Genomic DNA, 57,671 nt, shown 5'->3' with positions numbered 1-57,671 from the left:
TCTCATGAGAACAATGATAGTGATGAAAAGGATAGGAATACATGGCTAGCGATAAATGAATGGATCAACACTGAATCTCGCAAGGGTTTAAAAGTCAGTCCTTGCAAAAGAGAAGGTAAGAAGAAGCGCAAAAACTACTTAGAAATAACACTGCCAGCAAAAATGGATTTCTACGGCAATTATGACGCTACTGTTCAAACTCTTACCGCGATACGAAAGTTTACGGATCTATTTGCTCATTTTGACGGCCGAAGAATACCATCGAAAGCGAAAAAAATTGGAACCGTTTGCTTTGATGAGCTTGAGTGTATTTCAACATCAGCAGCTCTTGTTCTTACTGCTGAAATCTCTAAATGGGACACATCAGTACTGAAGCGTTTAACACCGCAAGTTGATGGATGGTCAGACGATATATATTGTCAGTTCTCTCAATTGGGCTTCTTTGAACTTTTTAAAAACAAACCAGAAAAATCAATATCAGCACCAACAAAAAATCATAACTTTCAATTTGTTAAATATGTCAAAGGGTGTTGTGGTGACGTTGTCGACACCAAAGAAAAACGTGCAAAATTAAAGCAGGAAGTGATGGGATTAGTTGGTAGCTCAGTCCCAAAATGGATGATTTTACATAGTGGGATATCAGAAGCAGTAACTAACGTTACCCACCACGCCTATCCTGATAGTTCTATATGCAAAGATAAGTCTTGGTATCTAACTGGTTCATTCGATCAGCTTAGTAAGGAACTGAAAATAGCTTTCTATGATCAAGGCATAGGAATCCCCAATTCATTGCCAGAATCCAAGATCTGGGAAAAAGTACTAGCTTATTTTGCAAAGTTCAGTGTAGAAAAAGCCGAACAACTGCGTGATGCTACTCTAATCAAAGCTGCAGTAAGTATTGATAGAACAAGTACTGAAAAGAACGATCGAGGTAAGGGCTTACAAGATTTAATCGAGTTTATCAGAGAGTTGGGATCTGGGTACCTATCTATCATGAGCTATAAGGGGCTCTTCAAGTGCACCATAGAGAATGGTAAGGAAAAAATAAAATCTGAAAGCTTTGAAAGACCACTCCATGGTACACTGATCATTTGGAGTGTTGTTTTAGATGAGAGTACACAGCTATGATTCCCACTGTTTACATAGGTAGAGATTTCTTTGATGACCCTTGCGGTCGTTATTACACCGATGGTGACGGTAGTGGTGAGGAATTCAGAGAAGAAGTACTGAAACCTTTGCTGACTAGCTTACCCAAACTAAGAGTTAACATAAACATCGACGTTGAAGGATACGGCTCCTCATTTCTGGTTGAAGCATTTGGTGGACTAATAAAGCACGGTTATTTTACAAGTGAAAAAGTACGAGAAAAATTAATTATTGAAACCACTGACAGTGAGTATGAATTTTTTGAAAAGAAAATAAATGAATATATATTAAAAGCAAAATATAATTCAGAAGAATACAAATCATCAAAGGAAAAAGCAATTTCTTTAGGCGTATATAAAAGCATTATAAGTAAAGATTTTGTGAATGAGCTGATAAGGAACAAATAAGCTGTGAGTGAAAGCAATTCAAAATTCATCGAAAGTAAATACTGCATTTCCGAATTACACTTAGATGAGCTTATTGACAAGAATAGTGAGGAGTTTAGCACCCTCCTGAATCAATGCTCTTCAAAGACTGAATTGCTTGAGTTAAACAATGCAATATCACAACTATCCGCTAAAATATCGCAAGGGCTCTCTGGTACGGGAGAGATAATACATGATTTATCTTCATCAACCTTAGAAGCATCTGAAATAATTTCTGATAGTATCTCGACTAGCAGTCAGCTAACATCCAGTGTAGTCGATAAGAACTTATCCGGTCTTGCTAAAGTTGTTTCATCTATTCCAGATGGGTCTTATCCATTAGCATTTACATCTGGTGCGTTAGGAGCTTTGGTTGCAGCAGCAGCTGCATTTACTCTAAATTACTTCTACTGGAAAAAAGTAAACCAACACAACCGTCTATCTCACTTCGCAAGTGTCTCTATTGATCATTTACATGATTTCGAAAACTCTTCTGTCTGTTATTGGATATCCAATGAAAATAACTCAAAAAGCGAAGAAATGATAAAGTTAGAAATCAGAATCAGAACGCAATTTAGCATTTTGAAGAGCAGCCTAGAAGAGCTATGTAAGAAAATCCCTTCGAACTATCATGAAGATTCTTCAGAAATTAATAAAATAATTGAAGAAATGTATGATGATGCTACAGGAGGGAACTTTGAGAGCGCATCTAAAGTAAGAGATCGGAAATTAGCTTTAAAAATTTCCCGAAATTGTTTGAAAATAAAATCCATACTAATAAAATACTCACACAAAATTGGGGATTAATTATGTGGCTTATGATACTTTATTTTGCAACGACTGATTAACGAGATGAACTAGCAACTCAATATTGCCAGCCCTTTCCCCTTCTGAATAACTCTCAAACTCAATCGAGTTGTCATCAGCGTCATAGTGAAACTGATATATTTTATCTTTGTAGGCAAAAATACATCCGTTGATGTAGCTTGGAATGAACATTACTTTTTCCTTATTTGGTTGAACAACTCAGTTGCTGTGATCTGTTTTGGCTTTTTGCGCTCCGCTGTTTCCTTTGCTGTTTTATCGTTATGGCACTGATGGCACAGGCTCTGTAGATTTGAGACTACATAGGCGAGATCTAGATCATCCACCAACGGCTTGATGTGGTCTACTACGTCTACAGGCTTGATGATGTTGTACGTTAAGCAGATCTCACACAGTGGTGAGTCTTTAGCTTTACGAGCGCGTAGCTTTCGCCATTTGGCGCTTTGGTAGATGTGATCATTGACGGTAGTACTGGATCTGCTGTTTTGTTGCTTAGAGTGTGTTTTAGGCTTGTGCTGGTGACGGTCACAACGACCGTTTTCTACTGCTATCTGCTTACAGCTAGGGGCGGAGCAAATACTGCGTGGTGGCATTGTTCCTCCTATGATTTGGTGCCTTGCACGCGTATTTATGCAATTCTTATATCAATACCCAGCTCAGTCTTTACTACAGCTTCTAGCGTCGGCACATCTAGCTTTTGTTTTGTGTAAATGGCATCGTGTAACAGCAAACAATCCATCGGATCATCAAGCTCTTTTCGTATTAGCTGAATGATTTCTATCTCATACTTCTGGTACAGCCAGCAGATGTAAGTTGATCGGTAGTTACCCTTATATTGCCCTTCTTTGCTATGTCCTTGTTCGTATACATCACGAGCCGTTCTGAACTCCTCTAGCTTTTCCGGATACAACGCTTCTAACTCAGTTTTCAGTTGCTTTAGTTCTTCGTTGAACATTTGAAAAAGCGGATGCTTTGTTATCTGCTGAACTAGTGTCATCGGCAGCTCTTTGGCAATGCCAGTTTTGAAGGTAAGCGATGAACCAAAGCTTTTATGCAAGAATACTGTTTTGACGACGTTAACATCAGCGTCAGTGCCATCACATAACAGCTCTCTGAATCCCTGCACGTCATTCACGTACTGATCAATCGTGGGGTAAAGTGTTTTGTCATCAGCAAGGTTAAACAGGATCGTATAACTCGCTGCACTCAGGTCGTATTCAATGTAATCTTGCATTACATGCGCACGTAGCTCGCGCGAAATGTTGCCAATAGCTAGTGGACCTTTTCCGTACAAACGATCAGTCTTATTGCCCTTCACGTAATACTGAGGGATCTTGTTGTCGTGTAATCTATAAGCTTCACGTAAAGCCCAAGCATATAAGCGCTCTACTGGCTTGTCTGACTGCATCATAAAGCAAGTAATACCATGGCCGCTTGTTGAGCAGAAACTGCTGTCGTCGTAGCTGTCTGGCTTGTATGCAGCCCAATTATTTAGCTTGCTGACTGGTAGAGTGTCTGTGTCGATGAGAGTGTCTAACTTAGCCAGGAATGAATCATTCAGCATGTATGCTTGATTTGATTCACCTTGCTTGTAGGTGCCTGTAGCAACAAAAGCACCGCACTTCTGGTTGATGCTTCTGAATGTATTGTCGCTCTTGAAGAGCTTCATCATTGCCGAACGTCCACCAAGGTCATAGCTGTTGAAAATATGATTATGTTGGCGTTCGTTACATATACATTCAGAGATCAATTGGCAATAAACTTCATGGTACTTTCTCCATGCGCCTTTGCCCCGTCCTTTGAATAGTGTCTCGTTGAATAAGTTTGATTTGTTAGCCACTATTAAGTCCGCTAATATTTGTGTTTGGATTTGCATAAATACTCCTGTAAATACTTCGTTTACTTCAAATACGTCCTGTATTGAATAGCCCTGTTACCGCAGGGCTTTTTTGTGTCTGCTATTTTGATTCAGTAATGTTGATATTGTTCGCTGTGGAATGCCTGTAGCTTTACTGATACTTACTTGGCTATACCCTTGTGCTTTTAAGGCTTTGAGTTGCTTGATGTCTTCTTTCTTATATTTTGGCTTAGGGCCAGTCTTCTTCTTTTTAGATAATAAGCTTCGATCTACGTCCATAATGTTTCCTCCATTGCTACATCTATTTATTAAAAGCAGGCAATAGAGCGCTGTAATACAGCTAGAAATCAGTTAAATTAATAACCAACCAAACAGATTGGTGATATAGACCAATTTTAATAGGAGGTAAGTTGCGATTAAACGGAGAGGCAGTACTTATATTATAACAAATACAAGCCGATCTATTAAAAAGCAAATAAAGACAGGGCTAGGCAGCCAAAGCAAGCTTCGTCTGGCTCTCTGCACAAACACAACGGACAAGTCCTTATGTGCTTTGTTTGTGAGCATTTTTCTTGCTATTAATTGCTTTTTACAATGGAGTGAGCAGTTTCCCACTATACACTTTATAATAGTGCGCAATTAACAAAATAACATTGCTGAGCACTTATTTCTTATCTGCGCGCTATTATAAATTGTAGTGTTGGTGGGTTGGCTCACTCTAATATAACTGCTAGTAAAAGAAGATATGTTCACAAAGAAAGCTTGCCTTTCTGCACATGAACGAGATGAGCTGCAAGCTCAGCTCACTTTCCTCTTAGTTACATTCTATATCAAAGTTAACGCTTGTCAGTATTACTTCAATAAAGTCAGATTTAGTTATATTAATTTCATGAAATTCGATTAGTCATCTGTTTATTCCTTAGTTTCTTATACATAAAGAGCAGCTCACTTGAACTGCTTGGAGTTTGCTAGTTAGGTTAGTCAAAGTACTGCGATAAAAGACAAATTGGCTATGCTGCTTGTTGATGTTCCTTATATAAAGTTTCAAAAAACTCAATAGCGTTCTCTACTTGGTCGATATAGTCTTTGTTGAACTCGTAATCATCATACAAAGGACGAATAGCATCAGAAAGTACTTTGATAGCTATTGCGTGATAATCTTCATACACCCATTTCGTGAGCATACTGCCGCCAATATCAAAACTTACCTGTCCTATATAACGTTGCCCTTGAGCTGCTTCTTTTATGATCTCTAGAAGACCATCAACTGCATCATCTTTGGATTCTGAACCGCTGCGGATAGTTTCATACACCCAGTCCATACGCTCACGAATAGCGTCATGTGCAAAACTCAACGTTTCCATCTTTTGTTTTTTTGTCATTTTCTTGCTCATTATTTTTACCTTCTGTAGATTTTAAACGCACCTCACCTACACATAAGTACCTTGCGATCAATGAGATGCTATTTGCTTAGTTATGAAAACAGTGTCAACGCCAGTTCAAAATTGACCCACTTATCGACGTTATCGCCGAAGTAAAATTGACCCACCCACGTAATTAACCTTTACCTTCAGATAGACTTTCGAGAGCCGCTGGTATGGTTCCAGCCGCCTTCTTCCCTCGTAATCGGTAGCTTTCTCCACTGATTTGTACGATGTGCGAGTGATGAAGAAGTCTATCAAGTAGTGCTGCCGTTAGTGTCGTATCATCGGCGAACGCATTTGACCATTGCGAGAACGGCAAGTTACTGGTCACGATAATACTGCCTTGCTCATAACGTTTAGCGATGACGTTAAAGAACAAGTTGGCCTCTTCTCTGCCGAACGGTAGATACCCGATTTCATCGACGATAAGGAGTTTGGGCGCAAGCACACTCCGTCTAAAATAACTTTCAAGTTTACCCTGAGCTTTCGCTGTGGAGAGTTGAAGCATCAAGTCTGCTGCTGTGATGAAGCGCGTTTTTAGCCCTTTTTGCACCGCGAGTTGACCAAGACTCACCGCAAGATGGCTCTTGCCAACGCCACTTGGCCCTAATAATACTACGTTTTCCTTACGCTCGACGAAGGCCAACCCTGTTAGCTCCTTGAGCTGTTTTCTCGGAGCACCTGTTGCGAACTTGAAGTCGTAGTCATCGAACGTTTTTTCCATTGGGAAGCTGGCGAACTTAGTCAGCGTGGCTCTTGTGCGTTCCGTTCGTGCTTCCAACTCAGCGTTCAGAAGTGACTCTAAGTAATCGGCTAGGCTCAGTTCATGGCGGTTAGCGGCCTCTGCCAGTCTCGGCCATTCCTGACCGATAGCTTGTAACTTTAGTGCTGCACAAGCGGCTTCGATACGATTCGTTTGAAGGTTCATACTCGCACCTCCAACAACGCATCATAGGTTGAGAGAGGGTGCTGGAAGCTTTCAAGTGGCATCACACTATCGCTGATTGTTAATGGCGTGGCTGAGCGTGTCGGCGATGGTAGCGGCTGAAGTGTAAATCGCTCTTCGTCTAAGAGAGACTGAGGCTTCTTACCTGTTGTACCATGAGTTCGTTGATGAGCGACGGTTTCTAGCCAGGCGCCGATATGTCCATTCAGAACATCGGCGGTGATTTTAAGTCCATGCTGCTTGAGGGTCGCGGCAAGCGGAGTGACGAAGCTATTCTTCAAGTAGGCGTTAAATCGCTCCACTTTTCCCTTAGTCTTTGCGCGATATGGGCGACAGGCTCTTGGTTTAAAGTTGTATCTCTTGGCGGCGGTGAGCAGTGCTGGATTCCAACGGTGTTCACCTTCACCGTAAGCATCACGCTCTATCATGATGGCTTTCGCATTATCGAACAGCACTTCTTTGGGTACACCACCGAAGTATTCAAACGCTTCTTCAAGCCCTTCTATCCAGTCTTCTTGTCGCTCTCGTTCACTAAAACGAACGAACGTCGCTCTGCTATAACCCAGCGTTGCCACGAAGGCTTTAACGCGCACACCGTAATGAGTGATAGTCGTGAAGTCGACTTGCATCTGCTCACCTGGCAATGTCTCGAATCGAACCACAGGATCGACAGGCGTACTAGGTTTGTACTGTTTGATGTGCTCTTTGAGCATCGTTATACCGCCTTCGTAACCGAGAGATTTCAGCTCACGTAGTAAGACGGTTGCGGGTATCCAATAAGGCTTTGCGGCTTCAATCCGAGTACGCAAGTAGTTATGGTAAGGCTGTAGCTTGGTTGTTCGAGACTGACGCTCGGGATACACAGGCGCTTTGTCTCTATTTCGAAGATAAGTGCGAACGGTATTCCTTGAGATACCCATATCCTTTGCGATGCGGCGGATGCTTCGCCCTTGCTGATGTAAAACGTGTATTTCCACTAGTTGCTCCTGATTGATCATAATCCGCCGCTTTGTTCATGTTACGAACGGATAGTTTGACTCAGGTGGGTCAATTTTAAATCGGCGTTAGTGGGTCAGTTTTACATCGGCGGTGACAACAGCCTGTAGACGGCTGCGCAATCGGGTGTTATACGGTTGATTAGTTGAGCATTGCAGCTAATGCTTTCAGCTGAAAACTTAGTGCTACATCATTTTTTAGCTCATAGCTGCTATCGATATACTCGTTGATTTGCTCAGCCAGTGCGTTTGCTGTGCTCTTGAAAGTACGACACAACTCTTCGAGATCTTGAATCTCCTTGCCTGCATTGAACTCTGCCTCCATTACCCCTTTAGTTGCGTGTTTCTTTACAGCAGGGAGTGACTCAAAGTCATCGCATAGATTGCGGTACGCCCATAGATGCTGACCACGCAGATTCGCTAGCTCGTCCATAAGTGCGCCAAGGCTTTCGATTGATTTGTTTTGTTTGTTGTACATTTGATGTCCTCGTTTGTCATGTGCTTGATGATTTAATTTAACGAAAATATGAACGACCGTTTATTGAGTTATTACAATGAGGACAAAGCAAACATAAGGCGCTGATTAATAGATGGTATTATAGATATTAAGAGTAGCTTTTCATTTACCAGAATACATCATATGATTCTAACCACTGCTTTTACTGAAGATATCGCTTAAAATATGAGCAACAAAACAATGGTTCAGAACTTGATACTGCACACTGACGTACTTGAATACAGCGATCGCAGGCTAGCTATATTTAAGCGTGTGAATACTAAGCAGCCTTCGAAGCTTGAAATGATGCTCACAGCGGCAGAGCAGCAGCAAGAAGCACCAGCAACACCTCAAAAGTCATCAAAGCTTGCAATGATGCTTGCCACCGCTAAGAAGCAACAAGAAACAGAGCCCGAAGCGTTGAAGCTTCCTGTAGGTGTAATCCCCAAACAGCAGGTATACAGACTACAGCAAAGCAAGCAGGTAAATGCCAAATTGAAGACTCGCAGAGTCTCAATGTTCACATCGCAATCACTAAGGCTTTGCTTTTTATCTACTGACGTTGCTTATTATCAAAATGATTATGATGACGCCATCCATCACGCTAAGCAGCATTTGGAAACACGCAAAAAGCTAGCCCCTCTACTTACAGCAACCGACTTAACGCTAAGTGTAGAGAACAGTAGCTACCGAATAGGGAAAAGCCTCGATAAAGCCAAAGCAAGGGTCTATGACAAGTTCAAAAATGAAGGTTGGGAAATGTTGTGTAATAGGCCACGTGTTAAATAACCTTTTACATCGGAATCAGTACCAACATTCAAGTAATAAGTGTGGTATTCAGTTAGTTTCAACCCAAAAAAGAGCCAGTCGCAAAGGCTGCGGCTGGCTTATAGATAGTGTGAACAATCTGTATTCACTAACAACGTCAATTGGCAAAGTGACCGTTAGCGGTCAAAAGTATGTATGGTCTCAGTTTAACCGAAGTCGTTCTAATGGGTTGAGATTTCGCGTAAAACTACGATCGCCTAAACGGAGTGTATTATCCCAAGTAAACGGTGTAAGCGCTTCTTTCATAGCTCTTTCCGCTATACGGTACACTATTGTTGTCTTTGACGACTCATGTGCTATTTCTTGGTACTCGCTTGTTAATCCAAGCTTGATCTCAGCCCGCCGAAATAAGTGCGTGTATTTCATCTCCTCCCCTAGGGGAACGGAGCTTGCTATCTCCGCTAGAACCGACACAACCAAGACATGCCATCGCCCAAACATCCACAGTCTCGAATAGTCCGGCCCAACTTCATAAATTGGCACTGCTGACGACTTGAGTATTTTGGGGATTTTAGGGTTCTTCATTTCTTGAGTCGGAAAAAACAAACCATTATCTTTCATGAAATTTGACCATGCTCGATAGTCTTTTTTGAATAGCACATCACTTGAGTCTTCATAGGTCAATTGCTGATCCATATCTATCGCATTGACTCGATCTTTGAGCTTTTGAAGTTCATGTTTACGCAAGCACTCTTGTCTGAAACGTTGAACAGATTCATTTATCCATTGTTCGCGCTTTTCTGCTCGTCCCCAAGCCCAAATTGGTTTCTTCTTATCCTTTGAAATAGCCTTCCGTACAATGAAACTGCCCTCTATTTCGGGGAGCATATTCTCAGCACTCGTATGCAACAGATAAACTAGATGTATCGGATGCTCAATACCATTTCTTCCAATCTTTGTTGCTTTCAGCAAATAGTAATCATTATTTTTTCAACGACTTCAACGGTATCAACCTTTACACTGCTCTCTGTAAAAACATCCCACTCCTGCCGGAACTCCTTTCCTTCGATACTCTGAGTCAGTACTTCACGCAATGTTGGTAAAAATACTTTATTCGTCGATATAACACGCCTACTGGCTTTCTGAGCACTCGCGACGTTTTTGTTAAACAAAGCTTTAGCTTCATGTTCAATCTTTAGCTCATAGTCAGCTATCAGTTTGTCTCGGCACCATGGGTATAACCACGTGAACTTTACGTGGTTGTTTGCCATTCGTTTCAACTCATCTCTGATATCAACGTCCGTGCTACGATCCAAAAAGTACTCTAACGCTGGTTGCTTTTTACTTCTAATGAAGGACTTTTTTTCTTCTTCACACGGGTGATGGACACATATTTCAATCAGAAGCTCACCAACATCCGTATGTAACCATACATCTATAAAAGAATTCTCTAACTTGTATTCAATCTCAGCATCATGAACAGCAACTGACTTTGCTGCATGATTTAAGGTCTCGCCTTTATAATTAAAATGTACTTCGGGCAAGTTTACGATTTTTGAGTTCAAGAAATAATGCTGTGCAGCAAGGTGAAGCTGCGTCATCCGGCACGACTTAGACTCATCTAAGTTTGCGTGATAAAAGTGATTGCTAACTTCTACGCATTGGTTTTTAGCATATAGAGTGTCTTTGCAGCTTGGGCATAGGCATATACAGCCTGCTGATTTACCGTTTTCAACCTCTTCAACATGAACTAACTTACCGTCATGCTCTCTAATTGCGTATTCAATCATTGTAGCTTCAAACTTCGATAAATATGTAACATCTCACACTGCTTAGAAAGCGAGCTATTCATGCTTCGCCTGTCGATAAAAAGTCTCTTAATTGATTTAATTTAAGTAGTAGTTCGTCAAACGTTACGATTTGTACGTCCTTCGAATTTCGACGATAGATCTCAAATGACTTCTTCATATCCTCATCTTCGGGTAACGTACCTATTATTAGGACACAACTTATAGCATACGATTCAATATCATACATTCTTGAGTTAACTTTAATGTTGGCAATATTCTGTTGTAGATGATATCGCTGATCTAGCACTTGGCAGACTGAACCTGCTAAGTCCTTACTCGCAGAGTAAACTGCTCCTCTATATGCCGTTTTATTCAACAACTGTGTAGAAGGTTTTTTAATTTCAACAATTGCTAGATTGTTTGTCAGTCCGTTTTTTACGAGATAGTCAGCAATTTTTTCCCCCTCTCCTGATAGGCGCTTCCCTCCAATTGATGCTTGATCCCGTACCTTTATAGCTGGATAACCAAAGGTTAACGACAAGATAAAAGGATTATCATTGAAAAGTTTCTGCCACATATCTTCGGTCGACTTTCTATCAAGCAATTGCTCAAATTGCTCAATCAGCCTCTCTAGAGTCACTAACTCAATATCGTTCTTCAGCTTTCCTAAAGTCTCAGGCTTAGAGTTCGAAAAAACAGCCTTATCTTGAGTAACTAGCTCGAGAGCCGCTTGTTTATCATGGTCTGAAATCTTTATGCGCAGCATTTTTGATATCGCATCATTCGAAGTTGGAAGTAATTTTTGCTCTCTACCTAAGCGAAACGCTAAGTGGTTATACATTGAAGCTGTTTTGGTAAGTTTTGCTGCTTTTCTGGCTCGATTAGTTAGACGATTACATACTTTGCGCATTTCATCATAGTCATACCAATTCAAGAAAAAGCAATCGTCCTGATCCCCCGTATCCTCCTCTGTACAGATAACAAGGATGCTTTTATCTGTAAATTCTTCAACAGCATCGATGATAAACCGTAGCTCTTTTTTTAAACCTAATCCGTAGCGGATATCTTTAACAAATCCAGATGGAAGAAGCTCTAGTCCATCAATTACATCTTGTTCATTTTCAGGGATACGGACTTGCTCAACAGGGATGGTTATCTCTGATATCTTTTTATACTTACATTCGAGATACTGTTTGTGTCCAATGGACGTGACAACCGGAAACACCGAAATGCAGCTATGATTCGCATCAAAGGTAAGGATGTGTACCCGCGGTGCGCTTACTTCAGTTGTCCTATCAGAATCAGATCCAATAAAAAAGTCCAGCTCGTCCTTTGGTGGGGTATAATATACTTCTGCCATCAATGGATGTACTAGTTCGATAGTCAAATCCAATTCACCCTGAATGCTATCTTCAGGAAGTAACCTAGCCATTCTTTGCCCCCCAATAATCTGCAACTGTCACATAGTACTCGCTGAGAGCATAGTTAACTAGTTGCTATACAAATAAAACACTATGATATCTCATTCTCTTGGAAGTACAGCTTGTAGCACTCGATCCATCTTCTCATCAATCTTATCTACTTTGTCTTCAATACGATCTATGTGGCTTTTTTGCGCTGTTTGCTCATTCTGCACTACAGCGATAGTAGTCTTAACATCGCTTACTTGGTCATTGGTTTTCTCCTGTCGCTGCCACCTATCGTTGTCTACACTTTGCAGCTTCTCAATATGGTTTACAGACGCTTCAACCTTGTCGATTCGTTCACGCTGGGTCTGCTGATATGCATTGCGTGCTAACCAGCCAATGAGCGCCAACACAACGCTGATACCAGCTAGAACCAGTCCGGTGATAATATCTCCTGTCATATATGCTCCTTGTTGTTTTTATTATTAGAGTCATTAAAAAAGGCAGCCGAAGCTGCCTACTATTTATGTACGAGTTGTTGATTACAGGTTTAAGTACTCTTTCACTTCTTGCTGTGATTCAAAACCTAGAAAGTTTTCACCGTTGTCTTTTACAAGTACTACTGGCCCGGCAATTACCTTGCCCCCCTGCACGACAAAGTGCTCTGGAATGAGTCTATCAAGTGGGTGATCTTTGGGAACCGCCCAAACGATACTACCGTTAATGAGAGCTTCTTCATTCATTAGCAAAGCTCCACCATCCAAGTACGTAATGACCTCGATTCGGCCACCGACTAGTTTCTGAAGAGACGTTAAAGCGTTTTTTTCAACGCTTTCATATGACTGAACCAGTACGTATTCGTCATTCTCTTTCTTGAGTTCCCATTTTATTACAATTGACATAGCAACCTCATCTTATTGTTTTAACGAGGTTTTTTATACTATGACCAGAGTCGGACTGGTTGCAAGTTAATCAACAAGATTCCAAGGGCTGGAAAATAACAGCGCAGTAGAAGATACTGAGCCAAACGAAAAACAAGGAACTAAAATGTCTAAATTTATCTTCCCTCTTGTCATCTTTATTCTGGCTGGCTTTTTTATCTACAGAACGTGGACAAACAATAAAGCAGCTGAAGAAAACTTTGCGGCAGGACAAGCATTCTTAACAGAAAATAGTACCAAGGAAGGAGTGATTACCACACACAGTGGGCTTCAATACAAAGTACTTCAGGAAGGCACAGGATCTACCCACCCAACCGCAAGCAGCACTGTCAAAGTTCACTATCATGGAATGCTTACGGACGGCACAGTCTTCGACAGCTCTGTTGAACGCGGCGAACCAATCTCATTCCCTCTAGGTAAAGTCATTAAAGGTTGGCAAGAAGGCTTGCAGCTAATGGTTGAAGGACAAAAAGTCCGCTTGTTCATCCCAAGCACACTTGGATATGGCAAGAGTGGTAGTGGCCCAATCCCACCTGCAGCTGTTCTCGTATTTGACGTTGAGCTTTTAGAAATCAAGTAAACGAAAACTACAGTGGTTTACAATGGAACAGCACGCTAATCGACGGCACTGTTTTCGACAGCTCTGTTGAGCGCGGCGAGCCAATCTCATTTGCTCTTAAGCAAGTAATTAAAGGCTGGCAAGAAGGTTTGACTTACATGGTTGAAGGCCAAAAAGTTCGTCTATTTATTCCAAGCACTCTAGCTTACGGTAAAGGCGGTTCAGGCCCTATCCCACCATCATCGACTCTGATTTTTGATGTAGAACTCATCTCTATCAAATAATCGAAGTTACTGATTTAAGCCCCAACATACGCGCTATGTCGGGGCTTTTTTATATCTGAACATTTGAAGCCTCTTTAGATATTGAGCTATTTAGCTATTTAGCTATTTAGCTACTGTAACAACGACCAAATATACCCTCGAAAACCGACCACTAGACGACTGGTCTAATTTAACTTATAGTACCGCCCATGAACGAAAAAACGAATGACACACGCCTGCATGTTTTAGATGTTGGCTACCAATTAATAGTGAACAACGGCTTTAACGGCGTTGGCTTATCGCAATTGCTTAAAGAAGCGGACGTGCCGAAAGGGTCGTTTTACCACTACTTTAAATCGAAAGAGCAATTTGGCGAGGCTCTGATCCAGCACTATTTTGAGACCTACATCAGCAGAGTTGAAACTATTTTGGTTCATGGTGAAGGCAACCATTACCAGAGAATTGTCAGTTATTTCACTCGATGGTCACAGATTGAAAACGGCACCTGCAATGCTCATAAATGCTTGGTCGTTAAACTCAGCGCGGAAGTTTCTGATCTTTCTGATCCTATGCGCCAAGCGCTATTAAAGGGTGCAGAAAAAGTGACGAATACCATCGAACAGTGCATTGTCGGCGGTATTGAAGATGGCTCCATAAAGGTTGAAGAGAGCCAAGAAGCAGCTCAGAACCTATACTCAATGTGGTTAGGCGCCAGCTTATTGAGCAAGCTGAGCCAAAGCTCACATAGCTTACAGTCAGCTTTGAGCCTTACCGAACGAATTTTAAAAGGTGAAAGCTAATAACGCGCAGCGCGCTTTATTGGCTTTAACTTAAAAAAATCACCCGCCCTCTTATCAATTTGATGACGGCGGGATTTTTAGACAACAAGACTAGACGACTGGTCTAATTCTAAATGTATAAAATACACAATTAAGGACATCCAATGACTCAACAAGACAATCGCCGAATCGTATTGGCTTCTCGCCCAGTTGGCGCACCGACTCAAGACAACTTCCGTTTAGAGACAATAGCTGCGCCAAGCATCAAAGACGGCGAGATGTTACTTCGCTCAGTTTACCTTTCTCTAGACCCATACATGCGTGGTCGTATGAGCGATGCTAAATCCTACGCAGATCCCGTTGCGATTGATGAAGTGATGGTAGGCGCAACCGTATGTCAGGTTGAAGAATCAAACCACGCTGATTACGAAATTGGCGAGTGGGTACTGGCTTACACAGGTTGGCAAGATCTTGGTGTGTCTAACGGTGAAGGCCTTATCAAACTAGGTAAAGAACCAACGCACCCTTCTTACGCGCTTGGCATCATGGGTATGCCTGGTTTTACTGCTTACATGGGCTTGCTTGATATCGGCCAACCTAAAGAAGGCGACACGCTAGTCGTTGCAGCAGCAACAGGTGCTGTAGGCGCAACCGTTGGACAAATCGGCAAACTAAAAGGCTGTCGTGTTATCGGCGTTGCAGGCGGTCAAGAGAAGTGTCAGTACGCGAAAGAGATTCTTGGCTTTGATGAATGCATCGACCACAAAGCTGACGACTTCGCGGAGCAATTGGCTAAAGCGTGTGACAACGGCATCGACGTTTACTTTGAAAACGTTGGCGGCAAGGTATTCGATGCAGTAATGCCTCTGCTTAACACAGGTGCTCGTATTCCTGTGTGTGGCCTTATCTCTCAATACAATGCGACTTCACTGCCTGAAGGACCAGATCGTATGTCTAGCCTGATGGGTATGCTGCTTGTTAAAAGAATTAAGATGCAAGGTTTCATCATCTTTGATGACTACGCACACCGTTACAACGAATTTGCTGTTCAAATGACAGAATGGTTGTCTCAAGGCAAGATGCACTATCGTGAGCACCTGGTTGAAGGTCTAGAAAATGCGCCACAAGCATTCATGGGCCTATTGGAAGGTCAGAACTTCGGTAAGCTTGTTATCAAAACGAACGAAGCTAAATAAATTCAATAAACTGAACCCGTTAACTAGGTAGAATCATGATTACTTTGCATCACCTGAATAAGTCGCGCTCAAAGCGCATCATCTGGCTATTGGAAGAGCTTGGGGTAGATTACCAAATCAAACCCTACCAACGAGACAGTGTCACTTTTCTTGCACCACCAGAACTCAAATCCATTCACCCATTGGGTAAATCTCCTGTCATTGAAGACGATGGCGTCGTGATCACTGAATCTGGTGCTATCACGGAATACCTAATCGACAAATACGGTCAGGGTAAGTTCGCACCTACACGCGGCACCGCAAACTACGTTGAGTATTCGCAATGGCTTCACTTCGCTGAGAGTTCAGGTATTTTGCCAATGCTGCTTAAGATCTTTGTAATGAAGGACGGCTGCGAAACTAACTTCCTAGGCGGTTATGCAGACGATGAAAACCAAAAGATCTTAACTTACGTGAATAATGCACTTGAAGGTAAAACCTACTTGGTTGCAGACACATTAACAGGTGCAGATTTTATGATGTCGTTCATCGTAGAAATCGTTGGTAACTTTGGTGCAACTGCGCTTTACCCTAACATCGCTAAATACGGTGAACTTTTAAAGAGCCACCCTGCTTACCAAAAAGCTGAGCAAGTAGAGCTAGAACACTCGAACTGATCGAGTTTCACTCAAACACGTGCTTGCTAGAGTAAACACAAGAAACTAAATGAAGCCAAAGCCGATTTATCTTCTGCTTTGGCTTCTCATTTGTCTTCATTTCGACAACAATACCGAACTCTAACTGAACAGCCATAGAGTTTGATCTTAATGCCAACAAACGTCGCTCAATACACACCTCTGCACCTAGCAAACACGAATGTCGATTTAGCGCTACCGACTCGTTTTACGTTTCCGTATTACTATACCCCGCACCCTGTGTGTGAATTCGCTATGCTGCAGCTTCAGCAATCACTTGTCGACTGTGGTGTGAATGAAACCTCGCAAGGTAATCTCTACGCTGTGCTTCTTGTTCAGAATCCAACCACACAAGGGTTAGGTTACCTTTCTGCGTTTTCAGGCTTGCAGTTAGATCCGGCTTTGGTCTCTCAGTTAAACAACATTCACTTTGTTCCACCAGCCTTCGATTCAAAACAGTTTCAATCTCAAAACAGTGCGAACCTTGCTCGACAATTGCAGCTCTCGGACGACATTGAAAAGCTGCAACAGTCGCACAATCTAGACACATTATTGGCCGAGCTTGAAGGGTTAAAAATCGAATCAGCAAAAGCTATCGAAGCCTTTCAGTTAGCAATGGCCGCAAACAAAGCTCAGCGTAACGAACTCAGAGAACAAGCCAATCAAGAAAAAGCATTAGGGAATCTAGAGTCAGCGGCGAATTTGCTCAAACAACTGGGCAATCAAAGTAGCCAAGAGAAACGTGACCTAAAAGCACTTCGTATTGAGTGGAAACAGAAGATCGCAGAGCGCCAATCACAAATTGATTTGATTGAAAGCGAACTGAAAAACCGTAAGCAAGATCACCAAGCAGTTTCACAACAGTTGGAAACTCAACGCCTCTCTCACTATCGCTTTATCAATCAAGCCAAGCAATCTAAGAATTTACTCGAGTTGCTCGATGGTAAAGACGCGCTTGAAGGCTCTGGTGACTGCTGCCTACCAAAGCTGCTTAACTTCGCCTTTGAACACGGGTTCAAGCCGTTAGCTTTGTCTGAATTTTGGTGGGGATTACCGCCTACAGACATCATTCGACAACACGCAAACCTCTACCCTGTTTGTCAGAGTAAAAGCTTTGAGATCCTCGAACACCAGTTAAGTGGCATAGAGCTAGAAGATAACCCGCTTATCGTGAACCCTGCGGTTGGTAAGTCTTTTAATATTGTTTATGAAGACGATGAAATCGTAGTCGTCAATAAGCCAGAAGAGTTCTTGTCGGTTCCCGGTAAGTTCATCGAAGATTCAGTTTATACCCGCATAAAAGCGCGTTACCCGGATGCGACTGGTCCTTTGATTATCCATAGGTTGGATATGTCGACGTCAGGTTTGTTGATCTTGGCGCTCACGGCGGAATCAAACAAGCATATTCAGAAGCAGTTCATTAATAGAACCGTAGAGAAACGCTACACCGCTTTGTTAGATGGCGAGATAACGGGCGAATCTGGCAATATCAGCCTTCCTTTGCGCGGCGACATCACGGACAGACCAAGACAACTGGTTTGTCACCAACACGGCCGAAATGCAGAGACCCATTGGCAAGTGGTTAGCACTCACAATGGCAAAACCAAGGTTCACTTGTACCCTAAAACAGGGCGAACCCACCAGCTGCGAGTGCACTGTGCTCATCCATTAGGGCTTGCTGTACCTATTCGTGGTGACGACTTATACGGATACAAACGCGAGCGCTTACACCTGCACGCTGGCTACTTAAAGTTGATTCACCCGACAACCGGTGAATGGATGGAGTTTGAAGTGCCTTCCGAGTTCTAAACTCTAACTTATCGAGCTAAGACTCTTATCTCACTCAATATTTGATCTCATAAAACGCATCAAGGTTCTACAACTGCTTAAGGTATAGAACCCTGATATTTAATTTTAATGTGATTATCACAGTTCATTAGCGTACTTTAGTTACTGAGTTCAATACTGCAGACGCCTAGCCCATCACATCTTTGCGCTGGTCAACACATTCGAAAGAGCCCATTTCGAACTCGCGACAGATCCATGGTCGGTTTTCGTAGATAGTACACATCAGTGTTTCTCTATCTACCGCAGAACACCAGCCGTCGTCTAAGCGCTTCATGGTTTCACCGCCCCATTCATCATAAGCGATGTGCTCTTCAGGTACGCCCGTATCTGTGATGATCATAACCTCTAAACGACAACAGCATGCCTGACAATTTGCACAGGTTACTTCGGGTTCGGTTACGTTCTTTATATCTATCGTCATAAGTGACTACACTGCTAAATTTTGCGTATAGTAATCGAAACCGCCCGCTACGGCTAATAAAGATAGTGCGGCGCGGCGTTTTCATTGATGTAGAAATAACAAAGGGCGCTGTGATTCACTCACAACACCCATAATATTTCGACTTTTCAGCGCGGCTTATCGCCACAGGCTCTATTTAGAACAGGCTCGCGAAGAACAGCTTAACGTAGTCTATTAAACGTTTGAACAAACCGCCCTGTTCAACCGCTTCAAGCGCGATCAAAGGCTGAGTTTGAACATCTTCGCCATCAACGGTGTAATGAACCACACCTAGAGTTTGACCTTCTGCAATTGGCGCTTTCAGTTCAGAGTTAAGCTCGATAGATGCAGTCAGCTTTTTACTGTCTGACTTAGGCAACGTAATGAACGTGTCTTCTGCCACACCTAATTTCAATGTGTCTTGCTCACCAAACCATACCTTCTCTTCAGCCACTTGATCGCCGCCTTTATGCGGGTTTAGTGTATCGAAGAAACGGAAACCGTAGCTCAACAGCTGTTTGCTGTCTGATTCACGGCTCTTAACGCTTGATGCGCCCATCACAACCGCGATAAGTCTCATCTCACCTTGTGTCGCTGAACTCGCCAAACTGTAGCCAGCACCAGAGGTGTAGCCCGTTTTCATGCCATCAACGGTTAAGCTTCTATCACGCAACAAGCCATTACGGTTATGTTGAGTGATGCCGTTGTAACTGAAAGAGCGTTCGCTGTATAAGCCATACACATCCGGTAAATCACGAATAATGGCACGACCGAGTAACGCGATATCGTAAGGAGTCGAATAGAGGTCGTCTGCATCCAAACCATGTGCATTGGCAAAATGGGTGTTTTCTAGCTTCAGAGAGGTAGCCCAAGAGTTCATCAGGTCAACGAATGCATCTTGTGAGCCTGCAACATGCTCTGCAATCGCAACGCTAGCATCATTACCGGATTGAATAATCAAGCCACGATAAAGATCCATCATTGCTACATCGGTGTTTACTTCGATGAACATTTTTGAAGAGTCTGGGAAGTTCTTCGCCCACGCGTTCTCACTGATTCGTACCTGATCATCAGCAGAGATGTTGCCTCGCTTCATCTCTTGACCTGCCACATAACTGGTCATCAGTTTGGTCAAGCTTGCTGGGTTTAACTTCGTATGTGCGTTTTTTTCTACCAGCACATCACCAGAATTAAAATCAATTAACACATACCCTTTTGCGCCTAGGCTAGGTGGGCTTGGTACTATAGAAGGTGCTGCGATAGCTGCATTACTTACCATCGCGGCGTTACTTACAATGAATATACTTAATAGAGGGAGAGAGTATTTGGAAAACAGTTTCATTGAATCAAACCTAAGTTAACGTTTTGAGCAGTATAGACAAATGCTAGCAAAAGAAGCGCGAACTTTACGTTGCTTTACGTATTTGTACCATTCGTTACAAATAAAAAAGTATAATCTGCGATCTGACCATATTTTCCACAACTAATATTTACTCCACGAATGCATTCAACGCCTAATGCTATCGCTCAGGCATGCGTCTAAATAACATTTCAACAAAGCCAGTAATACGCTGTTTGCTCTCGCTTGGCTCTAAATCAGGTTGGATGCCAGACTGTGCTAATGCTTGCCATTGTACGACCTCTGAGTTAGGTACGAAAAACGCAATGTACAACGACCCTTTCTCCGCGACTTTACCTTCACCATCGTAAAATGGCACACCAGTAAATAGCTTAATCGCATCGAAGATAGACTCATCGTTCAGTTCCGATTCTTCCGCTAATCCAAAGCCTACAACAACATCACCGACACCATCCTGCTTTAACTGATAACCTTTACTTGAGAGCTGTTCTTGAATCGAATCACGCACTAAATCGGTTACCACGGTTTCATCGTATTTTTGAGAAAGGTAAACCTTTTCTGACTCAGGGTGCCAGGAGTACGTCATCACGCCGTGTTTCATGAAACCAAAGTCACCGCTAGTGACCACACCATAATTGTGTGTGGGTGGTATTTCTTGCGTAGAGCATGCGGTCAGCCCAATAGCCATCAAAGCCAATAGTGCTGCTTTTTTTATGCTTTTTGTTGCACAAATGGATCGTTTTATCATTCGAGGCTTCCTTACCTATATAAGAATAACTATCAATTCAACCTCCAACATAAATAGTAATTATGTTAATAGAAAGGTCATTAAACGTTTGCGTAATCGCTAACCTTCACCTCTGTCTGTTTTGGGGGTTTAATCACAAAAACAGAGTTGGTATAGTTCTCCCCGTTAAACAAAACCAGACCATTCGAGGCACGGAGCTTCCTCAATCATCTCATGAAGAGAAGAATTGGTACCGACAAAGTATCGGCAAATTTAAGAGGGTCAAACAATGGAATTCAATATGGTTGAAATTTTAGGTTACGCTGCGTCTATTATGGTCGCAATTTCATTAACAATGAAAGATATCGTTCGTCTGCGTGTCCTTAACTTTATTGGCTGTGCACTCTTCACAGCATACGGCATCATGATTGACGCATGGCCAGTTGCAGCCACCAACGGCTTTATCGCTTGTGTAAACATCTACTTCCTTGCAAAAATGCAAAAGGAAAAAAAAACGGAAGCGATGAAAGCAGCGAAAGCTTAAATTAACGATTAGCCTTTCAAATAATTCTGAAAAAGCCCAAATAAAGCGGATCTATTTGGGCTTTTTTATATCTGTTATTCCTCTACACGCTCACTACCTTCTACTTTTTCACCGTTCGGACATAGCGGGCGTAAAACATAGTAAGACCATGAATAAAAAACGCCGAACAGGATTGAGTTCGGCGTTTGACTCTACGTTAAGTGGTTTGTTTAAGGAGGTGGGGATAGAAAGCTCTCACCTCTATCAACAAATCAATACTATGAACACACTTTGGTCCAGCTACCGTCACTGCCCGGCTCAGAACTTGTCCACCAGTTAGCTTGGTAAATACTACCGTTGTGAACGACTTGGTCACCCGTGTTTGCATGGCTTGGATTACCTGCCCAATCTTTCTGAGGTAGATCTGGGTAAACAGTTAAACCTGCAGTATCACACGTACCAGGGTTTGTGCCACCATCGCCAGGGTTACCACCACCAGAGCTGATATCACCTAATGGTAGATCAGGTTGCTCGAAGCTAAAGGCATAGTCGACGCCATTCACGCTCACTGCATAGTTTGCAGGGCCTGAAATTGGCAAGTAATACACCATGTCTAGCTCATACACACCACCAGCAGGAAGATCTTCCCATGCAGGCAACGTGAACGCTACGCGGTGCATAGTACCGTCTAATCCGCCGATGTTATCCGCACGAGTATGACCCGAAGCAATCACAGACAAACCACCGCCCGATTGATCTTTCGCGTTATCAGGAGCTGATACTGGGATATCGAACTGGAACTCAGTTCCGCCCGGAAGTGCTTGCCCTGTGTTGTTCGTAAACGTGATCTTAGGGTTGATTGGGTAGTTTTGGTCACCGACTTTGAAGCCACCAACCGATACTGTGATATCTAGTGCTTCTGTTGGGATAGCGCCCGTCGCGACTTTGTTTCCATATGGTGTTGCAGACTTAAACTTATCGTAGATAGCTTTCGTCATTGTGTTACCCATGTGGAACTCACCGTTACCGCTGTTACACGCTTGCTCAGTCGTATCGATAGAGCTTCGGTTGCCATTCGCATCGAGAACATAACAGTTATAATCCCCTGCTAGTTCCCAGAACATAATGCCGCCGATCTCTTTGTCGATAACGTAGTCCGCTTTCACGTCGATAGACTGTTTATCTTCTGTTGAAAGGAATACGCCCTTCTCTGCGTTCCACAACCAAGGGGCAACCGCCACACTGTCGTAGTTTCTCGTGTAAGTGCCCGTTAGAACATCTGAAGGATCATTCACAGGATCAAGCTTGTAAGCTTCAGCGTAAGAGCCCCAAATACCATTCTCTAGGTTCTTCGCGTGCCACATAGGGTTAGAACCCGCGCCCATTTCGTTACCTTTTGGATCGGTATCGTGCCACATGTTGTCGATACCAATAGCGCCATGGCCACAGTTGTTTTTCTCGCCTTCACCCGTACCCGCTGAACATTCAGATTGGTTTGGCAGTGCTGCTCGGCCCCAAAGACCATTCTCACCACCCGTTACGCCTTGCCAACCACGAGTGTAGTAAGGCACACCGATGTTAATACGGCCTGCTGGCATAGAACCACGGAAGTAATGGTAAGCCCAATCCGTGTTCAGATAACCAATACCACCGTAAGCCGCCGTGTCGTATACGTTCCACTGCGCTAGCTCTGAATCTTTACCCGTATCAAACAAGGCTGCGTTATGACCTACGTGATCGTTCCACGCACCGTGAAGGTCGTAAGACATGATGTTTACGTAATCGAGGTACTTGGTTACATCGAATGTTTCCATACCGCGTAATAGGTAACCAGAAGAAGGCGCTGCGATCGTTAACATGTAGTGATTGCCATCTTGCGCAGACGCCGCATCGAGCTTCTCACGTAGCACTTTCATCAACACTTGGTACGACGCCCACAGGTATTGACGACGCGGCTCCATGAAGTCTTTGTCGTATGGGTTACCTGCGCCAGCCATAGAAGTTGGGTATTCGTAATCGATATCTAGACCATCGAACTGGTACTTACGCAGCATTTCGACCGCTGAAGTCGCGAATGTTTCGATACCTTGATGGTTGATAGAACCATCAGCATTGGTCGTCATGGTGTAGAAACCACCATCAGCCACGCGGCTGCCATCAGTCGCGAAGTGACCACCTGTTTCAGCCCAACCACCGATTGAGATTAACGTTTTCACGCCGTGTTTTTTCTTCGCTGTCGCTAATGCACCGAAGTGACCTTTGAAGCCTAATGCCGGATCAACTTCCACACCCGGCCACTCTTTACCAACCGCTGCGTTATTTGGATCGTTTACATCACCGACGTTTACTTTGCCATCTGAACCGATGCTCACGAAAGCGTAGTTAATGTGTGTGAGTTGTTCCCAAGGAATATCATTTACTAGGTAAGCAGCTTGTGGGTCATCCCCTGCACGCCAACTTGTGAAGTAACCAATGACACGACGGGGATGGTCTGCGCCCATTTTCTCACGGCCTTCATCATCGTAAATTGTACAGTAAGGAACATCGACACCTTGAGTTTGATATAAGCCATCAGGGCGACATGTGCTCACTGTTGGAGCGCCGTTCACGGTCAAAGATGCCAACGCAGAATCTGCAGTCGCACCTTGGTCGTCTGTTGCTTTCGCGTAAACTGCTAAAGAACCCGCTTGAGTTGTTGTGTAATCTAACGTGTAAGGGCTCGTTGCAGCAGTGCCCACAAGAGCACCCGCTACGTAGAAATCAACCTTATCAACCGTGCCATCGCTATCTGCTGCCGTTGCTGTCAGTGTGACTACACCACCAACATCAACAGATGTCACTGAAAGTGCAACTGAAACTGTCGGTGCTTCATTCCCTGGTTGTGCTGAATCAACAGAAACAGAAACCGCACTTGCAACACTTGCTGCGCCTTCATTATCCGTTGCAACAACAGAAACCTGATGATTACCCGACGTTGCAGCCCAAGTCGCTTCGAAAGGTGCCGCTGTGACTACCGCAACAGATGCGCCATCAACAAAGAACTCAACCGAAGCCACACTGCCATCAGAATCTAGTGCTGTTGCACTCAATACAACATTATCGCCTTCAGTAATCACGTCAGAAGCAGAGGGTGCCGTTAATGAAGCCGTTGGTACTTCATTTGGCGTACCGCCACCTCCGCCACCACTACACACATCAATCTTTTTCCATTGTGCATAGTCACCCTCAAATTGGCTCGGGTTGTTATTTTGATTCCAGTAATTCGCTGAGTACGCGCTGCCGTCATGTGAAACCTGATCACCACCGGTGTACACCGTGGCGGAATCCCACGCTTCTAACGTTGAACAATCCACAGCCGCGTAGCTGTTGAACGCCATTAAGCATGACGCGGTGAGAGTACTGAGTGTAAAAACTTTCTTGGCCACTCTTCCTTGGTTTAGGTGCATGTTAGCTGTCCCTTAAGTTATTGTTTCAAGATGCTTAATTTAAGTGTCATATTTCTCATCACTTAAATCTCTTCGCAAAACAACTGTAGGTAACAGTGCCAATTTAACACCTAAAATATTCGATATTTATAAAATGACTCGCATTAATTTGTTTATAGCATGCAATGAGTCGACACTTATTTTGCACGAACAACTAATATTAAATTTATTTCGGTACGCTAAAAAATATCGCCTAATTCGTATCCTTAATTACAAAACTCTATTCATATCTGCTTTATTTGTTCGTTCTGAAATTTCGTTTTAAAACTAACCAAAAGGGATTGATTTCGCCGTAGAACTGATTTCTTTTCTAAATTTGCCCACTTTTTCTTAACAATTGTGGTAGTATCGCGGATTTTTTTGACGAACCTCACATTTCCAATGCAAGTGTGGGAGAAATACATAGGCTCGAAAGAGCCAAATATAGCGAAGAAATAATGTCCAACTTGACGCAAGTCGCCAACGAAAACATCAACGCAGAATCTACTTCTATCGATTTCAATAAAGCTCAATCTTTGGGTGAAAAACTGGAACTCGGAAACCCAGTCTTTTGGCTTAGTGGCAGTTTTTTAACCCTCTTTGTCATCCTAGCCTTCACCAACACCTCCGTGTTGTCCGAACTTGTAAACATCGGCTTTAGTTATTCAACTAAGTGGTTCGGTGCTTTCTGGCAAGTCCTACTACTTCTCAACTTCATTATCGGTTTAGTGCTTGCACTAGGTCGCACCGGCCACGTTCGCTTAGGAACGCTTGCCCTACCTGAAATGACCACCTTTAAATGGATGTCTATCGTCCTATGTACGCTGCTAGCCGGCGGTGGTGTGTTCTGGGCAGCCGCAGAGCCTATCGCTCACTTTGTTTCAGCTCCGCCACTGTATGGCAACGCAGATCCTCAAGCGATGGCGTTCAATGCTCTATCACAATCTTTCATGCACTGGGGTTTCCTTGCATGGGCAATCTTAGGTGGTTTGTCTTCCATCGTGTTAATGCACTTGCATTACGACAAAGGCCTTCCTCTTAAGCCTCGCACTCTGCTTTACCCAGTACTTGGCGACAAAGCGATTAACAGTTGGGTTGGTAACGTTGTCGACGCATGCAGCATCGTGGCTGTAGCCGCAGGTACTATCGGCCCTATCGGCTTCCTTGGCCTACAAATCAGCTACGCACTGAGCGAACTGTTTGGCATTTCAGACAGCTTTGCAACTCAAAGTGTTGTTATTATCTTTGCTATCGCAATGTACACGCTTTCTGCTTTGAGCGGCGTGAACAAAGGTATCCAACTGGTAAGCCGTTACAACATCATCTTGTCTGTGTGTCTAATCGGCTACATCCTTCTTGTTGGCCCAACGAGCTTCATCGTTGATGGCTACCTGCAAGGTATGGGCGAAATGGTTGATAACTTCATCCCAATGGCGCTATACCGCCAAGATACAGCATGGCTAGGTGGCTGGACTGTGTTCTTCTGGGGTTGGTTCTTAGGTTATGGCCCAATGATGGCGATCTTCATTGCTCGTATCTCACGTGGCCGTACTATTCGCCAAATGATCGTTTCTATTAGCATCGTTGCACCGCTTGTAACGTGTTTCTGGTTCAGCATCGTTGGTGGTAGTGGTCTAGCGTTTGAATTAGAGAACCCAGGTGTGATTTCTAGTGCGTTCGAAGGCTTCAACCTTCCGGCGGTTCTTCTAGCAATTACCGCGCAACTGCCGTTCCCAACTCTGATTGCAATTCTGTTCCTGATCCTGACGACCACGTTCATCGTGACAACAGGTGACTCAATGACTTACACCATCAGTGTGGTAATGACGGGTACGACAGAGCCAAACGCAGCGGTACGTACTTTCTGGGGTATCATCATGGGTGCGGTAGCGATCGCACTTATCTCAATGGGTTCAGGCGGCATCTCCGCTCTACAGTCGTTCATTGTAATCACAGCGGTTCCGGTATCGTTTATCTTGCTCCCGTGTCTATGGCACGCGCCGAAGATCGCGAAGCAGATGGCAAGAGATCAAGGTATCGCTTAATACCTGACCCGATTTAGTTTCGGGTAGCGTAGAACACTAAAAAGCCACTCAAGTGATTCACCTGAGTGGCTTTGTTTTATCTGTTCGTTACTTCTATCTACGAAGCTTATTTCAACCGATAGTTCGGCTTATTGAAACTTTTCACCCGCAGCAACCATAAACGACATCTCAACCAGTAGCTCAGGATTAGCAAGTTCTGCTTTCACGCATGCACGGCTTGGCGCGCAGCCTTCAGGGAACCACGCTTCCCAAACTTCATTGAGTGCATCAAAGTTAGCGAAATCCGTGAGATAAATAGTCACTGACAATACGCGAGATTTGTCGCTGTCTACCAAACTCATCATTTCTTCGGCTTGTTCGAAGATTTGCTGAACCTGACTCTTAATTCCTGCTGTTGTATCCGTCTCTGCCACTTCCACAAAGCTTGCAATACCGTTAAAAACAGTTACATCAGACCAACGTTTGGTCGGGTTAATTCTATGAATTTTCACTGGTTATACTCTTCTTATAATTAGGGTGAACATCAGCGTAATCTAATCCAAATCGCGAATATTGAAAACAAAAATTGGAAAACTCGCGGTACCTTTTGAACAGCACTATCGCTTCCCCATTGCTTTGGTTCTCAACATCACTAGCCTTTAAGCCCCTATCGAGACAATAAGTCGCCACGTGTCAAATCTCTAGATAAATATATTAATTATTATTCTCAATGCGAAATTTAATCTGAACTCTTGCGGTCATATTCAAGGATTTTATTAAATGGAGTACTTTTATGCATGTTCAAACCTATGATTTAAAACAGAGTAATGTGGGATATAACCTTGGAGTGGTTGGAGTAGCATTAGTGCTCGCTTGGATTGGAATTTATAAGTTTACGCCAACTGAAGCGATGCTCATTGAACCGCTAATCGCGAATCATCCTGCAATGAACTGGCTTTACAATCTGTTCTCAGTACAAGCTGTGTCTAACATGGTGGGTGGCGCGGAGATCATCGTCGCGATTGGATTGATCGTTGGATTTAAGAAGCCGACAGTAGCTTTCTACTCAGGCATTGCTGCATCGGCTATCTTTGTTGTGACACTTAGCTTCCTGGTTACAACGCCAAACGCTTGGAAAGTATCGGATGGCATCTTAGTCACTAACTTCTTCCTAGTGAAAGATATCCTGTTTTTGGCTATCGCGATTAGCGTAATCGAACATAACAAACCTCAGAAGTAACCGTAAATCTAGAAGTGGCCAAACCTAGAAGTAACCTTAAACCTTTAAATAAAAAGACTCGAAGCTGGCTAGAAGGACGCTGCCAGCTTCTAATGTATAAGGCACTGATAGTCACCTAGTCAGCTAAAACCTTACGATAATAATTAGCATCTTGATGTTCTCCTTTAAACACCGCGTAGCTCTCAACATACTCGACCAATTCAAAACCGGTATTGGATAAGATTTTGTTGGAACCGATATTGCCCACTAACGCATAGGCATCAACATATTTAAGGTTGGTCTGTTCCTCCAAATAGAGTAGAAACTGCTTTACTGCGTTAGACGCAATGCCTTTTGAAGCAAAGGAACTACCTACTCGATACCCTAGCTCTCCACTATGGGCGATCTGGTCGATATCGCGGATGTTGATTCTTCCACAGACAGTGCCATTGGCATCTTTGATCAACATAGGAATCATCTCACCATTCTCGTATTCAGTTAGAAAGCTGGTGATTTGCTCAGTCACACCTGCATTTGAATAGAAGCTATCACCCCTAACTGGAATAAATTGCTCAAACCACTCTCGATTTTCGACCTCAAAATCCAAAAGCGCACTCGCGTCATTCGGTTGAAGTAAGTGTAAAAATACATCCATGACAAATACTCTAATGTTTCCCTAAAAAGCCGCACCTTATGATTCATGAACCACGGCTTATTAATACGGTTACGGTAAACCTCTCAATTTCTTGGCTGGGTTACCTGCATAGATACCTTTCTCAGTAATGTCTTTCGTTACCACACTGCCCGCGCCGATTACTGCACCTTCGCAAATGCTGACAGACAGAACCGTAGCGTTAGAACCGATCGTGACGTTGTCAGCTATCAAGGTACGCCCCCAACTTTCAGGATTAGGATCTGGCTTTCCCTCTTTGAATAAGTCGTTGGCAAACATGACTCCGTGACCAACAAAGCAGTCACTTCCAATGGTCACATACTCACAGATAAAGGTGTGAGATTGAATCTTGCTTCTCGCACCTATCACGGTGTTCTTTTGAATCTCAACAAAGGGGCCAACGAACACATCATCTTTAAGCTCACAGCCATAAACGTTATTTGGCTCGATGATAGTGACATTCTCGCCACAGGTAATATCAGTAATCTGTGACTTTAATACTCTTGGACTTGCCATACTTCACTTCCTCTCGACATTAGCGTCACAATTCAACCTAAGAGATTGTGCCTTAAGCATTAAAGTGCAGCAAATAGATATGTTGAGAGTTGGCAATGGATCAGAAATTCTGCATAAATTAAAACAGCCCCACCAGCACAACTGACAACAGCACCCCACCGATAAAACTTGGGGCGTGGAATGGCTGAGCTTTAGATCTAACGTACTCTTTTTGAAGGTCTTCTTGGTAAGTTTTAACGGCGAGTTCTTTTACGTAGTTATTTTGCATAATAAGCTCCTTCTTAATCAGTAAGAGAAGCTTAAGACTTGAAGTTAGGTTGAGGTAAAGCAAAAAATCAGATTAATTGAACACTTTATTTTTGTTACTCGAGGATTACCCTGAACACATCGTTATTCACGCCGCCAACATCTACTAACTCTCCCGGTTTCATTAGAAGCGAGGTGTTCAGCTGTCGTGTGGAACGTGGCTCTTTTGTTTCTCGAATCACTAACATATCGACAAAGTAGCCTGAGTCTTGCTTTGATATTGAGCCCGAAAACGTAACGCTTTCAACCCTATCGGCAAGGACTGAATTGAATGTTTTATCCTCTAAAACACCTGCGGCGATGGATGTATCACCATAAAATAGCGTGATGGTTGTTGGGTCGGGTACCAACTCTTGATTGGACGAACACCCTATTAGGGTAAGGCATAGCAGTAAAATGGCTCGAAATTGCATAAACTGGTTTTCTTTATTACGTTAAGCGTCTGTTTTTCATATTAAAACACTTCAACCTTATAAATACCATGTTTACGGGATAAGCTTAGGTGTGTCGCTTCGATGGACTTGAGTAATGAAGTGAACGGATCAGATCTCGGCCTGTTGAGTTTGCTCCCTATTTGGAAGCTAAACCGAGATCTGATCGATATTATCGAGAAGGGTTCAATTGATTTATGCAACAACGTCTTGTGGAGGTGTCCCTTCACAGTTAGAAACGACAGCATCAATTTGTACTAAAGCATTCATTGGGATTTCTGAAACCCCTACTACCGTTCTTGCAGGCAGCTCAGCATTAAAGAATGTGGTGTAGACTTCGTTTACCACATCAATATCTGAAATATCCTTAAGTTGAATATTAATTTTCACCGTATCGTCCATGCTATGGTCAACGCTTTCAATTATCGCCTTAATATTGTTTAAACATTGTTCCGCTTGTTCTTTTACCCCGCCAGCAACGATTTCATTTGTTTTCGGATCTAAAGGTAATTGGGCTGAAATATGATTGTAGTGAGAGAAAGCAACAGTATGCGAATAAGGCATGAATGGTGCAGAAACAGTATTATTGGTTTCAATAACCAGTAAGCGAGTGTCTTCTGGTAATTGCGGCGGTGTACCGTCGCCATGTGAAATGGATGTATCAATTTGAATTAAAGCACCCATTGGTAATTCAGCTGCGTTAACAACAGTACGAGCAGGAACGTAGCTTGGGAAGAATTTAGCACATACTTCATTTACCACTTCCGCATCTGCGATATTTTTTAGGTAGATAGTCGTTTTAACCACATCATTCATGACGTGTCCGATGCTTTCTAAAATAGCTTTAATGTTTGATAGACATTGCGCTGTTTGCGCTTTGATACCACCATCAACCAACTCACCTGTGGCTACATCTATAGGCAACTGAGCTGAAAGATTGTTGTAGTGAGAAAAGGCTGCAGTCTGCGTAGACACAGCACTTTGAGGTGCGTTATCCGTATTTCTTGAGACCTTAATTAGCGCGCAAGGAGCTTGTGGTTTAGTGCCTTCACCGTTAGAAATAAGCGCATCCATTTGAACCAGCGCATCGCTGCTTGGCAGTGCAGTGACACCCACGACAGTGCGTGTTGGAAGGCTGTTGTGGAAGAAGTTTTTGTAAACTTCATCAATAGCATCGATATCAGAAATATTCTTAACGAAAACATTAATCTTCACGACATCATCCATAACATGGTCGATGCTTTCAACAATCGCTTTAATATTATTCAAACATTGTGCTGCTTGATCTTTAATATCACCGATGACTATTTCACCCGTTTTAGGGTCAATCGGAAGTTGAGCAGAAAAGTTATTATAATGAGAAAAAGCGACCGTTTGTGTAGATACAGAATTAATTGGTGCGTTTTCAGTGTTTCTTGAAATTTTAATGATATCGCTACTCATCGGTATTATCCTTTAAATAAAATAGGTATACGTATTTATATTTAACAATCGTATTTGGAAGAATGATTAAAGTAGCGCCATGTTAAGTGAATTATTTTAGGGTAAACGTGATATCCATCAGACTCTCAGTTGACTATAAATCAGCAAGTTACAGAATAATTAGTCATCAAACGACTAATTATCCGTCGTACTAGGCTTTATCAACTGCTAAATTATCTTTAATTTTAAGTCTATTCAATAATCCTGAATACTCTCTCTGATAGTACGGTGAGTAATTCCAGAATTTTAGATAATATTTGATAGGTTGTTCACACTAAAACTTCGTTAATAGCTAAGTTAGTGAGTTTCTCCCCTATACCTGTGCATAAACTCTTAGGCTATTTAATTAATTATTTTCGAGAGCTTATTTTATATAAGTACGTTAATAATATATTCGAGAATCAAATACCTACAATCTGACAATGCCTATGATTAGATACATTTACTCATATAATTCAACAAATATGAGCAATCGTCACCATAGCTTTTGGCATTATAGCTCTCAACACATAGTTTCGTTGAAAGAAGAACTAAACCGCTCTTGGAGTAGTATTGAAGTGGCGCTTAAATTCGCGGCTAAATTGAGATGGGCTGGAGTAACCGACTCGACGTGCAGCATCACTAATACGAAGGCCTTCTAGTTGAATCAGCTCTTTGGCTTTATTAAGTCTAACCTTTTTCAAGTATTGAAGAGGTGATTCAAAGGTGACATTACGGAATGCATTGTGGAAGGCAGACACGCTCATGTTGGCTTCGTCAGCAAGCGATTGAACGGTGATGGTTTGGTCGTACTCTTCATGCACTTTAGACAGCGCTTTGGCAACACGTGCGTAATGGCCATCATGATGAGCTAAATCAAACAGCACACGCCCTTCTGAACCGGTTAATGCGCGGTAGACAATCTCCGTTACCATGGCATCGCCCAATATGTTGGCCTCAATGTCGCAATGCAGCGTTTTCACCAATCGGGTAAAGCTCTCTAGCATTTGCTCTTCCATTGGCGTCGATTCTAAGCCACTCGAGTTCTGTTTGTGCTTGTTGCAGTAGCTCTCTAAGAAGCCTTGATCTTCGAGCTTTTTGACTAAGCTATGCAAGCGTTGAGAATCAATGCTAATCGACAAGCCAAGCAATGGTTCACCATTAACAGGCAAGGCTTCGCACTCTAACGGCATTGGCACACCCACCACAAGATAATCACCTGCAGCGTAAGTCACTGGCCTTTCGCCAATGTAGATGTTCTTTTTACCCTGTCCGAGCATGATAATGCCAGACTGGTAAGTAAATGGCTGACGCTGATTCCCTCCACTGCTTCTATACAACCACACGCCGCTAATTTCAGTTTCTCTGATCCCTTCGAGATCATCCCAACCTTTGTGTTCTACATATGACTGTAACAACTGAGCGAGTGTTTTCATAAGTGGCGACTTTCCATTCCAAGTGCTAAGAGTAAGTAAGCTAAAGCAGAGGAAGAATATCAAGTTTGTAGAAATAGGCAATTTATTTGGAGGAACAGCTCTTCATTGACCTAGATTACTGTACTAATATGCAAATATAGAAATTGAGCAATAAACCAAAATAACAAATTTCGCTTTACACAAGGAATCTCTGATGCAATTTACTTACGTTAACCCTACTGTTATCCATTTCGGCCAAGGCCAAATCAACGCTATCAGCCAAGCGGTTGATACTTCGAAGAAAGTACTGGTCATCTATGGTGGCGGTTCAATCAAGAGCAACGGTGTTTACGACCAAGTTGTAGAATCTTTGAAAGATCACTCTTGGATCGAGTTCTCTGGCGTTGAAGCAAACCCTACCAAAGAGACGCTAGACAAAGCAGTCGCTCTTGTTAAAGAAGAAAACGTAGAATTCATTATCGCTGTTGGCGGTGGTTCAGTAATCGACGGCTCTAAGTACGTTGCTGCAGCGGCTAAATATGACGGCGACGGTTGGGACATCCTAACGGGCAAACACCAAGTAACTGAAGCGACGCCAATCGGTGCGGTACTGACACTTCCTGCGACAGGTTCTGAATCTAACATGGGTGCGGTAATCACGCGTAAAGCGACTCAAGAGAAGCTTGCTTTCCTTAACCCTGCAGTACAGCCTAAGTTTGCGGTTATGGACCCAGATGTAATGAAGTCTCTACCTGAGCGCCAATTGATCAACGGTTTAGTTGATGCGTGGGTACACGTGTGTGAGCAATACATCACGATGCCAACAGACGCGATGGTTCAAGACGGTTACGCGGAAACACTGCTTAAGAACCTACTTGTACTGGGTAAGCAATACGACGAGCGTGACAACGACGCATGGCGTGCAAACCTAATGTGGACAGCAAACCAAGCGCTTAACGGCCTAATTGGTACGGGTGTTCCTCAAGATTGGGCAACTCACATGATTGGCCACGAATTCACAGCACTATGGCACGTAGACCACGCACGTTCGCTTGCGATTGTTCAACCTTCACTACTTCGTAACCAAATCGAAGCAAAACGTGGCAAGCTAGAGCAAATGGGTCGTAACGTATTTGGCCTAGAAGCGGGTGCTGATTTAGCAGAACGCACAATCGCTGCAATCGAAGCGTTCTACCACAGCCTAGACGTAGCAACCATGTTTGACGGCTACGAAACAAACAAAGCAACGGCGATTGACAATGTTGTCGCTCAACTTGAATCACACGGCTACCTACAACTTGGTGAGAATCAAGCAATCACGCCAGAGAAAACACGTGAGATTCTAGAGTCTGCGATTCACTAAGAATCGGGAAAATAGAGAGAAAGTAAAGATAGTGGTCATACAACGATGAATTTTCACATCTGACTGAACCCATTACTTTTTTCTTTCGTACAACAGAAGCAGCGTTCATTTTGGGCGCTGCTTTTTAATTTGCCCTACAAGATGCTATTAAATTCTCATAAGTCCCTAATTTTATGTGCAATCATATTTCTATATTGTTAAGGTAAACCTGTCTCTTTACTAGGTATGAACAACGATTTGAACAATCTCAAGGAAATGGTTAAGTTTAAGTCACTTAACAAGTGGTATGGTGATTTTCATGCCCTAAAGGATATCGATTTAAATATTGAACAAGGAGAGATAGTGGTGATTTGCGGGCCGTCTGGTTCGGGTAAATCAACATTGATCCGTTGTATCAATCAGCTAGAACCTTTCGAAAGTGGCGAACTTTCCGTGCTAGAACAAGTACTCCCGAGTAAGTTCAACACACCGGGCCAAGTCGGAATGGTGTTTCAGCACTTTCATTTATTCCCCCATCTTACCGTGCTTGAGAACCTAACTCTGTCGCCAATTCGTACGCTTAAAAAAAGCAAACAAGAAGCCGAGAAGATAGCAATGCACTATCTAGAGCGTGTGCACATTGCAGAACAAGCCAACAAATACCCAGTGCAACTTTCTGGCGGCCAGCAACAACGCGTGGCTATCGCCCGTTCGCTGTGTATGAAGCCGGAATTACTCTTGTTTGACGAACCCACTTCAGCGCTTGATCCGGAGATGATCAACGAAGTGCTCGATGTGATGGTTGAACTGGCGAGCGAAGGCATCACTATGGTGTGTGTGACCCACGAAATGGGCTTTGCAAAACAAGTGGCCGACCGCGTTATCTTCATGGATGAAGGACAAATTGTGGAATCGAATACTCCACAATCGCTTTTTGAAACCCCTCAACATGAACGTACTCAAGCGTTCCTAAATCAGATCCTGACTTATTGATGTTGATTCGAATTATTAAACCCGCCCTATCTGCTTTGGTACAGATTGTTGTACTGGCGGCTGCTGTTGTTTGGATTCTCGACTCTGGTGCACAAACCATGGGATACAGCTGGCAATGGGAGCGTGTGCCGGACTATATTGCTTTCTATGAAGATGGTGAATGGTGGCCTGCAGAATTAGTTGAAGGGCTACTAGTTACCATCAATATCTCTTTGATTTCTTTGGTTGCAACGCTGGTGATTGGCTTAACCACAGCCCTATTGCGAAACTCCAATTCGGTGGTTGGACGCACCTTAGCCACCAGCTATGTTGAGTTGATTCGTAACACGCCGTTATTAGTACAAATTTATTTGCTCTATTTTGTATTTGGCCCCGTATTAGGGCTGGATCGTTTTAGCACTGCCGTTTTGGCCTTGGCACTTTTCCAAGGTGCTTACACCGCCGAAATCTTCCGTGCTGGTTTAAATGGTATTGCGAGAGGACAATTTGAAGCAGCTCAATCTTTGGGTTTATCAAAGACCTATACTTACTGGGATGTGATTCTTCCTCAGGTGGTGCAACGCACCTTGCCACCTTTGACTAATGAAGTGATCTCTCTTATCAAAAACTCTTCGATTGTGAGTGTCATGGCTATCTTTGACCTAACAACCGAAGCCAGAAACATAGTTTCTGAAACCGCGATGCCATTTGAGATTTGGTTCTCTGTGGCGATCATTTACCTTGCACTTACACTTTCACTTTCTGCCTTTGCAGCTTGGCTTGAGCATAAGCTCGGAGCTAACTGGCGAACACAATAAGGATTTATCAGCATGAAGCTATTTAAAACCGCAATTACAGCCCTACTTGCGCTTGCCGTCAGTTTGCCTGCACTTGCTTCTGAAACGCCTAACCTAGACAAAATCAACGAACGTGGCTCTCTACGCGTTGGTATGTCGACATTTGTTCCTTGGGCGATGCGTAACAAACAAGGCGATCTTGTTGGCTTTGAAATCGATGTAGCAAAACGTCTTGCTGAAGATTCTGGCTGGAAAGTTGAATTCGTACCGACGGCATGGGACGGCATCATCCCTTCTCTACTTTCGAACAAGTTTGATGTAATCATTGGCGGTATGTCTATCACTGAAGCTCGCGCTAAAAGCGTATTGTTCACTGAACCTTACTCGCACTCCGGCGTCCAACTGGCGGCGAATAAAGAGCTAGCAGAAGGTTATACACAAATCTCTGATTTTGATTCTCGCCGTGTAAAAATCGCTGCGCGTCGTGGTGCGTTCACAGTTCAAGTGGCTCGTGAAACCTTCCCTAAAGCGAAAGTTCTACAGTTCGATGACGATGCTCAAGCATTCCAAGAAGTGTTAAACGGAAACGCGCACGCAGTTATCGCGTCTAGCCCGAAACCAGAACATGAAGCGATTAAAAACGCAGACACGCTATTTATTCCATTCGAAGAACGCCTATCAAAAGGTAATGAAGCATTTGCAGTTCGCCTAGGTGAAACTGACAAGACAGAATTCTTCAACGAGTGGATCAAAGCACGTACTGAAGACGGTTGGTTGAAAGAGCGTTACGAGTACTGGTTCTCTACTCTAGATTGGCAAGACCAGATTGCTCAAGGTCAGTAATCAACTGCCAATTAGACGCTAAAGAACCAATCAAGGCAGTACCTTGCTGGTACTGTCTTTTAAGAAACACCCGAGATAGCTATAAACTCATAGCCACTCTCACAGCATATTAATTATCATTGTTTAAACAGGAATGACGTGAGTAGTACTAGCGCATTATCAACGCCCAAGCCCAACCTTCACACGAAGCCTTGGTATCAACGCCTCAATCTATTAGATGGAGTGTTGTTTGCGATCATTTTCGCGTTCGCAGGTTGGCTTTATTATCGTTCCGCTGTTGGTATTAACTACCATTGGCGCTGGGAAGATGCGTTTACCCTGATTTTCATTCCGCCTTCTCAAGGCAATATTCCTTACTTTTTCCAAGGCTTGATCGCGACACTGCGCTTGAGTGTTTGGAGCATGGTTTTAGCACTCTCTTTTGGCACATTACTTGGCGTTGCTAGGCACTCTAAAATTGCTTTCTTTCGTACGCCTGCACTGATTTTTATCCAACTGGTTCGAAATATTCCACCACTGGTTTTTGTCTTCATATTCTATTTCTTCGTTTCTAACCAACTGATTCCATTACTTGGTTTAGAAAGTATCTTACGTGAACACAACGGCGAGATTAACGCTGTTCAAGCCTTTCTGTTTGGTCCTGCTAACCTTTGGGAAAACTTGGCGTCTGGTGTTATCTGTATTGGTTTGCTCTCTTCGGCTTACATCGCAGAAGTGATTCGAGCTGGCTTAGAAAGTATTCCTAAAGGGCAATGGGAAGCGGCCGATTCACTCGGCTTATCGGCGTTGTCTAAGTATCGATTTGTGGTTGGCCCGCAAGTATTAACGGCCATCACACCGCCTTTAGCAGGTCAGGCAATTTCTCTAGTAAAAGATACCTCGATTGTATCCCTGATTTCGATTCAAGAGATGACATTTGTTGGCACTGAAATGGCGAACTCTTCCGGTTTGATCTTCGAGATCTGGCTGATTGTAGGCTTCGTATATTTTGCTTTATGCTTTGTGCTTTCGCGTCTGTTCAAAGTGATTGAGCAACGTTCTAGTGCTTACCTTAACCATCAGTAACGTCATTAATAAGAAGTACCGACTCGCCCAGCTATTCATCACCCTTACCCATTTCACCTGATTGATTTAAGTTATTGATCAGTCAGAATTTATTCCTTCATATTTCTTCTTAGAAACACAGCAAAATGCTCGGCTAATCACTATACTTAACGTATCGAACTACGTTGATTCATCTCAAGGACATCGCTCAACATGGACAATCATAAAGAAAGAGCTTTTTACGCCGTTGTCGGCGCATTAGTTGGAGACGCTGCTTCAATGGGGCTGCACTGGCTATATGACCAAGAGAGGATCTTACACGTAGCAGGTTTTGAGCCAGAATTTCGCTCACCGAATCAGTTCGATTATCAAGACAAGGGCTACTTTGCTCACCAAGGAAAAACCGCAGGTGAACAATCACAGTATGGTGCTCAGCTATTGGCGATGGTCGACAGTTTAGTCGACAACCAACAGTACGATGAAGCGAGCTACATCAAGCACTTCCGATTCTGGTTTGATTTTGGTGGTAGTTGGAAAGGCTACATTGATAAAGCGACTCGTATGAGCTTGTTGAACATCCATCAATTAGAATTGGCAAACGCTCCGATTACAGCGTGTGGTGCGGATGATACACAGCTCCCCACAGTCTCAAAGATCATTCCATTAATCGCATGTACTTATACTTCTCACACCTTACCAGCAATGGTAGAGAGTGCGGTACGAGTGACCAACAACAACGACAAAGCCGTGGAATGGGCACAAGCCATCACCTTATTGGTTCAAGCGGCAATTCAAGGCAACTCTCCACTGCAATCGGTAGAAATGGTGCGACAAACTTGTAGCAAGTTCATACACGATCAAATCGACGAAGCACTGGCTGATCCAGAGCTTTCGATTACAGATGCCGCGAAGAAGTTTGGATTGCATTGTGAACTGAGTGCCGCGTTCCCCTTGCTGATTCGCATTATTGCAGGTGCTCAGAGTTATCAACAAGGCATTCGCGACAACATCTTATGTGGTGGTGACAGCTGCGGTCGTGCGATTGTAATTGGCGCGGTATTAGCGGCGTGTTTCTACGAAGGAGATGGCGAAATTCCAACCGAATGGCTAAAACAAGTCGAACTCAATGGTGGCGTGCTGTCTTTGCCTATTGAGTGATTTCCACAACAACGAACTAGAGCCTGACATAAGACAAGCACACTTCTAGGTCGGATGTCGTTCCTATAAAGTTGGAACACACTGCGATAACTCATTCTTCAGCCAAACAACAAACGGGCTTTCTGGCTCTTCATGGTTGCTATCTTGCGTGAGCAATATGTACTGGTGACCAGAAGGTACGAAGCCAAACGGCGCGATCAAGTTACCTCTTTCAAGATCGTCGGCGACAAGTGGATAAGACCCAAGCGCTATGCCTAACCCATCGACAGCCGCCTGAAAGCAAAAGTAGAAGTGTGCAAATGTTTGGTTCGCTCGAGCTTTTGACCACTCTCCACCATTAACTTTATCTATAGTGATAGCACCCCAATGACTCCAAGCACCTGGCCGTGTACTGCTGTGCAGTAATTTCACATCATCTAAGTTATCTTTTACCTGCTGCCAATAACCCGGGGAACACACAGGGCCTACCCACTCTTCAACTAGTGGTATCTGTTCGTAACGCTCGGTTAATTTAAAGTCATCTCGGCGAATCGCCATATCGAGCCCTGTCGCATTCAAGTTCACAGGCCCACCAGCAGTCGACAATCGAACATCAATTCCGGATTCGTTATAGAAATCACCGAGTCGAGGCATTAACCAACGCATGGTCAATGTGGGTTCGCATGAAACTTCCAACGCTTGATGATTCAGCTGATTAAGCTTATGGACTCCAGTCTCCAAGGCTTGGAACGCTTGCTCTGTGTAACCTTTGAGTAATTCCCCTTCTTTGGTGAGACACACATTCCTGCCCTGTTTGTAGAACAAAACTTGGGATAAGTGATTTTCCAATACCTTGATCTACTTACTCACCGCGCCATGTGTGATATTGAGTTTATCCGCCGCTTCACTGTAACTACTCGAATGCGCTGCTACGTGGAAAATATGAAATGCTTTCAAATGTCTCATGTGTGATTTTTTCTCACAGATAGGTGGAATTCATTTCGATTATAGGCAGCAATAAAAAACCATACAATGCTGGCTCATCAAATATAAAGAGTTGGAGTCATTATGGAGTGGTTAATCCTAGCAGTATTGGGACTATTGATTGTTATCAGCCCAGGCGCTGATTTCGTTTTAGTTTTGAAAAACAGTGTCAACCAAGGAAGACAAGCAGGGATTTGGACTGCAATCGGTGTGAGTTTAGCGATTTGTGCTCACATCAGTTATTCAATGCTTGGGATCAGTTACTTAATCTCACAGAATGAGCAGCTGTTTGACATGATTAGATACGCAGGTGCGACCTACCTTATTTATCTAGGGCTAAAAGGTATCTTGAGTGCGGACAACAAGCTTGCACCGATGGAAGATGCAAAGCAAAGCACCAGTGTTTGGCGCTATTTAGCCCAAGGCTTCTTATGTAACGTGCTCAACCCAAAAACCATGTTGTTCTTTTTGAGCATCTTCAGCCAAGTCATCTCACCTGATGCAGAAAACCAGCATGTCGCGCTCGGCTATGGGCTTTACATGATCGTTCTTCACGGTTTATGGTTTGGCGTTGTCGCTATGCTGTTTACTTCGAATACATTGCAAAAGCATCTATTGAGAGCAAAGAAAAGGCTTAATCAAGCATGTGGATTTGGCTTAGTGACGTTCGGAGCACTGTTGGCGATTAAATCGTAAACAAGCGAGTCACAAATAGAGAGCGATTCAAACGACTGAATCGCATCTAACTGGGTCTTGGTAAAACTCTAAACAAGATTCATCGGTCTAATATCGGCACTATCAGGGAAGATAGCGTTGAGTTGTTTCACTTCTATCGATAAATGTCGGTTGAGCACACCCTTGATAACCGAACGCATATCAGTCGTTGGACTAAGGTCTCGGCCTTCATATAGCTGGCTTTGGCTCAAGCCTGGCCAATTGGTAATAACCTTACCACCCGCTCCTTTCAACGATGGCAGCGCACCACCCGCAACAAACATGACGTTGCCAGTGCCATGGTCGGTGCCTTTGGTGCCGTTTTCTTTTGCTGTTCGACCAAATTCACTGGCTGCAATGATCACTGTCTTCTGCCAACGATCACCTAGTGAAGCTTTGAGAGCCGCTAACCCAACATCCAAAGTTTTAAGCTGATTACTCAACCGTCCATTTACGTTGCCTTGATTGGCGTGAGTGTCCCACCCACCGAGTTCGCTGCGATGTTTGGTCCGTTATCAGCCGACAATATGTCGCCTGTTTTACCCATCAATGATTTAAACTGTTTGCCGACACCTTGGTCGCCTACCAGTTGATCTATCTTCATGACACTTTCAAAGTTTGAAGACAGCATTTGGTCACTTTGAAACAACTCTTCCAGCAGTTCCGTTTGTTTATCACGTGTTTTTAAGCGGTTTGGGTACCAACTTGCAACGGTCGATTCGCCCTGCATGATGAGTGGTAAGCCCGAATCAATCGCTATTCCATCGTATTTTTCTGAGCTCAACGTGAGTAAACGGTTAATCCACCCTACGGTGTTAAACGGGTCGGAAGTGCCATTCTCCAATATCTTCTGTCCATCAAAATGTGAGCGCTCGCGATAAGCGGTTGAACAAGCGTGTACAAAGCTGAGTTCGTTACTCTCATACCATTGATGGCATTGCTTTAGGGACGGATGGAGCCCAAAGAAATCATCCAACTTCACTAGCTGTTCAGGTTTTAATCCGATGTTGGGTCTCAAATTAGAGTAATCCGGATCGGCATGCGGCACTACAACATTTAAACCATCCATCGCGCCACGCAGTGATACCCAAATGAAGATATTGTCTGAACCTGTTTTGGCAAAGCTTGGAAATGGCAGCATCGCACTGACGCCAACAGCCGCCGCAATACCCATGAACTGGCGGCGGTTAATACTATGTGGCGCTTTATTCTGAGAACAATCTGACTTTTTCATACCCACTCCTAACGATATTGAAACTGCGGACTTAGCCACAACAGGGAAAGTTGCATTGCAGCGCTGTCGGCTTTGTTCAATACAATTTGGGTGTGTTCATCAATAGCATCGCCATATAAACCCGCGATCACTTTATCCACTACCGCTTTCGGCTTAACTCCTGACGCTTTAGCCGATTTTATTGCAGCAGACGCAAGCCTATTCGCAACTTGCATACGTTGAGTCAACGCCGAAGGGCTATTGTAGTCTCTGTCTTGATCCGACCAGCCTGCAGGTGAACCCGGTTTAAAAGGAGGCTGCCCTAAATTGTTGAGTGCATTGAATGCCTGTTTCTCGTTTAAAGAAATATCGGCACTACGAAGAACGGCAAACAGCCACTCCTTCGGCGGTCTAAAACGATTAGGGTTAGGTTTACTCGCCTCAGCGCTGTTCAATAACAAGCGATAGATAGGCAGTAAATCTCCCTCGCCTTTCAGATATTCAGCAACCATTTGCTCTGAGAGTTCTTTAGATATGTCGCCAATGAAATGCTGGCAAAGCTTATCAACCAAGTGCGCAGCAGTGTCTTTGTGGGTCGCTAAGGTTTTTAAACACGACTCTCCTTGCGAGACGCCGGATTGAGAATAAGCCTTTCCAAGCAGTGTGATACTTCCTGGCTCATGCAGGTTATTAGCAAATCGAAACCCAGCATCAGGAGATTTGAATTTAATGCCCCAGCCTGAAATCGCTTTTGCTAAGGCAATGACGTCTTGCTGAGTGTAAGAACCGTCAACGCCAAGAGTGTGGAGTTCTAAGATCTCACGAGCGAGGTTCTCATTGAGCCCCTTATTACGGCGCTTTCCGACTTTTGAATTGGGACCAATCGAGAGTTGATTGTCGAGATACAGAAGCATCGCAGGATGTTTAGAAGAAGCCATCAGCATCTCGCCAAAGTTACCATTCCAATGCTGGCGAACCACATCGTTTTCAATGCTGGCGGCCAAGGGCATCAGTTTTCGATTATCGACCGAGATGGCGAAGTGATTGCTCCAAAACTGAATGATGCGCTCTTGAAAACCATAAGGAGTTTCAACACTTTGTAGGTGGCGAGCTTGAGCTTGTTGTCGATACTGCGTTCGAAGAAAAGACTGCGCTTCTTTCTTCGTGGCTTGCATCTGTTGTTCGTCACCCTTGGCCTTCATTCGTTGTACACGATTCTCTCCTACTTTAATCAGAGTAGATTCAGTACTCGGTAAGTCTTGTATAGCTTGGTGAACGAATGGCTTTTTATCCAACTGTTCTACAGGAGAATAATAGGTTGTTTGACCTAGTTTTGGCCCAAAGCCAAACCTTTGTTCACCCACGATTTTTGAAGTCGGGTAATAATTCATTGCACACTCCCTTACGCTCGATCTTTTCTAAGTGTAATCGCTTAGTCATCAAGCATAGGGAGCTTTACAAGGTTTTACGTTAGATAAGTGTCAGGTGCCTATCAAGTTACCGACACGGTGTGATCATTTTGAATGAGTGTCTATTTACGCCACATATAGACAAACTGCTCGTTTTGCGAGGTGATTTCAAAGCCAAACCTCAAGTACAACTCCCCAACTCGATTACCTTGCAGGTAACAAAGTTCGACGGGTTTATTGAGGCTGTCAGCCTTAGTTAAGCAATCTTTCAGTACTTGGCTACCAATGCCCTTTCCATGATACTCAGGCAATAAGAAGAATCGGCAAAAATAGAAGTGTTCGCCTTTGTCTTGCAACAACACACTGCCAATCGCCTTGCCTTGATATTCAATGATTTCAGGCCGTTCTTCTGCCCACTCTTCAGCGTGTATATCTCGTTGAACCTGCTCATCCCAGCCAAATACGGCCTTGATAGGTTCGAACTCAGCGGCCCTCTTAAGCTCGAACAGAAATTCATAATCTGATGACTGAGCAGCTCTTGTTGAATACTTCAAAATACCTCCAACAATAATTGGCTGTGGTTTCATTTTCGCTAAAACCGGAATTCAGCGCCCCCGATAAAACTAAATGCCACGCTTAAATGTTCATTTGGGTTCTAGTTGGTAACGTAAGACTTCGTGTTTATCTTGCTCTGAGTAAAAGGTACTCAGGAATTGTCCACCGCACTTCACAATCACTTTTTGCGAAGCAATATTACCCCTCTCACAGGTAATGATAGCGCTTTCAGTCAATACCTGTCGTTGAATCCAAGACAACATATGACTTGCGATACCCCGCCCTCTGGCTTGCGGCAGCGTCTCATATCCGATATGTCCAATGACATCGTGGATGTACGGACTGGTACCATGACGAACTCTTATCACTCCAAGAATACGCCCAGACTCAAAACAAAAATAAGTAGAAGCAGGCGTCCACCCTTCTGGCAAACCCTCACCTTTTGAATAAGCAATTCGTCTTTCTAAATAGGCATCACTGCCATCGGAAATCCCCGTGTAAATATCTACCCCATCCTCAGCGCAAGCGTTCACATAGTAATGAAAGGCCGTTGAATGTGAAAGAGCAGCTTTAACCATGTCCATATGATGTTGATTCTCCAACGGCTTCTACGCTATTTAGTTCAGGAGCGACTCGCAATTTTGACCTATTATCGACTACTGCTTCTTAACGTACTTCGCCGTAACCAGCATTTCACCGCCACCATCCAGCTTGCAATCTAGTTGGTGATCTTTGCCTTCATTGATGCGTCGAATCACAGCTTTGGTGCCGATTTTCAGAACGCTGGAACTGCCTTTAATTTTTAGATCTTTAATGAAGGTAACTTTATCGCCACTTTCCAATACAACGCCATTCACGTCCTTAACACGCGCGGCTTCTCTTTCTAAACGCTCTTCTTCTGGGTTCCATTCGTAGGCACACTCAGGGCAGATTAGGTTGTTTTGGTCTTGATAGACATATTCAGATTGGCATTGCGGGCACGGAGGTAGAGACATACGTTAATACTTCATTTAAATAGAATTTGTTCCATTTTAATGGCTCTTGTCAGGCTTAGCGAGCATAAATCTAACAAGTTTTACGGAGAGCTCATTGTCTTTAAAAAAAGAGCAGTACCTAAACGAACAAACACAGCCGCTAAGCTGTGTTTGTTTAAAGGTTTGAAAAGCGGAACGGCTTAACGTTCGACTTTTGGTGAGTAAATCGAGTAAGCGGTAATTTGCCCTGCCACGATTGCCGAGAACATGAATAACGCCGATAAACCAATACTCGGGATAGGCAAAATCGATTGTTCAAACACCGACTGGCTGGCACTCACTAATACTCGGCTACCCGGAACCAAGATGATGATCCCTTGCACGATATAAATAGAACCCGTGAGCTCCATCTTCTTGGCAATCCAAGTTCCGTACAAAGTAATAAGAACCGTCGTCACCCAAGTGCCGACAACCCAACCACTATCAAAACCTAGATAGAATGGGCCCCACATACCGAGAACGGCAACTGGCAAACCAAGTAAGATGTCTTTAGGGCGAGCATTGAACATCACACCGATAGACACAGAGATCAGCACCAAGCCAGATATGTGCATCCACATCGGTACCGCGTTGGTATAGTCGATGGAGACCGCTTGTCCCCATATCGCTTCACCGATGTTGAGCCCCATGATAATCCCGACAAACAGCTTAATCAGGGTTAAGGCGCTCTGCCCTAGCAAGCTGGTACCAGAAACCAAGTCATTAAACGCCAAACATTCTAATGCGTTAGCTATGGATAACCCGGGGACAAACAAGACAATCGAGGCGATACACAACGCCCACACCGGAATCGGCAACCCTGTGCTCGCCAGAAACGCCACGAAGATACCGGTTAGCAGTGCCGAGATGAACTCAACCGCGATAGCACGACGTGAATGAAGAACTTGCTGACATACCCACACCATCAAACCCAATAACGCAGAAAAGCCCACCGCTTCCAACGTACTGCCCACCAGCATCAAATAAGCAGGCGGAATACCCATATTGGCAAGTGCAGTCACAAATTTTGAGTAACCGACAGGTTCTGGTACAGGCTCACTGCTTGGCTGGTTAATACGAATGATCGTATTGGCCAACAAACTCAGGTTAATTGACGCAGGCTTTAGACGCTTAAGAATAACGGCGTTGTTATCGTCTGGAAACTGATAATTAATCGCGGTTGGCGTTGCTTGGATCATCACATCCACACCATGCTTTTTAGCATAATATTGTGTATATTTTTCAAGCTTATACGGAGCGCAACCACTGCGGTGAAGAGTATCACCAATTTCAACAATTTTGTTAATTCGGAACTGAGAAGGCATGGGTATTTTAGGGGAGACAAAATGTGCGGCAAATGTACCAAACGACAGACGGAATGACGAGGCTTTTGCGTGAATTATCAACTGAACTCGTTACTTTTTTCTGCAAAGGCTTAGAAGTCTCTATAACTCTACTCATTTGGGATTAGTTTACTGAATGTTTTGACCGACTAATAAGTTAAATTTATGCATTCAGATTGTTATTAATGGACGCCAAAACACGATTAAAAATCAGTTTATGTTAACACTCCAAATTCCTTAATTTGTATGGGTTTTATGACAAGCTAACACCAACAAACTGGTTTATAAATCAAACCGAATTTGTCACAGAAATAGCGGGGGATTTTCCATTGTTTCTCGCCCTCCGTTTAACGAGAGTTTAGTCACATTTTATTCACTCTGAAAACGCCGAACATGATTGAAAAACTAGCGGAGTGGTGGTTATGCGAGCACTTAGAATAAAAATGAAAGAAAAAGGTTTCGTTTTCAGTTAGATGTGGCATTATCACTCTCGTTAAGACGATGTGCGTACATCGTATAATGGCTATTACCTCAGCCTTCCAAGCTGATGATGCGGGTTCGATTCCCGCTGTACGCTCCAGTCTTCTTGATGCCTCAGTCTTACTCTTAAGACAGTGTGCGTGCATCGTATAATGGCTATTACCTCAGCCTTCCAAGCTGATGATGCGGGTTCGATTCCCGCTGCACGCTCCAACTTCTCCTTATGCTCCATGACGTGCTTTATTCCAGCGACACGCTATTCAAAAACTTTCTCCGTTAGTTAAATCCATAGTCATTAAATCTATACTGATTAAACTTATTTTGTTTAAGCTTAGATTGACCAACCAAAGCTATTAACTCCTTAATTCGCTTCGTATTTCTGACACCTATCCAAATCACACATTGCAGTTCAGCTTTTAATGATTTTCAAAATTGTTCCAATTTAATAATCTTGGTCAATATCTGCAAAAATCATTGTGTTAATGTGCGCGCATTAGCAACAACCCATAAATAATAAAAAATGTTTAAAAGCAATGAGTTAACAATTAGCATCGAAGCAATTAATGTCGCGCTAGCAAAAGTTGAAAATGCCAATAAAATTCAGCTAGATACATTGAAAGGTTATGTGAACAGCGAGCCTGAACAGGCTGTACTGGCTTTTCGATCGCTGAATGAAGCAGAGTCAATCGATGACAAGTTTAAAAAGATCATGGCAGAGCTACCGCATCTGAGCGGCGAAGCACACCATCTGCTTGAAACTTCTATCTTGCTACAGTGACTATAAATAAAGATAAGCCTCAGCGAATCCCTCACAGCAAAGCGCTTTAGGTATAAGTTAAGACTTATCTTTAATTTTCTAGCCCTCATTGAATTTCTAATTCAACAAAGCGCTATTGATTAACGTCTAAAGCGTTAACGACTTCACCATACCCGCTTCAGCGTGACCAGGGATATTGCACGCTAACTCTACGTTATTATCACCATGGAAATGCCACAGCAATTGCTTCGCTTTACCCGGCTTAACTGTAACTGTGCTACCCGAGTCATGGGCGTGATTACCCGTGTTTTTCATCATTTCACGGTGCTCTAGCTGCTCTGAAGCAGAACCAATCGAGAATTCGTGATCAATCTTGCCCGTATTCATCACAACAAACTGCACCACGTCGTTTGGCTCAATATCAACCTTGTTCTTAAATGTGATTTTCATATCGTCACTTAGCAGAACATGAACCACTTTATCCGGCTTTGCGCCTGTCGCAGGCATACCCACTTCAGACATGCCTTCCATATTCATCATCGAATGGTCCATCTTTCCATCCTTCATCATGCTGTGATCCATTTTTGAATGATCCATCTCTCCATTTTTCATCATTGAGTGATCCATTTCAGCAAAAGCCGTTGCAGTGGTCAGTGTTAGAGCGATAGCAATTAGTGTCTTTTTCATGGTCGTTCCTTAGATTAATTCTGTTTTATGTTAGTTTCACATATTCATGTGGTGCGCCCTTACCTACTCCGGTCTCGCAAGTAAGGGCTTTATAGTCAGTGCGTTATTTACTTGTCTCGTTTTGGCTCTGAGTAATCTCTCGCTGTTTCCAGAGCTTAAAGATTGCAGGCAAAACCAGTAGGGTAAGCAACAGTGCCGACGCCATTCCGCCTATCATCGGCGCGGCAATTCGCTGCATCACTTCAGAGCCCGTTCCCTCGCCATACATAATTGGAATGAGGCCAATGATCACCGTAAGTACTGTCATCATCACAGGACGAACACGCAGTCCTGCACCCTCACGAATCGCATCCGTTAAGTCTTCACTCTGAAGTGCTTGCTGGTTCTGCTCCGCATCCAATTTTTTGTAGTGCCATGCTTGGTTTAGGTAGACCAACATGATCACACCTATCTCAACAGCTACCCCGGCAAGGGCGATGAAGCCCCCCCCCACTGCAATGGAGAAGTTGTAATTGAGGATATGCATTAGCCATAAACCACCAACCATCGCGAGTGGTAATGTCAGCATGATCATCATCACCTCACCGACACGGCGGAAACTGAGGTAGAGCAACAACATGATGATGGCGATGGTAATTGGCACAACGACACTTAAACGTTCTTTGGCGCGTTCCATGTACTCGTATTGACCAGACCAAGCCAGTGAGTAACCCGCAGGCAAAACAATTTGATCTGTAACGACTTTTTGTGCCTCTGCCACATAAGAACCAAGGTCACGCCCTTCGATATCCACGAACACCCAACCATTAGGACGCGCATTCTCTGTTTTGATCATCGGAGGGCCATCTTCATATCGAATATCCGCGACATCAGAAAGCGCGATACGAGCACCGTTTGGTGTCACTAACGGTAGGTTCTGTAACTTAACGACAGAATCACGATAGCTTTGTGGATAACGGACATTGATCGGGTAACGCTCTAGTCCCTCAACGGTTTCACCCACGTTCATGCCACCAACCGCAGTCGAGATAACCTGTTGCACTTCTTTAATGCTCAAGCCATATCGCGCAGCAGAGCGGCGTTTAATGTCTATCGTGACGTAACGACCGCCCGCAACACGCTCGGCGTAGACAGAAGCCGTACCACTGACGCTGTTGAGGGTGGGTTCAAGTTGCGAACCAATATCCTCAATCACGCTCAGATCTGGGCCTGCGATTTTGATACCAATTGGCGTTTTGATACCGGTCGCCAACATGTCGATACGCGTTTTGATTGGCATGACCCAAGCATTGGTCAAACCGGGGAATTGAATCAGATCATCAAACTCTTTACGCAGAGACTCCGTAGTGACACCGTCACGCCACTGATCTCGCGGTTTAAGCTGAATAACCGTTTCAATCATAGTCAGTGGCGCAGGATCGGTTGCTGTCTCTGCTCGACCAATTTTGCCCCACGTGGTTTCGACTTCTGGAATGGTTTTGATGAGTTTGTTGGTTTGTTGCAACAACTCACGCGCTTTACCAATTGAGATGCCCGGATACGTGGTTGGCATGTACATCAAATCCCCTTCATCCAAAGGAGGAATGAACTCACTACCAAGCTTACTGGTTGGGTAATAAGCAGACGCCATTAAGCCAAGTGCGATAACAATCATCACCTTGGGATACTTGAGGCTGAGGTTCAGAAGCGGTTTATACATCGCCACTAGGCTTCGGTTTACTGGGTTTTTGTGTTCAGGTAACACGTTGCCGCGAATGAAGTAACCCATTAGCACAGGAACAAGCGTGATAGCCAAACCGGCTGCAGCGGCCATTGCATACGTCTTGGTAAATGCAAGTGGCGAGAACATCTTGCCCTCTTGCCCTTCTAGCGCGAACACAGGCACAAAACTCAAGGTAATGATAATCAGAGAGAAGAATAGCGGAGCGCCAACTTCTTCTGCTGCCTTACCAATCACCTGCCAACGGTTTTTGTCAGTGAGCGGAGTCCGTTCAATGTGTTTATGAACGTTCTCGATCATCACGATGGCACCATCCACCATGGCGCCAATCGCAATCGCGATCCCGCCAAGAGACATGATATTGGCGTTAATACCCTGCCAATGCATCACAATGAATGCACCTAAGATACCAACAGGCAGACTTAGTGCGATAACCAACGACGAGCGGATATGGAACAAGAACAGCGCACACACCACGGCGACCACGATGAACTCTTCAGCCAGCTTCTTCCAAAGGTTTTCAACGGCTGAATAAATCAAAGTCGAACGGTCATAAGTCGCGACAATCTCAACACCATCAGGCAAGCCAGCTTGCAGTTCAGCGAGTTTGGATTTAACCGAGTCGATCACTTCACTGGCATTTTCACCAAAGCGCATCACGATAACGCCGCCAACCGCCTCGCCCTCACCGTTGAGTTCCGAGATACCACGACGCATTTGCGGGCCGAGGTTAATATCAGCAATGTCACCTAATAGCAGCGGAGTACCTTTGTCGGTCACTTTTAGCGGCAAAGATTGAATGTCTTCAATGCTTGTCAGGTAACCCGTCGTACGAACCATGTGCTCGGCTTCCGCAATCTCAACAACAGACGCACCGGTTTCTTGATTACCATCTTGGATTGCTTTGTTGACCTGTTGAAGCGTTAGGTCATAAGCACGTAATTTGGCCGGATCAATCTGCACTTGATACTGCTTCACCATACCGCCAACGGTCGCGACTTCAGATACACCATCTACGGTTTGTAGCTCGTACTTCAAGAACCAATCTTGCAGGCTACGGAGTTCCGCTAAGTCGTGCTGACCAGTTTTGTCTTGCAATACATAGCTGTAAACCCAACCCACACCGGTTGCATCTGGCCCTAATGTTGGCTTAGCACTTGATGGCAAATTAGGCGCCACTTGGCTTAAGTATTCCAACACGCGAGAACGCGCCCAATACATATCAGTATCATCATTGAAGATGATATAGACATACGAATCGCCAAAGAACGAGTAGCCACGAACCGTTTCAGCACCCGGTACAGCTAACATGGCGGTGGTTAATGGATAAGTCACCTGATCCTCGACCACTTGCGGCGCTTGCCCCGGATAACTGGTTTTGATGATCACCTGAACATCTGACAAATCAGGAATGGCATCGACAGGTGTATTTTTAACGCTGTATAAGCCGCCAAATACGATGGCTACAGTGGCAACCAGCACTAAGAAGCGATTGCTAATAGACCAGCGAATGATTGCATTGATCATAGTTCGCCCTCACCCGTGCTATTCGTCGGTTCGAGAGATTTGAGCACGTAATCAGAACCTTGCTTCGCCACTAGAAACTGAATGGTTTGACCCTCGGAAAACTCAGATAAATCAAGGTCATCACTGGCTTGGAAATTCATTTCACCCGCTTTCCAATTCCACTCTGGGACTGGCTGATGTTTTACAGTGATCATGCCAAAATCAGCCATCAACATAGTGATTTCACCCGTTACCCAAACTTCGCCTGCGATCTTGTGTTTGTTGACCTTGTAATCAACAACCTCGTACTGCCCTGACTCTGTCTTTCTCATCTCAAAATCAATCGCCTTACCACGTTGCACGTCACTCATGTCTAAGCCTTCCGCAAACGTGAAATTCATCACCATGCCCGGCCAATCCCATTCTGGAACAGGCTGATGGTTAATCGTCACCATACGGCTGCCTTGCATAACATCGGAAATTTCACCGTTTGCCCATACGGTTTCCGCTTCTTCCTCAACACCATTGATGCGTGACAGATCAGCTGATTGGCTCGATTCAGAATCCAACATGAAGTGTGCAGAAGTGACAATACTCTCACCTTGCTCTAGCCCTTGAAGCACCTCTATTTTTTCGCCAGCTTCACGACCAACCTCAATACGAGCAGAGCGATACTTGCCAGAACCTTCTGACATCACCACTCGAGTCATACCACCGGAGTGAATCACCGAAGATCTTGGGATAGTAAGAACCGCTTCATCACTAATGGGTTTCAGCGCAATATTTGCAAACATATTTGGCTTAAGCTCGCCATGGGGATTGGAGAACTTCAAACGAACGCGCAAGGTTCGAGTTTTCGGGTCCAGAATTGGGTAGACATAATCGACGTTGCCCTGCCACTCCTTACCGGGAATCGCATCCAGTGTCATTTCGGCATTGCTGCCTGATGAGATCCAGTGTGCTTGGCGCTCAAACACCTCAGCATCAACCCATACCTCGCCTAATGGGCCAGCACTGATCACCGCTTGTGCAGGTGAAAGATAACCACCTTCTCGAATATTCAGGCTAGCGATGACACCATCCGCAGGCGCTTTGATTTCGATGGTTTGCGAGGCTTTCCCTTTACGAGCGATGGATCGTATCTGCGCTTTATCTACACCTAGGGTGACCAAGCGTTCAGTCGAGCCCTTGATCAAACCTTTACGACCCGTTTTATAAGCACTGATCAACTCTTCTTGTGCTTTAACAAGCTCTGGAGAATAGAGTGTGAAAAGTACATCACCTTTGTTTACCTTCTCACCCACTGCGTTGATGTAGAGCTTCTCAACCCAACCAGCTGCTCTTACGTTGGTTTGCCACAATGTACTTTCATCGAACGCCACATAACCCACGGTTTCAATGCGCGGTGATAGCGCTTCTCGTGTGACTTGTGCGGTTTTCACGCCAAGGTTATTTTCCACGGAAGAATCAATAAACACGGTTCCGGGCTTATCTTTAGCTCCGCCGTTCACATCGTCTGCATACACAGGGATAAGATCCATCCCCATTGGCGACTGGCCCGGCTTATCACGCTGATAATTTGGGTCCATCGGAGCTACCCAATACAAAGGCTCATCGCTGGCCTGTTTACTTACATCTGCGCCTGTACTCGTTGCCATTGCTGACATGTCGTGTGCTGGATTAATCAGAAAATGGTTCACACCAAAACCCAATGCACCACCGACCAATAAAGCGATTGTTGCTACTTTTACTGAACTCATTATCTATCCCTTACTGATTCTCTGTGGTTACAAGCTGTGGTTGATTTACTTGGTATTCAAAGCCACTGACTAACGCCGCCAGTTTGCTGTTAACGATGTTGAGATCGGTGATCAAACGTTGTTGCTCTAACTTAAGCGCCAGCTCATCGGTCGTTGCTAAAATGACATCGTTAAACTGAGCGGTATTGTTTTGATAGCCCCTCTCAACCGCACTGATTCGTGCTGCAGTTTGAGGAAGCAAGGACGTTTGATAGCGATCTAATCGCTGGATCAGATTTGATCTGTCCACCAGCAATGCGTTCACTTGCGCGTTCATTTGGGAAAGTAAGGTGTCTTTTTGAGATTTAGCCGCACCAACTTGATACTGAGCAGCCGATAAGTTTTTATCTTGTCGGTTCCCTGTAAACAGCGGGATGTCGACTGTCAGATAAGCACTCACCAGATCAGAAGCTGGTTCACCCGCCATGTTATTGGCTTGACGGTGTGCATACATCACTTCCACCCCAAACTGCGGGGTATAAGCTTGCTCGGCTAACTCGACCTGAGTTTGATTGGAGGAAATACTGACATCGGAGATCTTAACCAAAGGATGGTCAGTCAGTAGCTGGTAGTGCTTGGTTGAATCGATATTGGTCGCTAATTTGCTTTCCAACAATGACCAATCGATTTGGTTAGTTGCATTCAGTGTGCCCTGAGAATCAAGAACCTGAGAGCCTAGCCAATCAGAACCCAACCATTCAGAAAGCTGAGAGATTAGACGACGCTGAACCTGCTGGTTTGCCTGAAGTTTCTCATCAAGCTTGCTCACTTGGAGCTGAGCATTAAGCAGATCTTGCGCTTCGCTTTTACCAATCGAGTAATTGGTTTGTACATAGTTTTCAAGCTCAACCAACAAACGACGATTTTGACGAATCACCGACTCAGCCTTTTGCTGATAACCTAACTTAAGCCAAAGCTGCGTCATGCTATTCGCAACCGTCAATTCTCTTGCTTGCACCTGCAAAGCTAAAGCATCTGCCTGTTGGCCTGCCTTTTTTTGTTGAAGGTTAAGCGTATCGCCACGCTCAAACTGCTGCATCAACCCTACCGATATATTGGTCATCGGGTCTTCGTCGAATTGAAAACTATCGACAGGCAAACCGCCAAATCCAACTTTTAATTTAGGATCCATTAAGGTCGAGCTGGCAATGCCCGTTTCTCGCATCGCTTGAGACTGAGCAAAGTACTGTTTGCGATTTCCATCTTCGCTTAAAGCAATCTCAATCAGTGTATTGAGTTGCTGCGTCGAGCTTGCTTGGTCATGTGCTGAAATGTGTTGAGCATTTGAAGCTGACGCCGTGGTAGCCGCGAGCGTAGCACTTGAAAACAAGGCCATAGGCAAGGTAGCAGCAACCACTAAGCTCGTGTTCATGACAAACACAGAGGTTGTTGGTTTCATATTCACAATGAATGTCCATATCTAACGCTAATTAGCGCATAAAAAAGAATGGCTTATCAGATTTATCTAACTGATAGAGCTGTATTTTTAGATATAGATTTATGCGGAAGGTGGGCGTAGCAAAGATTGAGCGCGTGCGACTTTCTGGCCAATCGTGACCGATTGAAAACGAGCTAATGAAAAGGAAAGTTGATCAACGGCTTGAACAGCCTGAATTGGATAGGGACTTGCAGAACACATTGAGGCACAGCAATCGACACTCGAACAATGGTTACCCATCATCGAGCTACCGTCTTCGCTCATTGAAGACATATCGCATTGAGCCATCAAAGCATGGGCACTCATGTTAGAGTCTTCAGCGTGTACTTCTTCACTCATCACATGACACCCCGCCATTGAATCATTAACCGAAGTATCGCTGTGGTAACAAGCCGACTTGCTCGACCCCATTTCCATCATCATTACTTCAGTCATCAAGGCTGAGGAGCTTGAGGCATAGCTAGACATCAACATCGCAATGATGCTGAAAACAATAATCCAAGTTTTTCGGAATGTGTTTGTCATAGCTTACCTTTGAATTTACACCGCAACTATAAACGTTACCCTTAGGGTAAGGTCAATGCCATTGTGCCGATATTTGCCTGACCGTTGAAAAAGTATTCATCCTCTCTTTCATCAAAATGAGATAATTCTTCGACTTTGCAGTTTTTTCTTTAAAAATTATCCAATTAGCTAGCGAAACCTCTATCTGTGTATTTTACTTAAGATAGTGCAACCACGATTCACGGATGATAAAAATGGCTAACAAAAAAAACGTCGAAGCAAACAAGAAAAATACAGAAATCAAAAATAAGAAAAGTAACAAGCTAGAACAAAAGAAACCAACACAAAAAAAGAAGCGCAGACTGCATTCACATCTAAAAGTGAATATCCCACTTTTTCAGTCACTCATGATGATTTTGCCATCATTGGCTAAACACGCTGCTGCAGAAAGTATAGACAATGCCAGCGACGCTGCAGATCAAGTAACCGCAAATAACGTGACCGAAAAAGATGTCACCGATGACCATAGCAAGGCGGACTCATCAGCGGTTGCTCTCCAAGACGCTCAGGCGAGTGACAACGACGTAAACTCAACCTTAAGTGCAAGTCATGCCGCCCATGGTTCGAGCTCTAACTTGGTTCCTTCTCATCATTTGTCGACGCTTTCTCACCCGCAAGTCCATTACATTCCTTCGGTATCGATGCCGACTATCTCCTCAGGAAGTAACGGTCAGCCGACTAATTCAAATGCGCCGACGACACCCGCTTTACCCGTCACCTTTATGCCAGAAGTCATAAAAGGTACGTACGGAGAGCTTCATGTTGATGCAAATGGTCAATACACATTCGTATTGAATCCAAATTCTCCTCAATACATCCTGTTAAACCAGCACCAACCATGTACTGATCATTTTGCGTTACATCTATCTAATGGCTCGAGCATCATTGTTCAGATACCGGTAACAGGTAAGCAAGACACGCCAAATATTTCTGGAGACTTAACAGGTGTGGTAACAGAAGATCACAATATTGATTCACAAGGCTTGTTACATGCGAACGGCAAAATCGATGTCATAGACCCTGACCAAAATGAAAGTTCGGTTACGCCGGAAGTTATCTCAGGTAAATATGGTTCATTAACTATCGATGCTGATGGACATTGGCAGTATCAAGTTGATAACTCGCTCTCTAATGTTCAAGCTTTAACCGCAGCCACTTCACTGCATGAAAGTTTCACAATTCACACCAAAGATGGCACACCGCAAACGATCGATATGACAATAGGTGGCAACGATGACAATGCCGTAATTACGGGTGTGGATGCTGGCACGTTAACTGAAGATTTAACGACACAAGTTCAAGGGCAGCTTTCGGTAACGGACTCTGATCTTGGAGAAGATCATTTTCAGGCATCACAAGTAACTAGCAATTTCGGTACGCTAAGCATCACCAAAGACGGTGCGTGGACATACAATTTAGACAACAATAACCCAGTAGTTCAAAGACTTGGCCAAGGTTCAACTGCGACAGACATCGTCACTGTTCACTCTGCCGACGGTACACCTCACAACGTAACTATCAACGTGAGAGGCACTAATGATAATCCAGTAGTAAGCAGTCAATCTCCACACCTCCCCTCAAAGGCAAATATTAGTGCACCTCCTTCGGGACTGGGGAAAACCATATATGAGGATGTAAATGTGCAAAATGGCCATTTACATACCGGCGGTCAATTACATGTTGATGATAAAGACTTCAACGAATCAACATTTTTGCCTGAGAATCTACATGGGGCTTATGGCGAATTAAAACTTACGAGTCAAGGCACTTGGTCTTACATTGCTAACAATAACAATCCGAATATAGAACAACTGAATAATGGCGACACGCTAACCGAGCGCTTTAAAATACATACAAAAGATGGATCGGTATTTGAACTTAATGTTTATATCAATGGCACCAACGATAAAGCGACGGTCAGTACAGCAACGGTCAGTATAGATGAAACCGACAGAGCGGTAACGGCTTCAGGTACGCTAACCAGTACTGACGTGGATAACCCAGACAATACCTTCACGCCAGGTTCCATTGCAGGCACAAATGGCGACCTCACCATTGATGTCAATGGTCATTGGGCGTTCACCGCCAACAGCGCGTTTAATAAATTGAACGTCGGCGATAAAGTCGAAGAAACCTTCACGGTGTCATCCATCGATGGCACACCGTCGACCATAAAAGTGACGATCAATGGCACCAATGATAAAGCTACTGTCAGCAGTGCGACCGTCGCCATCGATGAAACCGACAAAGCGGTAACGACATCAGGAACATTGAACAGTACCGACGTAGATAATCCAGATAATGCATTCACACCGGATTCAATTACTGGCACCAACGGTGACCTGACTATTGATGCCAATGGTCATTGGTCGTTCACCGCCAACAGTGCGTTTAACCAATTAAACGTCGGCGATAAAGTTGAAGAAACCTTCACGGTGTCGTCTATTGATGGCACAA

Annotated in this window: 55 protein-coding genes, 2 tRNA genes and 3 pseudogenes (1 of these 60 running past the window's edge); 24 read left to right on the top strand and 36 right to left on the bottom strand. The window is 43.9% G+C overall.

The window, feature by feature from the left end; translation table 11 throughout:
• The 3 genes in view from AB4323_RS08510 to AB4323_RS08500 are tightly spaced (at most 3 nt apart) and all read left to right on the top strand, a layout consistent with a single transcriptional unit that may run on beyond the window.
• Positions 1-1,128 carry the 3' portion of a hypothetical protein gene (locus AB4323_RS08510; RefSeq protein ID WP_258619237.1) on the top strand. 78 nt of this gene lie to the left of the window's left edge, so only the last 1,128 of its 1,206 coding nucleotides appear in the window; the start codon falls outside the window, past its left edge; it ends in the stop codon at positions 1,126-1,128.
• Positions 1,125-1,553, top strand: a complete 429-nt coding sequence (locus tag AB4323_RS08505; RefSeq protein ID WP_258619236.1) for an STAS-like domain-containing protein — start codon at positions 1,125-1,127, stop codon at positions 1,551-1,553. The genes AB4323_RS08510 and AB4323_RS08505 overlap by 4 nt, the downstream gene beginning before the upstream one ends.
• Positions 1,554-1,556: 3 nt before the next feature.
• Positions 1,557-2,378: a hypothetical protein gene (locus AB4323_RS08500; protein WP_262637642.1), complete on the top strand. Its 822-nt coding sequence runs from the start codon at positions 1,557-1,559 to the stop codon at positions 2,376-2,378.
• Between the two features lie 9 nt (positions 2,379-2,387).
• Here the strand turns inward: AB4323_RS08500 and AB4323_RS08495 are convergent, their stop codons facing one another.
• The 8 genes from AB4323_RS08495 to AB4323_RS08460 form a co-directional block, all read right to left on the bottom strand.
• Entirely contained in the window at positions 2,388-2,570 is a 183-nt protein-coding gene (locus AB4323_RS08495; protein WP_262637641.1) for a hypothetical protein, read from the bottom strand.
• The gene (locus AB4323_RS08490) at positions 2,570-2,989 is read right to left on the bottom strand and encodes an HNH endonuclease (protein ID WP_262637640.1); all 420 of its coding nucleotides are present in this window, start codon (positions 2,987-2,989) and stop codon (positions 2,570-2,572) included. The genes AB4323_RS08495 and AB4323_RS08490 overlap by 1 nt, the downstream gene beginning before the upstream one ends.
• A 35-nt stretch (positions 2,990-3,024) precedes the next feature.
• The gene (locus tag AB4323_RS08485; RefSeq protein WP_372152162.1) at positions 3,025-4,272 is read right to left on the bottom strand and encodes a hypothetical protein; all 1,248 of its coding nucleotides are present in this window, start codon (positions 4,270-4,272) and stop codon (positions 3,025-3,027) included.
• A 57-nt stretch (positions 4,273-4,329) separates the two neighbouring features.
• The gene (locus tag AB4323_RS08480) at positions 4,330-4,533 is read right to left on the bottom strand and encodes a hypothetical protein (RefSeq protein ID WP_262637638.1); all 204 of its coding nucleotides are present in this window, start codon (positions 4,531-4,533) and stop codon (positions 4,330-4,332) included.
• Positions 4,534-5,264: 731 nt separating this feature from the next.
• Positions 5,265-5,648: a hypothetical protein gene (locus AB4323_RS08475; protein WP_372152160.1), complete on the bottom strand. Its 384-nt coding sequence runs from the start codon at positions 5,646-5,648 to the stop codon at positions 5,265-5,267.
• Positions 5,649-5,811: 163 nt separating this feature from the next.
• A complete protein-coding gene (gene istB / locus AB4323_RS08470) occupies positions 5,812-6,606 on the bottom strand; it encodes an IS21-like element helper ATPase IstB (protein WP_372152158.1) in 795 nt (264 codons plus the stop codon).
• Positions 6,603-7,622, bottom strand: a complete 1,020-nt coding sequence (istA, locus tag AB4323_RS08465) for an IS21 family transposase (protein ID WP_372152156.1) — start codon at positions 7,620-7,622, stop codon at positions 6,603-6,605. The genes istB and istA overlap by 4 nt, the downstream gene beginning before the upstream one ends.
• A gap of 139 nt (positions 7,623-7,761) precedes the next feature.
• Positions 7,762-8,097: a hypothetical protein gene (locus tag AB4323_RS08460; RefSeq protein ID WP_029795008.1), complete on the bottom strand. Its 336-nt coding sequence runs from the start codon at positions 8,095-8,097 to the stop codon at positions 7,762-7,764.
• 204 nt (positions 8,098-8,301) lie between these two features.
• Between AB4323_RS08460 and AB4323_RS08455 the strand changes: the two genes are divergently transcribed.
• Positions 8,302-8,904 (top strand): hypothetical protein, encoded by a 603-nt coding sequence (locus AB4323_RS08455; RefSeq protein WP_372152154.1) that lies wholly within the window; start codon positions 8,302-8,304, stop codon positions 8,902-8,904.
• A gap of 180 nt (positions 8,905-9,084) precedes the next feature.
• Here the strand turns inward: AB4323_RS08455 and AB4323_RS08450 are convergent, their stop codons facing one another.
• The 5 genes from AB4323_RS08450 to AB4323_RS08430 form a co-directional block, all read right to left on the bottom strand.
• Positions 9,085-9,855 (bottom strand): hypothetical protein, encoded by a 771-nt coding sequence (locus AB4323_RS08450; RefSeq protein ID WP_372152152.1) that lies wholly within the window; start codon positions 9,853-9,855, stop codon positions 9,085-9,087.
• Positions 9,849-10,673, bottom strand: a complete 825-nt coding sequence (locus AB4323_RS08445; protein ID WP_372152151.1) for a hypothetical protein — start codon at positions 10,671-10,673, stop codon at positions 9,849-9,851. The genes AB4323_RS08450 and AB4323_RS08445 overlap by 7 nt, the downstream gene beginning before the upstream one ends.
• Positions 10,674-10,731: 58 nt before the next feature.
• Positions 10,732-12,105 carry a Shedu immune nuclease family protein gene (locus AB4323_RS08440; RefSeq protein ID WP_372152149.1) on the bottom strand — a complete coding sequence of 458 codons (1,374 nt, stop codon included), beginning with the start codon at positions 12,103-12,105 and terminating at the stop codon, positions 10,732-10,734.
• Positions 12,106-12,195: 90 nt separating this feature from the next.
• Entirely contained in the window at positions 12,196-12,540 is a 345-nt protein-coding gene (locus AB4323_RS08435) for a hypothetical protein (protein ID WP_372152148.1), read from the bottom strand.
• Between the two features lie 81 nt (positions 12,541-12,621).
• Positions 12,622-12,981, bottom strand: a complete 360-nt coding sequence (locus tag AB4323_RS08430) for a hypothetical protein (protein ID WP_372152146.1) — start codon at positions 12,979-12,981, stop codon at positions 12,622-12,624.
• Positions 12,982-13,126: 145 nt separating this feature from the next.
• Between AB4323_RS08430 and AB4323_RS08425 the strand changes: the two genes are divergently transcribed.
• The 6 genes and pseudogenes from AB4323_RS08425 to AB4323_RS08400 all read left to right on the top strand — a co-directional run bounded on the left by AB4323_RS08425 (position 13,127) and on the right by AB4323_RS08400 (position 18,300).
• Positions 13,127-13,600 (top strand): FKBP-type peptidyl-prolyl cis-trans isomerase, encoded by a 474-nt coding sequence (locus tag AB4323_RS08425; protein ID WP_053302689.1) that lies wholly within the window; start codon positions 13,127-13,129, stop codon positions 13,598-13,600.
• 29 nt (positions 13,601-13,629) lie between these two features.
• A pseudogene (locus AB4323_RS08420) lies at positions 13,630-13,863 on the top strand (FKBP-type peptidyl-prolyl cis-trans isomerase); the annotation flags it as partial.
• Positions 13,864-14,051: 188 nt separating this feature from the next.
• Positions 14,052-14,642 carry a TetR/AcrR family transcriptional regulator gene (locus tag AB4323_RS08415; protein ID WP_017062643.1) on the top strand — a complete coding sequence of 197 codons (591 nt, stop codon included), beginning with the start codon at positions 14,052-14,054 and terminating at the stop codon, positions 14,640-14,642.
• 143 nt (positions 14,643-14,785) lie between these two features.
• Positions 14,786-15,817, top strand: a complete 1,032-nt coding sequence (locus AB4323_RS08410; RefSeq protein WP_017062644.1) for an NADP-dependent oxidoreductase — start codon at positions 14,786-14,788, stop codon at positions 15,815-15,817.
• A gap of 35 nt (positions 15,818-15,852) precedes the next feature.
• Positions 15,853-16,473, top strand: coding sequence for a glutathione S-transferase family protein (locus tag AB4323_RS08405; RefSeq protein WP_017064479.1), 621 nt, complete (start codon positions 15,853-15,855; stop codon positions 16,471-16,473).
• 150 nt (positions 16,474-16,623) lie between these two features.
• Positions 16,624-18,300, top strand: a complete 1,677-nt coding sequence (locus tag AB4323_RS08400) for an RluA family pseudouridine synthase (RefSeq protein ID WP_102333491.1) — start codon at positions 16,624-16,626, stop codon at positions 18,298-18,300.
• A 166-nt stretch (positions 18,301-18,466) separates the two neighbouring features.
• Here the strand turns inward: AB4323_RS08400 and AB4323_RS08395 are convergent, their stop codons facing one another.
• The 3 genes from AB4323_RS08395 to AB4323_RS08385 all read right to left on the bottom strand — a co-directional run bounded on the left by AB4323_RS08395 (position 18,467) and on the right by AB4323_RS08385 (position 20,886).
• Positions 18,467-18,760, bottom strand: a complete 294-nt coding sequence (locus AB4323_RS08395; protein WP_080582263.1) for a YkgJ family cysteine cluster protein — start codon at positions 18,758-18,760, stop codon at positions 18,467-18,469.
• Between the two features lie 175 nt (positions 18,761-18,935).
• Positions 18,936-20,120 (bottom strand): D-alanyl-D-alanine carboxypeptidase family protein, encoded by a 1,185-nt coding sequence (locus AB4323_RS08390; RefSeq protein ID WP_017064476.1) that lies wholly within the window; start codon positions 20,118-20,120, stop codon positions 18,936-18,938.
• Positions 20,121-20,298: 178 nt separating this feature from the next.
• The gene (locus AB4323_RS08385) at positions 20,299-20,886 is read right to left on the bottom strand and encodes a DUF4136 domain-containing protein (protein WP_102333490.1); all 588 of its coding nucleotides are present in this window, start codon (positions 20,884-20,886) and stop codon (positions 20,299-20,301) included.
• 268 nt (positions 20,887-21,154) lie between these two features.
• On the opposite strand from AB4323_RS08385, the gene AB4323_RS08380 reads away from it, so the two are divergent.
• Positions 21,155-21,409: a YgjV family protein gene (locus AB4323_RS08380; RefSeq protein WP_017068159.1), complete on the top strand. Its 255-nt coding sequence runs from the start codon at positions 21,155-21,157 to the stop codon at positions 21,407-21,409.
• A 257-nt stretch (positions 21,410-21,666) separates the two neighbouring features.
• Here AB4323_RS08380 and AB4323_RS08375 read toward each other — a convergent pair whose 3' ends face one another.
• The gene (locus AB4323_RS08375; RefSeq protein ID WP_372152144.1) at positions 21,667-24,834 is read right to left on the bottom strand and encodes a chitinase C-terminal domain-containing protein; all 3,168 of its coding nucleotides are present in this window, start codon (positions 24,832-24,834) and stop codon (positions 21,667-21,669) included.
• Between the two features lie 476 nt (positions 24,835-25,310).
• On the opposite strand from AB4323_RS08375, the gene AB4323_RS08370 reads away from it, so the two are divergent.
• Positions 25,311-26,897 (top strand): BCCT family transporter, encoded by a 1,587-nt coding sequence (locus AB4323_RS08370; RefSeq protein WP_017072212.1) that lies wholly within the window; start codon positions 25,311-25,313, stop codon positions 26,895-26,897.
• A gap of 128 nt (positions 26,898-27,025) precedes the next feature.
• On the opposite strand, the gene AB4323_RS08365 is transcribed toward AB4323_RS08370, so the two are convergent.
• The gene (locus tag AB4323_RS08365) at positions 27,026-27,388 is read right to left on the bottom strand and encodes a RidA family protein (protein ID WP_017062654.1); all 363 of its coding nucleotides are present in this window, start codon (positions 27,386-27,388) and stop codon (positions 27,026-27,028) included.
• 281 nt (positions 27,389-27,669) lie between these two features.
• Between AB4323_RS08365 and AB4323_RS08360 the strand changes: the two genes are divergently transcribed.
• Positions 27,670-28,116, top strand: a complete 447-nt coding sequence (locus AB4323_RS08360) for a DUF417 family protein (protein WP_017064470.1) — start codon at positions 27,670-27,672, stop codon at positions 28,114-28,116.
• Positions 28,117-28,231: 115 nt separating this feature from the next.
• Here the strand turns inward: AB4323_RS08360 and AB4323_RS08355 are convergent, their stop codons facing one another.
• The 6 genes from AB4323_RS08355 to AB4323_RS08330 form a co-directional block, all read right to left on the bottom strand.
• Positions 28,232-28,750, bottom strand: coding sequence for a GNAT family N-acetyltransferase (locus AB4323_RS08355; RefSeq protein WP_372152142.1), 519 nt, complete (start codon positions 28,748-28,750; stop codon positions 28,232-28,234).
• Positions 28,751-28,819: 69 nt separating this feature from the next.
• A complete protein-coding gene (locus tag AB4323_RS08350) occupies positions 28,820-29,284 on the bottom strand; it encodes an acyltransferase (protein ID WP_372152141.1) in 465 nt (154 codons plus the stop codon).
• A 118-nt stretch (positions 29,285-29,402) separates the two neighbouring features.
• Complete coding sequence (locus AB4323_RS08345) at positions 29,403-29,552, bottom strand: hypothetical protein (RefSeq protein ID WP_017062658.1); 150 nt, start codon at positions 29,550-29,552, stop codon at positions 29,403-29,405.
• Positions 29,553-29,646: 94 nt separating this feature from the next.
• Positions 29,647-30,003 carry a hypothetical protein gene (locus AB4323_RS08340; RefSeq protein WP_372133709.1) on the bottom strand — a complete coding sequence of 119 codons (357 nt, stop codon included), beginning with the start codon at positions 30,001-30,003 and terminating at the stop codon, positions 29,647-29,649.
• Between the two features lie 213 nt (positions 30,004-30,216).
• Positions 30,217-31,464, bottom strand: coding sequence for a RidA family protein (locus AB4323_RS08335; protein WP_017064467.1), 1,248 nt, complete (start codon positions 31,462-31,464; stop codon positions 30,217-30,219).
• Positions 31,465-32,033: 569 nt separating this feature from the next.
• The gene (locus AB4323_RS08330; RefSeq protein ID WP_017067592.1) at positions 32,034-32,918 is read right to left on the bottom strand and encodes an AraC family transcriptional regulator; all 885 of its coding nucleotides are present in this window, start codon (positions 32,916-32,918) and stop codon (positions 32,034-32,036) included.
• A 193-nt stretch (positions 32,919-33,111) separates the two neighbouring features.
• Between AB4323_RS08330 and AB4323_RS08325 the strand changes: the two genes are divergently transcribed.
• The 6 genes from AB4323_RS08325 (at position 33,112) to AB4323_RS08300 (ending at position 39,053) form a co-directional block, all read left to right on the top strand.
• Positions 33,112-34,260: an iron-containing alcohol dehydrogenase gene (locus AB4323_RS08325; RefSeq protein ID WP_048615371.1), complete on the top strand. Its 1,149-nt coding sequence runs from the start codon at positions 33,112-33,114 to the stop codon at positions 34,258-34,260.
• Positions 34,261-34,485: 225 nt separating this feature from the next.
• Entirely contained in the window at positions 34,486-35,232 is a 747-nt protein-coding gene (locus tag AB4323_RS08320; protein WP_102333483.1) for an amino acid ABC transporter ATP-binding protein, read from the top strand.
• Positions 35,232-36,029, top strand: coding sequence for an amino acid ABC transporter permease (locus tag AB4323_RS08315; RefSeq protein WP_372152140.1), 798 nt, complete (start codon positions 35,232-35,234; stop codon positions 36,027-36,029). The genes AB4323_RS08320 and AB4323_RS08315 overlap by 1 nt, the downstream gene beginning before the upstream one ends.
• 12 nt (positions 36,030-36,041) lie before the next feature.
• Entirely contained in the window at positions 36,042-36,851 is an 810-nt protein-coding gene (locus tag AB4323_RS08310; RefSeq protein ID WP_017062665.1) for a transporter substrate-binding domain-containing protein, read from the top strand.
• Positions 36,852-36,989: 138 nt separating this feature from the next.
• The gene (locus tag AB4323_RS08305) at positions 36,990-37,916 is read left to right on the top strand and encodes an amino acid ABC transporter permease (protein WP_102428564.1); all 927 of its coding nucleotides are present in this window, start codon (positions 36,990-36,992) and stop codon (positions 37,914-37,916) included.
• 192 nt (positions 37,917-38,108) lie between these two features.
• Positions 38,109-39,053 carry an ADP-ribosylglycohydrolase family protein gene (locus AB4323_RS08300; RefSeq protein ID WP_102428565.1) on the top strand — a complete coding sequence of 315 codons (945 nt, stop codon included), beginning with the start codon at positions 38,109-38,111 and terminating at the stop codon, positions 39,051-39,053.
• 63 nt (positions 39,054-39,116) lie between these two features.
• Here the strand turns inward: AB4323_RS08300 and AB4323_RS08295 are convergent.
• Positions 39,117-39,998: pseudogene (locus tag AB4323_RS08295) on the bottom strand (LysR family transcriptional regulator).
• Between the two features lie 102 nt (positions 39,999-40,100).
• Here AB4323_RS08295 and AB4323_RS08290 point away from each other — a divergent pair.
• Positions 40,101-40,712, top strand: a complete 612-nt coding sequence (locus AB4323_RS08290; RefSeq protein WP_102428566.1) for a LysE family translocator — start codon at positions 40,101-40,103, stop codon at positions 40,710-40,712.
• A 68-nt stretch (positions 40,713-40,780) separates the two neighbouring features.
• Here AB4323_RS08290 and AB4323_RS08285 read toward each other — a convergent pair.
• From AB4323_RS08285 to AB4323_RS08260, 6 genes and pseudogenes are all read right to left on the bottom strand, one after another.
• A pseudogene (locus AB4323_RS08285) lies at positions 40,781-41,964 on the bottom strand (DUF1501 domain-containing protein).
• A gap of 8 nt (positions 41,965-41,972) precedes the next feature.
• Complete coding sequence (locus AB4323_RS08280) at positions 41,973-43,334, bottom strand: DUF1800 family protein (protein ID WP_372152138.1); 1,362 nt, start codon at positions 43,332-43,334, stop codon at positions 41,973-41,975.
• A gap of 140 nt (positions 43,335-43,474) precedes the next feature.
• On the bottom strand, positions 43,475-43,906 hold the full coding sequence (locus tag AB4323_RS08275) for a GNAT family N-acetyltransferase (RefSeq protein WP_372152136.1): 432 nt from the start codon (positions 43,904-43,906) through the stop codon (positions 43,475-43,477).
• 90 nt (positions 43,907-43,996) lie between these two features.
• Positions 43,997-44,491, bottom strand: coding sequence for a GNAT family N-acetyltransferase (locus AB4323_RS08270; protein ID WP_372152134.1), 495 nt, complete (start codon positions 44,489-44,491; stop codon positions 43,997-43,999).
• Positions 44,492-44,563: 72 nt separating this feature from the next.
• Entirely contained in the window at positions 44,564-44,902 is a 339-nt protein-coding gene (locus tag AB4323_RS08265; protein ID WP_017088858.1) for a zinc ribbon domain-containing protein YjdM, read from the bottom strand.
• 179 nt (positions 44,903-45,081) lie between these two features.
• The gene (locus AB4323_RS08260) at positions 45,082-46,245 is read right to left on the bottom strand and encodes a threonine/serine exporter family protein (RefSeq protein ID WP_017058966.1); all 1,164 of its coding nucleotides are present in this window, start codon (positions 46,243-46,245) and stop codon (positions 45,082-45,084) included.
• Between the two features lie 523 nt (positions 46,246-46,768).
• Here AB4323_RS08260 and AB4323_RS08255 point away from each other — a divergent pair.
• From AB4323_RS08255 to AB4323_RS08245, 3 genes are all read left to right on the top strand, one after another.
• Positions 46,769-46,843: transfer RNA gene (locus AB4323_RS08255), tRNA-Gly, on the top strand.
• 38 nt (positions 46,844-46,881) lie between these two features.
• Positions 46,882-46,956, top strand: a tRNA-Gly gene (locus AB4323_RS08250).
• Between the two features lie 307 nt (positions 46,957-47,263).
• The gene (locus AB4323_RS08245; protein ID WP_065583933.1) at positions 47,264-47,521 is read left to right on the top strand and encodes a hypothetical protein; all 258 of its coding nucleotides are present in this window, start codon (positions 47,264-47,266) and stop codon (positions 47,519-47,521) included.
• A 126-nt stretch (positions 47,522-47,647) separates the two neighbouring features.
• Here the strand turns inward: AB4323_RS08245 and AB4323_RS08240 are convergent, their stop codons facing one another.
• The 5 genes from AB4323_RS08240 to AB4323_RS08220 form a co-directional block, all read right to left on the bottom strand.
• Positions 47,648-48,187, bottom strand: coding sequence for a cupredoxin family protein (locus AB4323_RS08240; RefSeq protein ID WP_229648411.1), 540 nt, complete (start codon positions 48,185-48,187; stop codon positions 47,648-47,650).
• 103 nt (positions 48,188-48,290) lie between these two features.
• Positions 48,291-51,434, bottom strand: coding sequence for an efflux RND transporter permease subunit (locus AB4323_RS08235; protein ID WP_372152132.1), 3,144 nt, complete (start codon positions 51,432-51,434; stop codon positions 48,291-48,293).
• A complete protein-coding gene (locus AB4323_RS08230; protein ID WP_372058986.1) occupies positions 51,431-53,173 on the bottom strand; it encodes an efflux RND transporter periplasmic adaptor subunit in 1,743 nt (580 codons plus the stop codon). Before AB4323_RS08230 ends, AB4323_RS08235 begins: the two co-directional genes overlap by 4 nt.
• 10 nt (positions 53,174-53,183) lie before the next feature.
• On the bottom strand, positions 53,184-54,611 hold the full coding sequence (locus tag AB4323_RS08225) for a TolC family protein (protein WP_372058990.1): 1,428 nt from the start codon (positions 54,609-54,611) through the stop codon (positions 53,184-53,186).
• A gap of 99 nt (positions 54,612-54,710) precedes the next feature.
• Complete coding sequence (locus AB4323_RS08220) at positions 54,711-55,175, bottom strand: hypothetical protein (protein ID WP_017064449.1); 465 nt, start codon at positions 55,173-55,175, stop codon at positions 54,711-54,713.
• 233 nt (positions 55,176-55,408) lie between these two features.
• On the opposite strand from AB4323_RS08220, the gene AB4323_RS08215 reads away from it, so the two are divergent.
• Positions 55,409-57,671, top strand: a 2,263-nt coding sequence (locus AB4323_RS08215; RefSeq protein WP_372152130.1) for a VCBS domain-containing protein, incomplete at its 3' end; no start/stop codon positions are given.

Origin of the sequence: Vibrio sp. 10N.261.52.C11 (assembly GCF_041471405.1) — a bacterium.
Classification (GTDB): domain Bacteria; phylum Pseudomonadota; class Gammaproteobacteria; order Enterobacterales; family Vibrionaceae; genus Vibrio; species Vibrio crassostreae_C.
This window is presented reverse-complemented; position numbering and strand designations above follow the sequence as displayed.

Coding starts and splice junctions, on each gene's coding strand:
- AB4323_RS08505 (WP_258619236.1), top strand. CDS start 1,125: ATGATTCCCACTGTTTACATAGGTAGAGATTTCTTTGATGACCCTTGC.
- AB4323_RS08495 (WP_262637641.1), bottom strand. CDS start 2,570: ATGTTCATTCCAAGCTACATCAACGGATGTATTTTTGCCTACAAAGAT.
- AB4323_RS08490 (WP_262637640.1), bottom strand. CDS start 2,989: ATGCCACCACGCAGTATTTGCTCCGCCCCTAGCTGTAAGCAGATAGCA.
- AB4323_RS08485 (WP_372152162.1), bottom strand. CDS start 4,272: ATGCAAATCCAAACACAAATATTAGCGGACTTAATAGTGGCTAACAAA.
- AB4323_RS08480 (WP_262637638.1), bottom strand. CDS start 4,533: ATGGACGTAGATCGAAGCTTATTATCTAAAAAGAAGAAGACTGGCCCT.
- AB4323_RS08475 (WP_372152160.1), bottom strand. CDS start 5,648: ATGAGCAAGAAAATGACAAAAAAACAAAAGATGGAAACGTTGAGTTTT.
- istB (WP_372152158.1), bottom strand. CDS start 6,606: ATGAACCTTCAAACGAATCGTATCGAAGCCGCTTGTGCAGCACTAAAG.
- istA (WP_372152156.1), bottom strand. CDS start 7,622: ATGATCAATCAGGAGCAACTAGTGGAAATACACGTTTTACATCAGCAA.
- AB4323_RS08460 (WP_029795008.1), bottom strand. CDS start 8,097: ATGTACAACAAACAAAACAAATCAATCGAAAGCCTTGGCGCACTTATG.
- AB4323_RS08455 (WP_372152154.1), top strand. CDS start 8,302: ATGAGCAACAAAACAATGGTTCAGAACTTGATACTGCACACTGACGTA.
- AB4323_RS08445 (WP_372152151.1), bottom strand. CDS start 10,673: ATGATTGAATACGCAATTAGAGAGCATGACGGTAAGTTAGTTCATGTT.
- AB4323_RS08440 (WP_372152149.1), bottom strand. CDS start 12,105: ATGGCTAGGTTACTTCCTGAAGATAGCATTCAGGGTGAATTGGATTTG.
- AB4323_RS08435 (WP_372152148.1), bottom strand. CDS start 12,540: ATGACAGGAGATATTATCACCGGACTGGTTCTAGCTGGTATCAGCGTT.
- AB4323_RS08430 (WP_372152146.1), bottom strand. CDS start 12,981: ATGTCAATTGTAATAAAATGGGAACTCAAGAAAGAGAATGACGAATAC.
- AB4323_RS08425 (WP_053302689.1), top strand. CDS start 13,127: ATGTCTAAATTTATCTTCCCTCTTGTCATCTTTATTCTGGCTGGCTTT.
- AB4323_RS08415 (WP_017062643.1), top strand. CDS start 14,052: ATGAACGAAAAAACGAATGACACACGCCTGCATGTTTTAGATGTTGGC.
- AB4323_RS08410 (WP_017062644.1), top strand. CDS start 14,786: ATGACTCAACAAGACAATCGCCGAATCGTATTGGCTTCTCGCCCAGTT.
- AB4323_RS08405 (WP_017064479.1), top strand. CDS start 15,853: ATGATTACTTTGCATCACCTGAATAAGTCGCGCTCAAAGCGCATCATC.
- AB4323_RS08400 (WP_102333491.1), top strand. CDS start 16,624: ATGCCAACAAACGTCGCTCAATACACACCTCTGCACCTAGCAAACACG.
- AB4323_RS08395 (WP_080582263.1), bottom strand. CDS start 18,760: ATGACGATAGATATAAAGAACGTAACCGAACCCGAAGTAACCTGTGCA.
- AB4323_RS08390 (WP_017064476.1), bottom strand. CDS start 20,120: ATGAAACTGTTTTCCAAATACTCTCTCCCTCTATTAAGTATATTCATT.
- AB4323_RS08385 (WP_102333490.1), bottom strand. CDS start 20,886: ATGATAAAACGATCCATTTGTGCAACAAAAAGCATAAAAAAAGCAGCA.
- AB4323_RS08380 (WP_017068159.1), top strand. CDS start 21,155: ATGGAATTCAATATGGTTGAAATTTTAGGTTACGCTGCGTCTATTATG.
- AB4323_RS08375 (WP_372152144.1), bottom strand. CDS start 24,834: ATGCACCTAAACCAAGGAAGAGTGGCCAAGAAAGTTTTTACACTCAGT.
- AB4323_RS08370 (WP_017072212.1), top strand. CDS start 25,311: ATGTCCAACTTGACGCAAGTCGCCAACGAAAACATCAACGCAGAATCT.
- AB4323_RS08360 (WP_017064470.1), top strand. CDS start 27,670: ATGCATGTTCAAACCTATGATTTAAAACAGAGTAATGTGGGATATAAC.
- AB4323_RS08355 (WP_372152142.1), bottom strand. CDS start 28,750: ATGGATGTATTTTTACACTTACTTCAACCGAATGACGCGAGTGCGCTT.
- AB4323_RS08350 (WP_372152141.1), bottom strand. CDS start 29,284: ATGGCAAGTCCAAGAGTATTAAAGTCACAGATTACTGATATTACCTGT.
- AB4323_RS08345 (WP_017062658.1), bottom strand. CDS start 29,552: ATGCAAAATAACTACGTAAAAGAACTCGCCGTTAAAACTTACCAAGAA.
- AB4323_RS08340 (WP_372133709.1), bottom strand. CDS start 30,003: ATGCAATTTCGAGCCATTTTACTGCTATGCCTTACCCTAATAGGGTGT.
- AB4323_RS08335 (WP_017064467.1), bottom strand. CDS start 31,464: ATGAGTAGCGATATCATTAAAATTTCAAGAAACACTGAAAACGCACCA.
- AB4323_RS08330 (WP_017067592.1), bottom strand. CDS start 32,918: ATGAAAACACTCGCTCAGTTGTTACAGTCATATGTAGAACACAAAGGT.
- AB4323_RS08325 (WP_048615371.1), top strand. CDS start 33,112: ATGCAATTTACTTACGTTAACCCTACTGTTATCCATTTCGGCCAAGGC.
- AB4323_RS08320 (WP_102333483.1), top strand. CDS start 34,486: ATGAACAACGATTTGAACAATCTCAAGGAAATGGTTAAGTTTAAGTCA.
- AB4323_RS08315 (WP_372152140.1), top strand. CDS start 35,232: ATGTTGATTCGAATTATTAAACCCGCCCTATCTGCTTTGGTACAGATT.
- AB4323_RS08310 (WP_017062665.1), top strand. CDS start 36,042: ATGAAGCTATTTAAAACCGCAATTACAGCCCTACTTGCGCTTGCCGTC.
- AB4323_RS08300 (WP_102428565.1), top strand. CDS start 38,109: ATGGACAATCATAAAGAAAGAGCTTTTTACGCCGTTGTCGGCGCATTA.
- AB4323_RS08290 (WP_102428566.1), top strand. CDS start 40,101: ATGGAGTGGTTAATCCTAGCAGTATTGGGACTATTGATTGTTATCAGC.
- AB4323_RS08280 (WP_372152138.1), bottom strand. CDS start 43,334: ATGAATTATTACCCGACTTCAAAAATCGTGGGTGAACAAAGGTTTGGC.
- AB4323_RS08270 (WP_372152134.1), bottom strand. CDS start 44,491: ATGGACATGGTTAAAGCTGCTCTTTCACATTCAACGGCCTTTCATTAC.
- AB4323_RS08265 (WP_017088858.1), bottom strand. CDS start 44,902: ATGTCTCTACCTCCGTGCCCGCAATGCCAATCTGAATATGTCTATCAA.
- AB4323_RS08260 (WP_017058966.1), bottom strand. CDS start 46,245: ATGCCTTCTCAGTTCCGAATTAACAAAATTGTTGAAATTGGTGATACT.
- AB4323_RS08245 (WP_065583933.1), top strand. CDS start 47,264: ATGTTTAAAAGCAATGAGTTAACAATTAGCATCGAAGCAATTAATGTC.
- AB4323_RS08240 (WP_229648411.1), bottom strand. CDS start 48,187: ATGAAAAAGACACTAATTGCTATCGCTCTAACACTGACCACTGCAACG.
- AB4323_RS08235 (WP_372152132.1), bottom strand. CDS start 51,434: ATGATCAATGCAATCATTCGCTGGTCTATTAGCAATCGCTTCTTAGTG.
- AB4323_RS08230 (WP_372058986.1), bottom strand. CDS start 53,173: ATGAGTTCAGTAAAAGTAGCAACAATCGCTTTATTGGTCGGTGGTGCA.
- AB4323_RS08225 (WP_372058990.1), bottom strand. CDS start 54,611: ATGAAACCAACAACCTCTGTGTTTGTCATGAACACGAGCTTAGTGGTT.
- AB4323_RS08220 (WP_017064449.1), bottom strand. CDS start 55,175: ATGACAAACACATTCCGAAAAACTTGGATTATTGTTTTCAGCATCATT.